The organism is Arthrobacter rhombi (assembly GCF_900163545.1).
Taxonomy (GTDB): Bacteria; Actinomycetota; Actinomycetes; order Actinomycetales; family Micrococcaceae; genus Arthrobacter_H; species Arthrobacter_H rhombi_A.
The window spans coordinates 1-55,269 of the sequence record NZ_FUHW01000020.1 but is presented as its reverse complement, the minus strand read 5'-3'; the positions used below and the strand labels follow the sequence as shown (position 1 = coordinate 55,269).

General features: G+C 65.9%; 57 protein-coding genes and 1 pseudogene (1 of these 58 only partly in view). 31 read left to right on the top strand and 27 right to left on the bottom strand.

The features are described from left to right. From FM101_RS04445 to FM101_RS04420, 5 genes are all read left to right on the top strand, one after another. Window positions 1-1,009, top strand: partial view of a glycerol-3-phosphate dehydrogenase/oxidase gene (locus tag FM101_RS04445; protein ID WP_086996050.1) — the 3' portion only. 809 nt of this gene lie to the left of the window's left edge; 1,009 of the gene's 1,818 nt are visible here — the last part of the coding sequence; its start codon lies off the left edge, out of view; the stop codon is at window positions 1,007-1,009. Window positions 1,010-1,221: 212 nt separating this feature from the next. Next, window positions 1,222-2,739: a glycerol kinase GlpK gene (gene glpK, locus FM101_RS04435; protein WP_086996044.1), complete on the top strand. Its 1,518-nt coding sequence runs from the start codon at window positions 1,222-1,224 to the stop codon at window positions 2,737-2,739. Window positions 2,740-2,857: 118 nt separating this feature from the next. Beyond that, window positions 2,858-4,078, top strand: coding sequence for a formaldehyde dehydrogenase, glutathione-independent (gene fdhA, locus FM101_RS04430; protein WP_086996041.1), 1,221 nt, complete (start codon window positions 2,858-2,860; stop codon window positions 4,076-4,078). 187 nt (window positions 4,079-4,265) lie between these two features. After that, window positions 4,266-4,820: a type 1 glutamine amidotransferase domain-containing protein gene (locus FM101_RS04425; RefSeq protein WP_086996038.1), complete on the top strand. Its 555-nt coding sequence runs from the start codon at window positions 4,266-4,268 to the stop codon at window positions 4,818-4,820. Between the two features lie 49 nt (window positions 4,821-4,869). After that, a complete protein-coding gene (locus FM101_RS04420) occupies window positions 4,870-5,451 on the top strand; it encodes a Dps family protein (RefSeq protein ID WP_086996035.1) in 582 nt (193 codons plus the stop codon). An 85-nt stretch (window positions 5,452-5,536) separates the two neighbouring features. Here FM101_RS04420 and FM101_RS04415 read toward each other — a convergent pair whose 3' ends face one another. Then, window positions 5,537-5,866 (bottom strand): DUF1905 domain-containing protein, encoded by a 330-nt coding sequence (locus FM101_RS04415; RefSeq protein WP_342744359.1) that lies wholly within the window; start codon window positions 5,864-5,866, stop codon window positions 5,537-5,539. 172 nt (window positions 5,867-6,038) lie between these two features. On the opposite strand from FM101_RS04415, the gene FM101_RS04410 reads away from it, so the two are divergent. Next, complete coding sequence (locus tag FM101_RS04410) at window positions 6,039-7,634, top strand: amidohydrolase (RefSeq protein WP_086996031.1); 1,596 nt, start codon at window positions 6,039-6,041, stop codon at window positions 7,632-7,634. 33 nt (window positions 7,635-7,667) lie between these two features. Beyond that, complete coding sequence (locus FM101_RS04405; RefSeq protein WP_086996028.1) at window positions 7,668-8,438, top strand: YggS family pyridoxal phosphate-dependent enzyme; 771 nt, start codon at window positions 7,668-7,670, stop codon at window positions 8,436-8,438. 149 nt (window positions 8,439-8,587) lie between these two features. Here the strand turns inward: FM101_RS04405 and FM101_RS04400 are convergent, their stop codons facing one another. Beyond that, a complete protein-coding gene (locus FM101_RS04400; RefSeq protein WP_086996025.1) occupies window positions 8,588-9,541 on the bottom strand; it encodes an acyl-CoA thioesterase in 954 nt (317 codons plus the stop codon). 92 nt (window positions 9,542-9,633) lie between these two features. Here FM101_RS04400 and FM101_RS04395 point away from each other — a divergent pair, with 92 nt between their 5' ends. Both FM101_RS04395 and FM101_RS04390 read left to right on the top strand, forming a co-directional pair. Further along, window positions 9,634-10,068 carry a DoxX family protein gene (locus tag FM101_RS04395; protein WP_086996266.1) on the top strand — a complete coding sequence of 145 codons (435 nt, stop codon included), beginning with the start codon at window positions 9,634-9,636 and terminating at the stop codon, window positions 10,066-10,068. A 57-nt stretch (window positions 10,069-10,125) separates the two neighbouring features. Further along, complete coding sequence (locus tag FM101_RS04390; RefSeq protein WP_179204228.1) at window positions 10,126-10,593, top strand: pyridoxamine 5'-phosphate oxidase family protein; 468 nt, start codon at window positions 10,126-10,128, stop codon at window positions 10,591-10,593. Window positions 10,594-10,624: 31 nt separating this feature from the next. Here FM101_RS04390 and FM101_RS04385 read toward each other — a convergent pair whose 3' ends face one another. Beyond that, a complete protein-coding gene (locus tag FM101_RS04385; RefSeq protein ID WP_086996021.1) occupies window positions 10,625-11,383 on the bottom strand; it encodes an ArsR/SmtB family transcription factor in 759 nt (252 codons plus the stop codon). 33 nt (window positions 11,384-11,416) lie between these two features. Then, a complete protein-coding gene (locus FM101_RS04380) occupies window positions 11,417-12,223 on the bottom strand; it encodes an SDR family oxidoreductase (protein ID WP_342744358.1) in 807 nt (268 codons plus the stop codon). Between the two features lie 95 nt (window positions 12,224-12,318). Between FM101_RS04380 and FM101_RS04375 the strand changes: the two genes are divergently transcribed. Then, window positions 12,319-12,903: a TetR/AcrR family transcriptional regulator gene (locus FM101_RS04375; protein WP_086996016.1), complete on the top strand. Its 585-nt coding sequence runs from the start codon at window positions 12,319-12,321 to the stop codon at window positions 12,901-12,903. 14 nt (window positions 12,904-12,917) lie between these two features. Here FM101_RS04375 and lhgO read toward each other — a convergent pair whose 3' ends face one another. The 6 genes from lhgO to FM101_RS04345 all read right to left on the bottom strand — a co-directional run bounded on the left by lhgO (window position 12,918) and on the right by FM101_RS04345 (window position 20,141). Continuing rightward, complete coding sequence (gene lhgO / locus FM101_RS04370; RefSeq protein WP_086996013.1) at window positions 12,918-14,123, bottom strand: L-2-hydroxyglutarate oxidase; 1,206 nt, start codon at window positions 14,121-14,123, stop codon at window positions 12,918-12,920. Between the two features lie 19 nt (window positions 14,124-14,142). After that, window positions 14,143-14,655: a DinB family protein gene (locus FM101_RS04365; protein ID WP_086996012.1), complete on the bottom strand. Its 513-nt coding sequence runs from the start codon at window positions 14,653-14,655 to the stop codon at window positions 14,143-14,145. An 86-nt stretch (window positions 14,656-14,741) separates the two neighbouring features. Next, window positions 14,742-16,433 carry a dipeptide ABC transporter ATP-binding protein gene (locus tag FM101_RS04360; RefSeq protein WP_245806617.1) on the bottom strand — a complete coding sequence of 564 codons (1,692 nt, stop codon included), beginning with the start codon at window positions 16,431-16,433 and terminating at the stop codon, window positions 14,742-14,744. An 11-nt stretch (window positions 16,434-16,444) separates the two neighbouring features. Further along, the gene (locus FM101_RS04355; protein ID WP_086996006.1) at window positions 16,445-17,437 is read right to left on the bottom strand and encodes an ABC transporter permease; all 993 of its coding nucleotides are present in this window, start codon (window positions 17,435-17,437) and stop codon (window positions 16,445-16,447) included. Continuing rightward, window positions 17,430-18,356: an ABC transporter permease gene (locus FM101_RS04350; protein ID WP_086996003.1), complete on the bottom strand. Its 927-nt coding sequence runs from the start codon at window positions 18,354-18,356 to the stop codon at window positions 17,430-17,432. Before FM101_RS04350 ends, FM101_RS04355 begins: the two co-directional genes overlap by 8 nt. Before the next feature lie 147 nt (window positions 18,357-18,503). After that, complete coding sequence (locus FM101_RS04345; RefSeq protein ID WP_086996000.1) at window positions 18,504-20,141, bottom strand: peptide ABC transporter substrate-binding protein; 1,638 nt, start codon at window positions 20,139-20,141, stop codon at window positions 18,504-18,506. Window positions 20,142-20,526: 385 nt separating this feature from the next. Here FM101_RS04345 and FM101_RS04340 point away from each other — a divergent pair, with 385 nt between their 5' ends. Further along, window positions 20,527-20,979 (top strand): hypothetical protein, encoded by a 453-nt coding sequence (locus tag FM101_RS04340; protein ID WP_086995997.1) that lies wholly within the window; start codon window positions 20,527-20,529, stop codon window positions 20,977-20,979. On the opposite strand, the gene FM101_RS04335 is transcribed toward FM101_RS04340, so the two are convergent. Then, the gene (locus FM101_RS04335) at window positions 20,980-22,242 is read right to left on the bottom strand and encodes a M20 metallopeptidase family protein (protein WP_086995995.1); all 1,263 of its coding nucleotides are present in this window, start codon (window positions 22,240-22,242) and stop codon (window positions 20,980-20,982) included. It lies immediately after the preceding gene. Window positions 22,243-22,361: 119 nt separating this feature from the next. Next, window positions 22,362-22,835, bottom strand: coding sequence for a DUF6326 family protein (locus tag FM101_RS04330; protein ID WP_086995992.1), 474 nt, complete (start codon window positions 22,833-22,835; stop codon window positions 22,362-22,364). A gap of 164 nt (window positions 22,836-22,999) precedes the next feature. Here FM101_RS04330 and FM101_RS04325 point away from each other — a divergent pair, with 164 nt between their 5' ends. After that, entirely contained in the window at window positions 23,000-24,148 is a 1,149-nt protein-coding gene (locus FM101_RS04325) for a sensor histidine kinase (protein ID WP_179204227.1), read from the top strand. Then, complete coding sequence (locus FM101_RS04320) at window positions 24,145-24,795, top strand: response regulator (protein ID WP_086995986.1); 651 nt, start codon at window positions 24,145-24,147, stop codon at window positions 24,793-24,795. Before FM101_RS04325 ends, FM101_RS04320 begins: the two co-directional genes overlap by 4 nt. 40 nt (window positions 24,796-24,835) lie before the next feature. On the opposite strand, the gene FM101_RS04315 is transcribed toward FM101_RS04320, so the two are convergent. Next, window positions 24,836-25,579: a FadR/GntR family transcriptional regulator gene (locus FM101_RS04315; protein WP_245806616.1), complete on the bottom strand. Its 744-nt coding sequence runs from the start codon at window positions 25,577-25,579 to the stop codon at window positions 24,836-24,838. Between the two features lie 125 nt (window positions 25,580-25,704). On the opposite strand from FM101_RS04315, the gene FM101_RS04310 reads away from it, so the two are divergent. The 4 genes from FM101_RS04310 to FM101_RS04295 are packed head-to-tail and all read left to right on the top strand — an operon-like array spanning window position 25,705 to window position 29,585. Continuing rightward, window positions 25,705-26,505, top strand: a complete 801-nt coding sequence (locus tag FM101_RS04310; protein WP_086995983.1) for a (Fe-S)-binding protein — start codon at window positions 25,705-25,707, stop codon at window positions 26,503-26,505. Further along, the gene (locus tag FM101_RS04305; RefSeq protein WP_086995980.1) at window positions 26,502-28,013 is read left to right on the top strand and encodes a LutB/LldF family L-lactate oxidation iron-sulfur protein; all 1,512 of its coding nucleotides are present in this window, start codon (window positions 26,502-26,504) and stop codon (window positions 28,011-28,013) included. The genes FM101_RS04310 and FM101_RS04305 overlap by 4 nt, the downstream gene beginning before the upstream one ends. Further along, window positions 28,013-28,651 carry a LutC/YkgG family protein gene (locus tag FM101_RS04300; RefSeq protein ID WP_179204226.1) on the top strand — a complete coding sequence of 213 codons (639 nt, stop codon included), beginning with the start codon at window positions 28,013-28,015 and terminating at the stop codon, window positions 28,649-28,651. Before FM101_RS04305 ends, FM101_RS04300 begins: the two co-directional genes overlap by 1 nt. A gap of 13 nt (window positions 28,652-28,664) precedes the next feature. After that, window positions 28,665-29,585: a macrolide 2'-phosphotransferase gene (locus FM101_RS04295; protein ID WP_086995976.1), complete on the top strand. Its 921-nt coding sequence runs from the start codon at window positions 28,665-28,667 to the stop codon at window positions 29,583-29,585. 22 nt (window positions 29,586-29,607) lie between these two features. Here the strand turns inward: FM101_RS04295 and FM101_RS04290 are convergent, their stop codons facing one another. Both FM101_RS04290 and FM101_RS04285 read right to left on the bottom strand, forming a co-directional pair. Continuing rightward, window positions 29,608-30,504, bottom strand: coding sequence for a hypothetical protein (locus tag FM101_RS04290; protein ID WP_086995973.1), 897 nt, complete (start codon window positions 30,502-30,504; stop codon window positions 29,608-29,610). Between the two features lie 120 nt (window positions 30,505-30,624). Beyond that, complete coding sequence (locus tag FM101_RS04285) at window positions 30,625-32,250, bottom strand: sialidase family protein (protein WP_086995972.1); 1,626 nt, start codon at window positions 32,248-32,250, stop codon at window positions 30,625-30,627. Between the two features lie 122 nt (window positions 32,251-32,372). Here FM101_RS04285 and FM101_RS04280 point away from each other — a divergent pair, with 122 nt between their 5' ends. Continuing rightward, the gene (locus tag FM101_RS04280) at window positions 32,373-32,810 is read left to right on the top strand and encodes a hypothetical protein (RefSeq protein WP_143269206.1); all 438 of its coding nucleotides are present in this window, start codon (window positions 32,373-32,375) and stop codon (window positions 32,808-32,810) included. Further along, window positions 32,807-33,253: a hypothetical protein gene (locus FM101_RS04275; protein ID WP_086995967.1), complete on the top strand. Its 447-nt coding sequence runs from the start codon at window positions 32,807-32,809 to the stop codon at window positions 33,251-33,253. The genes FM101_RS04280 and FM101_RS04275 overlap by 4 nt, the downstream gene beginning before the upstream one ends. Window positions 33,254-33,265: 12 nt before the next feature. Here the strand turns inward: FM101_RS04275 and FM101_RS04270 are convergent, their stop codons facing one another. Then, window positions 33,266-33,931, bottom strand: coding sequence for a helix-turn-helix transcriptional regulator (locus FM101_RS04270; RefSeq protein ID WP_086995964.1), 666 nt, complete (start codon window positions 33,929-33,931; stop codon window positions 33,266-33,268). A gap of 91 nt (window positions 33,932-34,022) precedes the next feature. On the opposite strand from FM101_RS04270, the gene FM101_RS04265 reads away from it, so the two are divergent. Next, complete coding sequence (locus tag FM101_RS04265; RefSeq protein WP_086995961.1) at window positions 34,023-34,448, top strand: hypothetical protein; 426 nt, start codon at window positions 34,023-34,025, stop codon at window positions 34,446-34,448. Between the two features lie 84 nt (window positions 34,449-34,532). Here the strand turns inward: FM101_RS04265 and FM101_RS04260 are convergent, their stop codons facing one another. Further along, window positions 34,533-36,344, bottom strand: a complete 1,812-nt coding sequence (locus FM101_RS04260; protein ID WP_086995958.1) for a gamma-glutamyltransferase family protein — start codon at window positions 36,342-36,344, stop codon at window positions 34,533-34,535. Between the two features lie 63 nt (window positions 36,345-36,407). Here FM101_RS04260 and FM101_RS04255 point away from each other — a divergent pair, with 63 nt between their 5' ends. Next, window positions 36,408-37,499 carry an alpha/beta hydrolase gene (locus FM101_RS04255; protein WP_086995955.1) on the top strand — a complete coding sequence of 364 codons (1,092 nt, stop codon included), beginning with the start codon at window positions 36,408-36,410 and terminating at the stop codon, window positions 37,497-37,499. A 6-nt stretch (window positions 37,500-37,505) separates the two neighbouring features. Here the strand turns inward: FM101_RS04255 and FM101_RS04250 are convergent, their stop codons facing one another. The 3 genes from FM101_RS04250 to FM101_RS04240 all read right to left on the bottom strand — a co-directional run bounded on the left by FM101_RS04250 (window position 37,506) and on the right by FM101_RS04240 (window position 39,862). Further along, window positions 37,506-37,706, bottom strand: a complete 201-nt coding sequence (locus FM101_RS04250; RefSeq protein ID WP_143269204.1) for a hypothetical protein — start codon at window positions 37,704-37,706, stop codon at window positions 37,506-37,508. Window positions 37,707-37,995: 289 nt separating this feature from the next. After that, window positions 37,996-39,078, bottom strand: a complete 1,083-nt coding sequence (locus tag FM101_RS04245; protein WP_086995949.1) for an NYN domain-containing protein — start codon at window positions 39,076-39,078, stop codon at window positions 37,996-37,998. 46 nt (window positions 39,079-39,124) lie between these two features. Continuing rightward, on the bottom strand, window positions 39,125-39,862 hold the full coding sequence (locus FM101_RS04240) for a CG0192-related protein (RefSeq protein WP_143269202.1): 738 nt from the start codon (window positions 39,860-39,862) through the stop codon (window positions 39,125-39,127). Window positions 39,863-39,930: 68 nt separating this feature from the next. Here FM101_RS04240 and FM101_RS04235 point away from each other — a divergent pair, with 68 nt between their 5' ends. Further along, the gene (locus FM101_RS04235; RefSeq protein ID WP_086995943.1) at window positions 39,931-40,704 is read left to right on the top strand and encodes a VOC family protein; all 774 of its coding nucleotides are present in this window, start codon (window positions 39,931-39,933) and stop codon (window positions 40,702-40,704) included. Between the two features lie 19 nt (window positions 40,705-40,723). Here the strand turns inward: FM101_RS04235 and FM101_RS04230 are convergent, their stop codons facing one another. Then, window positions 40,724-41,275: a dihydrofolate reductase family protein gene (locus tag FM101_RS04230; RefSeq protein WP_086995941.1), complete on the bottom strand. Its 552-nt coding sequence runs from the start codon at window positions 41,273-41,275 to the stop codon at window positions 40,724-40,726. 109 nt (window positions 41,276-41,384) lie between these two features. Next, window positions 41,385-42,653 (bottom strand): glycerophosphodiester phosphodiesterase family protein, encoded by a 1,269-nt coding sequence (locus FM101_RS04225; protein WP_086996257.1) that lies wholly within the window; start codon window positions 42,651-42,653, stop codon window positions 41,385-41,387. Window positions 42,654-42,861: 208 nt separating this feature from the next. On the opposite strand from FM101_RS04225, the gene FM101_RS04220 reads away from it, so the two are divergent. The 3 genes from FM101_RS04220 to FM101_RS04210 are packed head-to-tail and all read left to right on the top strand — an operon-like array spanning window position 42,862 to window position 45,445. Continuing rightward, the gene (locus FM101_RS04220) at window positions 42,862-43,068 is read left to right on the top strand and encodes a hypothetical protein (protein WP_086995938.1); all 207 of its coding nucleotides are present in this window, start codon (window positions 42,862-42,864) and stop codon (window positions 43,066-43,068) included. A 46-nt stretch (window positions 43,069-43,114) separates the two neighbouring features. Then, window positions 43,115-44,164 carry a glucose 1-dehydrogenase gene (locus FM101_RS04215; protein ID WP_086995935.1) on the top strand — a complete coding sequence of 350 codons (1,050 nt, stop codon included), beginning with the start codon at window positions 43,115-43,117 and terminating at the stop codon, window positions 44,162-44,164. A 36-nt stretch (window positions 44,165-44,200) separates the two neighbouring features. After that, the gene (locus tag FM101_RS04210) at window positions 44,201-45,445 is read left to right on the top strand and encodes an alpha-hydroxy acid oxidase (protein WP_086995932.1); all 1,245 of its coding nucleotides are present in this window, start codon (window positions 44,201-44,203) and stop codon (window positions 45,443-45,445) included. Here FM101_RS04210 and FM101_RS04205 read toward each other — a convergent pair. Together FM101_RS04205 and FM101_RS04200 are read right to left on the bottom strand one after the other, a co-directional pair. Continuing rightward, window positions 45,429-46,694: a glycoside hydrolase family 3 N-terminal domain-containing protein gene (locus FM101_RS04205; protein ID WP_245806615.1), complete on the bottom strand. Its 1,266-nt coding sequence runs from the start codon at window positions 46,692-46,694 to the stop codon at window positions 45,429-45,431. The genes FM101_RS04210 and FM101_RS04205 overlap by 17 nt on opposite strands. A gap of 55 nt (window positions 46,695-46,749) precedes the next feature. Next, window positions 46,750-47,715, bottom strand: coding sequence for a helix-turn-helix transcriptional regulator (locus FM101_RS04200; protein ID WP_086995929.1), 966 nt, complete (start codon window positions 47,713-47,715; stop codon window positions 46,750-46,752). Between the two features lie 61 nt (window positions 47,716-47,776). Between FM101_RS04200 and FM101_RS04195 the strand changes: the two genes are divergently transcribed. Beyond that, the gene (locus FM101_RS04195; protein ID WP_086995926.1) at window positions 47,777-48,376 is read left to right on the top strand and encodes a DinB family protein; all 600 of its coding nucleotides are present in this window, start codon (window positions 47,777-47,779) and stop codon (window positions 48,374-48,376) included. An 11-nt stretch (window positions 48,377-48,387) separates the two neighbouring features. After that, window positions 48,388-49,063 (top strand): annotated as a pseudogene (locus FM101_RS16175) (DinB family protein). Window positions 49,064-49,070: 7 nt separating this feature from the next. Here FM101_RS16175 and FM101_RS04185 read toward each other — a convergent pair. Then, a complete protein-coding gene (locus FM101_RS04185; RefSeq protein WP_086995923.1) occupies window positions 49,071-49,319 on the bottom strand; it encodes a hypothetical protein in 249 nt (82 codons plus the stop codon). Window positions 49,320-49,358: 39 nt separating this feature from the next. Here FM101_RS04185 and FM101_RS04180 point away from each other — a divergent pair, with 39 nt between their 5' ends. The 3 genes from FM101_RS04180 to FM101_RS16045 all read left to right on the top strand — a co-directional run bounded on the left by FM101_RS04180 (window position 49,359) and on the right by FM101_RS16045 (window position 51,735). Beyond that, window positions 49,359-50,177, top strand: coding sequence for an MOSC domain-containing protein (locus FM101_RS04180; RefSeq protein WP_086995920.1), 819 nt, complete (start codon window positions 49,359-49,361; stop codon window positions 50,175-50,177). A gap of 66 nt (window positions 50,178-50,243) precedes the next feature. Beyond that, window positions 50,244-51,164: an aldehyde dehydrogenase family protein gene (locus FM101_RS16050; RefSeq protein ID WP_281255506.1), complete on the top strand. Its 921-nt coding sequence runs from the start codon at window positions 50,244-50,246 to the stop codon at window positions 51,162-51,164. Beyond that, window positions 51,085-51,735, top strand: a complete 651-nt coding sequence (locus FM101_RS16045) for an aldehyde dehydrogenase family protein (protein ID WP_281255505.1) — start codon at window positions 51,085-51,087, stop codon at window positions 51,733-51,735. Before FM101_RS16050 ends, FM101_RS16045 begins: the two co-directional genes overlap by 80 nt. Here the strand turns inward: FM101_RS16045 and FM101_RS04170 are convergent. Next, window positions 51,722-52,054 carry a DUF202 domain-containing protein gene (locus FM101_RS04170; protein WP_086995917.1) on the bottom strand — a complete coding sequence of 111 codons (333 nt, stop codon included), beginning with the start codon at window positions 52,052-52,054 and terminating at the stop codon, window positions 51,722-51,724. The genes FM101_RS16045 and FM101_RS04170 overlap by 14 nt on opposite strands. A gap of 8 nt (window positions 52,055-52,062) precedes the next feature. Beyond that, entirely contained in the window at window positions 52,063-52,443 is a 381-nt protein-coding gene (locus tag FM101_RS04165) for a YidH family protein (protein WP_086995914.1), read from the bottom strand. Between the two features lie 184 nt (window positions 52,444-52,627). On the opposite strand from FM101_RS04165, the gene FM101_RS04160 reads away from it, so the two are divergent. Further along, window positions 52,628-55,213, top strand: coding sequence for an ATP-dependent Clp protease ATP-binding subunit (locus tag FM101_RS04160; protein WP_086995911.1), 2,586 nt, complete (start codon window positions 52,628-52,630; stop codon window positions 55,211-55,213). Window positions 55,214-55,269: the final 56 nt, after the last annotated feature.

Here is a 55,269-nt window from a genome sequence, read left to right as displayed (position 1 = left end):
CGTCGTGCCCCGCGAACGCATCAAGGGTGAAGTCGGGCTGATCCTGCAGACCGAAACGAGCGTGCTGTTTGTTATCCCCTGGTCCCGCTACTGGGTCATCGGCACCACGGACACCCCGTGGCATCAGGAACTCCAGCACCCGGTCGCCACCTCTGCCGATATCGACTACATCCTGGAACACGCCAACGAGGTTCTTGCCCGGCCCCTCACCCGCGAGGACATCATTGGAACCTGGGCTGGCCTGCGTCCCCTGCTGCAACCGGGCACCAAGGAAGGAACCGGTTCTGCCAAGGTCTCGCGTGAACACACCACCGCCTCCCCGGTTCCCGGTCTGACCGTCATCGCCGGGGGAAAGCTGACGACCTACCGCATCATGGCCGAGGATGCCGTGGACTTCGCGCTCGGTTCCCGGGCGGAGAGCAACCCCTCGGTCACCAGCAACGTCCCCTTGCTTGGTGCGGTCAACCTTGACGTCCAGAGAAACTGGAGTCGGAGCTACGCCAAGACCTTCAGCTGGTCCGAGTCCATCGTGGACCACCTGCTGCACCGGTATGGTTCGCTCATTTCCGACATCGTCGAGCTCTGCTCGGAAGACGGGACCCTGGCGCAAGCGCTGGAATACGCCCCCGCCTATCTGCGAGCCGAAATCGTCTATGCCGCCAGCCATGAGGGCGCACTGCATCTGGAGGATGTCCTGCTCCATCGCACCCGGTTGAACTATGAGATCGCCGACCGAGGCCTGGCGGCCTTGGACGAGATCTCGACGTTGATGGCTGGCGTGCTGGGCTGGGACGAGGACACTCGCGAGCAGGAGATGGACTCGTACAGGTCCCGTGCCCGGGCAGAGGAAGCAGCCGAGAAGGAGCCTGACGACGAAGGCGCCGAGACGACGCGGTTGGGCGCCGACGACGTCGCCCCCCTGGCCAAGCTGGGGCAGCGGCCCGACGCCGGACTCAAACCGGGTTCCCCGGCGGATTCGGCAGGCAGTGCGGGCCCCGCCGGCACCTAGTCATTGAACGGCGGCCCGTTCCGTCAGGGATGCAGGAAACGAAACCAACGAAACGCCGGGGTCTTGGCCACCGGACAAAACGGACCAACGGATCCGGTACTGAAAGGAAATCATGGACGACACCCCCGGGTGGGCTTTCCCTTCGGAGGTTCTTGGCACGGCGATCCTGATCCAGCCCACAACTTCCACTTCCACCAAGACAAGGAACAGCTATGAGCACCCAGTACGTTCTCGCGATCGATCAAGGCACCACCAGCTCGCGGGCCATCGTCTTCACACATGAGGGGACCATCCATTCCGTCGGCCAGCTTGAGCACGACCAGATCTTCCCGCGTGCCGGCTGGGTTGAACACAACCCGGAGCAAATTTGGGACAACGTCCGCGAAGCAGTCGGTCAGGCCCTGACCCGCGGCAACATCTCCCACCAGGACCTCGCCGCCGTCGGCATCACCAACCAGCGCGAAACCACTGTGGTCTGGGACAAGAACACCGGAAAGCCCGTCTATAACGCGATCGTCTGGCAGGACACCCGCACCCAAAAGATCGCTGAGGAACTCGGCGGCAGCGAAGGCGCGGAGAAGTACAAGTCACGCGTGGGGCTGCCGCTGGCCACCTATTTCTCCGGCCCGAAGATCAAATGGATCCTCGACAACGTCGACGGCGCCCGGGAGGCTGCCGACCGCGGGGACCTGCTGTTCGGCAACACCGACACCTGGGTGCTGTGGAACATGACCGGCGGAACCGATGGCGGCGTCCACGTCACCGACGTCACCAACGCCTCGCGCACCATGCTCATGAACATCGATTCGCTGACGTGGAACGAGGACATCGCCGCCGACATGGGCGTGCCCCTCTCCATGCTGCCCGACATCCGGTCCTCCTCCGAGGTCTACGGGCACGGCCGCAAACGCGGCATGGTCCCCGACGTGCCGATCGCCGGAATCCTCGGCGACCAGCAGGCGGCCACCTTCGGCCAGGCCTGCTTCCAAAAAGGCTCCGCGAAGAACACCTACGGCACCGGCAACTTCATGCTGCTGAACACCGGCACCGAACCGGTGGCCAGCAAGAACGGACTGCTGACCACCGTCTGCTACAAGATCGGCGACGCCCCACAGGTCTATGCCCTCGAGGGCTCTATCGCCGTCACGGGCTCGCTGGTGCAGTGGCTGCGCGACAATCTGGGCCTGTTCGAAGATGCCGCGGACATCGAGTACTACGCCAATAAGGTCGACAACAACGGAGGCGCCTACTTCGTCCCGGCTTTTTCGGGCCTGTTCGCCCCGCACTGGCGCGCTGACGCCCGTGGCGCGTTGGTGGGCCTGACGCGCTTCGTGAATAAAAACCACATCGCGCGCGCCGCCCTGGAGGCGACGGCGTTCCAGACCCTCGAGGTGCTTGATGCGATGAACGCCGATTCCGGCGTCGACCTGACCGAACTTCGGGTTGACGGCGGCATGGTCGCCAACGAACTGCTCATGCAGTTCCAGGCCGACATCCTGAACGTCGACGTCGTGCGTCCCGAGGTCGCCGAAACCACTGCGCTGGGCGCTGCCTACGCTGCCGGCATCGCCGTCGGCTTCTGGAACGGCGAGGAGGACGTCACAGCGAACTGGCGCGAAGGCAAGCGCTGGAGCCCCGCCATGGACTCCAAGGAACGAGACCGGCAGTACCGGCTATGGAAGAAGGCCGTGACCAAGACGCTGGACTGGGTCGACGACGACGTCGTCTAAAGCACTGTCGGCCAGAGCTTCAAAGGCCACCCCCACCGGAAGGAAGTGATCGTTCGCTTGCACGGGCCAAACCACGCTGGGAACCACTTGAAAACCCTTCCGGAAGGATCGAAAACACATGTCTGAAAATAGAGCCGTCGCCTATAAGGGAACCGGCAAGGTCGAGGTCATCGACACCGCCTACCCCACCTTCGAACTCCAGGACGGTCCGGGGGTCCACCCGGACAACGTCGGGCGGAAGGTCCCGCACGGAGTCATCCTGCGCACCGTCGCCACCAACATCTGCGGCTCGGACCAGCACATGGTCCGCGGCAGGACGACAGCACCGATCAATTTGGTCCTCGGTCACGAAATCACCGGGGAGGTCGTCGAGGTCGGCCCGGATGTGGAGTTCATCAACGTCGGGGACATCTGCTCGGTCCCGTTCAACATCTCCTGCGGCCGCTGCCGCAACTGCAAGGAACGCAAGACCGGGATCTGCCTGAACGTGAACCCCGATCGCCCTGGCAGCGCCTACGGCTATGTGGACATGGGTGGCTGGGTCGGCGGTCAGGCCGAGTTCGTCCTGGTCCCCTACGCCGATTGGAATCTGCTGAAGTTCCCGGATCGGGAGCAGGCGCTGGAGAAGATGATGGACCTGACCATGCTCTCCGACATCCTGCCCACCGGCTACCACGGCGCCGTCACCGCGGGGGTAGGCGTCGGCTCCAGTGTCTACGTCGCCGGGGCGGGTCCTGTGGGTCTGGCAGCTGCCGCCAGTGCGCGTTTGCTCGGCGCCGCCGTGGTCATCGTCGCGGATATGAACGACGAGCGGCTGGCTCAGGCGCGGTCCTTCGGCTGCGAAACCATCAACGTCGGGGATGGCGATCCGGGCGATCAAATCGAGCAGCTGCTGGGCGTCCCCGAAGTCGACTGTGCCATCGACGCCGTCGGTTTTGAGGCCCGCGGGCACGGCGGCGGCAAGGAGGCCGCGGAAGCTCCCGCCACCGTGCTGAACTCACTGATGGACGTCACGGCGGCCGGCGGTTCGCTCGGCATTCCCGGACTGTACGTCACCGGTGACCCGGGCGCCGCCGACGAGGCGTCGCAGAAGGGTTCGCTGTCCCTCTCCCTGGGCACGGGGTGGGCCAAGTCGCTGTCCTTCACCACGGGACAGTGTCCCGTCATGAAATACAACCGGGGACTGATGATGGCGATCCTGCACGACCGCATCCATATCGCCGACGCCGTGAACGCACAGCCCATCGGACTCGAGGATGCCCCGCGTGGCTACGCGGAGTTTGATGCCGGGGCAGCGACGAAGTACGTGCTGAACCCCAACGGTTATCTGAAGGACTAGCCGGGCAGCCGTTGAAGCGGGGATGGCGGATAGCCGCCATCCCCGCTTCCTGCGCCCCCGCGCGACGCATCACGACAGCTTGCTCGCGGACTACGCAGGCAGCGAAAAGCGCTATATCTGCTTGCCAGCGGACCATCGCAGTGAAAGGGTTGAAATTATTGACTCCCCCTCGAAAGGAGCATCAATCATGAACGATCTGAACGGCAAGAAGATCCTCGTCGCCGTATCGAATCGCGGCGTCGAACAGGACGAGCTCACGGTCCCGCTGGAGCGGCTGCGCGCCGCAGGAGCAAAGGTCACCGTCGCCGCCCCGAAACCCGGCGAGATCGAAACCCTCGTTGGTGATTGGGAACCCGGAGACCGGGTTCCGGTGGATACCACCCTCGCCGACGTCGACGACACGGGCTTCGACCTGCTGTTGTTGCCCGGTGGCACGCTCAACGCCGACGCACTGCGTCTGGATGAAGATGCGCAACGCCTTGCGAAGGCCTTCACTGCCTCGTCCCGCCCCGTCGCCTCGATCTGCCACGGCCCCTGGCTGCTGGTCGAGACTGGTTTGACCCGCGGCAAGACGCTCACCTCATATCTCTCGATCAAAACGGACGTCGAAAACTCCGGTGGCGCGTGGAAGGACGAGGAGGTGTTCCGCTGTGACGCAGCTGGTTGGATCCTGATCACCTCCCGGAACCCCGGGGATCTGGATGCCTTCACCGCAGCGATCGAGGCCGAGCTGGCGGCCTGAGCCCGCCGAGGAGCCCCCGCAGTACCCGTCAATGGAAGGAAGTAAAACCATGGCAACGAAGAACAAGAAGAACGCCGCCTACACCGTCCCGGGCCTGACCCTCAAGGATGGCCACCAGGTGGGCGAAACCCTACAGATGCGTTTGCACGCGCTGAACGATCTGCAGCTGACCCTCAAGCATGCCCACTGGAACGTCGTCGGCCGTGATTTCATCGGCGTCCACGAGATGCTCGACCCGCAGATCGACACCGTCCGCGGCATGATCGACGCCTTGGCCGAGCGCATGGCCACCCTCGGGGTCTCCCCCAATGGCCTCCCCGGCGCTCTCGTCGCGGCCCGCCCGTGGGATGACTACGAGATCGGCCGTGCAGGAACCACGGCACATCTGGCCGCGCTGGACGTGGTCTATACCGGGATCATCGAGAGCCACCGCAAGGCCATCACGATCGTCGGCGAGCTGGACCCGGTCACTGAGGACATGCTCATTGGCCAGGTCGGTGAGCTGGAACTCTTCCAGTGGTTCCTGCGCTCCCACGTCGAGAACAGCGACGGCGATCTGGCCGACGCCGGCGCCCGCACCGAGAAGGGTGCCGCAGCCAAGGCCAAGTCGAAGGGCTCCACCAAGAAATAGCCTCGGGGCGGCTCTTTGCCGACTCCACGAAGACGACGACGGGTCGTGGCTTCATCGCCCACGGCCCGTTTTCGTGCCCGGAGTTTCAGCTTCCGCCGAGCTCGAGTTCCACGGTGACCTCCTCGTCCAGGTCGATCCCCTCCGCCTGCCGGACCGCCGTCTTCAACGGCACCAGGTAGCCGCCGTCCTTCGGAAAAAGTGCCGTGGTGAAGCGGGTGGAACCGATTTTCGCGGCCACCGGGATCATCCCCCAGCCGTAGGTGACCTGGGAGGCGACGTCATGGATATAGGCGGCCGCCGCTTCGGGAACGCGCAGATAGTAGAAGGGGGCCGGCCCGCGCCAATAAAAGACCACCCCGCCCACCTCCAGCAGGCCGTCGTCGTTCACTGGTGCTTCCCTGGGCCTCGCCATCATGCCCCTTCCTTCAGGGGGAGTCTACGACCGTCGGCGAGCGCGGAACAGGGCTGACCGTCATCCCGTGGTGCCCGGCATTGCCCTAGAGTGGCGGCAAGACGCAGGGGGCACTTCGGCGTATGCCGACGTGATCGCCTGCGTTGACTTGCGATCTTCTGCAAAGGACCCGTGAATGCTTGAGCAACGCCTGTACGTGAACGCCACCTTCCACACGCAGTGGGATGGGTGTCCCCGAGCGACGGGGTTGCTGGCTCGCGGGGAACACATCGTTGCCCTGGGCACACCACAAGAGCTGCGGGCACAAGCCACCGGGCCCGTAGGGACCATCGACCTGGGTGGCGCGACCGTGATTCCCGGGCTCACCGACGCCCATATCCACACCGCTAACTATGCCCGCGAGCTCGGCGCAGTCGACTTGCGGGGTGCCGGTTCCCTGGCGGGGGCCCTGGAACGTATCTGCGCCCATGCGAGAGCTCTGCCGGACGGGGCCTGGATCTTCGGGGGGCGCTGGGACTTCAATACCTGGGAGGTGCCCGTCCCACCCGATCAGGCGGCACTGGACTCGGTCACCGGCTCACATCCGGCAGCCCTGCCGAGCATCGACGGACATACGGTCTGGGCGAACTCGGCAGCCCTGGCCATTGCCGGCATCGACGCCACCACCCCCGATCCGATCGGCGGGGAGATTGTCCGCACCGCTGACGGTGAACCCACCGGAATCCTCCGTGAGGCGGCGCATGCGCAGCTGAGTGGCATCATGCACGGTGACGCCGCCGGGGATCTGGAATCCCAGCTCGCCTCGGCCCAGGAGCGGTTGTTGGCGGCCGGGTTGACCGGCGTCCACGACTTCGATGGCGATGAATGCCGCACCGCCTATGAGGCCCTGCGAGCCCGCGGCGATTTGCGCCTGCGCGTGCATCAGTCCATTCCGGCAACCTCACTACAGCGGGCCATCGATACGGGCATGGCGTCCGGCGACGGCGATGCCTGGTTACGCACCGGTCCGGTCAAGCTCTTTTCCGACGGGGCCCTGGGATCACACTCCAGCCACATGGGCTCCCCCTTCCCCGGCGATGAGGCGAACACCGGCGTCGAGGTCACCCCGTACCGTGACCTGCTCGCCCTGGTCCGGCGGGCGGCCGGTGCCGGCATCGCGGTAGCGACCCACGCCATCGGGGACCGTGCCAACCAGCTGGTGCTGGACGCCTACGAGGAGTTGGCCCACGGTCCGCTAGCCTCCCCGGGCCTACGCCACCGCATCGAGCACACCCAGCATCTGCGCCCGCAAGATGTCGCACGAGTGGCCCGCCTCGGCGTCGTACCGTCCATGCAGCCCACGCATTGCACCACCGACATCACCCTGGCCTCCACCCTGCTGGCCGGACGCGATCTGGCCTCCTACGCCTGGCGCTCGCTCCTGGACGCCGGCGCGGCCCCTGCCTTCGGCTCCGATGCCCCGGTCGAACTCCCCGACCCGCTGCACGGCATACACGCGGCCGTCACCCGCCAGCGCCCCGACGGCGAACCCGCCGGCGGATGGCAGCCCGGCCAGCGGATCACCGTCGCCGAGGCGATCGCCGGTTTCACCACCGGTGCCGCCTACGCCTCCGGCGAGGAGGCCCTCAAAGGGAGGTTGCGTCCGGGCATGCTGGCCGACTTCACAGCCCTCGGAGCCGACCCCTACGTCATCGATCCCGGCGACCTGCGCGATGTGCCGGTTCGGGCGACCGCCGTCGGCGGGGTACTGCGCTACCGCGACGATGCCTGAGGAGGACCCTGTGCCAAAGCGTATGGTTCAACCATGAGCACCCCGAACTACCCGCCCGCCGAAACACGGGAGGACCTTGCCAAGAATCTCCAGGCCGTTCAGGATCGGATTTCCTCCGCCGCGCAACGGGCCGGTCGCTCCCCCGACGAAGTCCGTCTCCTACCGGTCAGCAAGACCATCGACGAAGCCCACATCCGGCTCGCTGTTGATGCCGGCTGCCGTTGGTTGGGCGAAAACAAGGTGCAGGAGGCCCACCGCAAATGGGAGGCGATGACAGATCTTGACGAGGTCAAATGGTCGGTGATCGGGCATCTGCAAACCAATAAGGCCAAGTTCGTCGCCCGGTTCGCCAGCGAGTTCCAGGCCTTGGACAGTTTGCGTCTGGCAGAGGCGTTGGATCGCCGGCTTCAGGCTGAGGGGTGTGGCCTGGATGTCTTCGTGCAGGTGAACACCTCAGGTGAAGCCAGCAAATACGGCCTGGAGCCCCAGGAGGCCGGCCGCTTCATCGCCGAACTGCCGGCCTTCAGTAGTTTGCGGGTCCGCGGGCTGATGACGCTCGCGGCCTTCAGCACCGACGAGGCCAGGGTCCGGCGTTGTTTCTCCACCTTGCGTACCCTGCGCGACCAGATCCGCCAGGATGCCCCCGACCCCGCGGTCCTGGAGGAACTATCCATGGGGATGTCAGGTGACTTCGAATGGGCCATCGACGAAGGAGCGACCGTCGTCCGGGTGGGTCAGGCGATCTTCGGGCCGCGTCTGCTTCCCGACAGCTACTACTGGCCGGCGGCCGGCACCGACTCCTGACCCGTGCGGAACCCGTCCTTCCCGGACCATGTCCCGGCGATGTGGCTGGCCGGTATTTCGCCGCCGGCCAGGCCGCCCGGGACGCTGCAGACGATGAAACGGTGCTGGCGGCATGGTCCGGCACCTGCAGCTTGGTTCTCCGGTGAGGCCTAGTATTTTCTTTCGGTGGCGAACTGTAGCGGTGGAACCTCGGCACGCCGGAGGATCAGTTCCAGGGCATGGTCGTCCAGCCGCCGGTCCTCGTCGTTGACCGGAACCCACTGCGGGACCGGTGAGGCATGGCCGTCCTCATCGCGTGTGACGAAGATGCTCATGCAGCGGGTGGTTTCCCGCCAGGAATCAGAGCGCGGGTCCCGGGCCCTGACGTGTACGGCGATGTGCATGCTGTGCGGACCCGTATGGATCAGCCGGGCCTCGAGTTCGACGACGTCGCCGATGTGGATGGGGTTCAGGAAATGGATGCCGCCCGAGTAGACGGCCACCGAATCCCTTCCGCTCCAGCGCGTGGCACAGGCCCGGGCTACCTCGTCGATCCACCGCATCACGATCCCGCCGTGGGCGTTGCCACCCCAGTTCACGTCGGTGGGTGAGGCGAGGAACCTGAACATTTCCTGCGGGGCAGTTCCGGCGTCGGTGTACTTCTGGGCGCGCATGAGGTCGCGGATCGCCGCGCGGGCCTCGACCCGGTCCTCGACCCAGCGGGCCAGCTGCGCCGTCTCTGCGTCGGAGGCCTCCCACGGTTTCACCGGTTTCGGCCGTTTCTCTTCATCCATGGCGACGAAGGCCAGAATGCAGTCCATCGCGGGCCTGAATTCCCTCTTGCTCACGTCCGCTGCATCGACGGTGACGACCACCTGCATACTGGTGCGCCCGGTGTGCACGATGCGGGCGGTGACCTCGATCAGATCGCCATTGCGGATGGGTCGGGTGAAGTGCACGTTCCCGACATAGGCGGTGACGCAGTAGCCACCGGCGTATCCGACCGCGCAGGCGTAGGCTGCCTGGTCGATCCATTCCAGGATCCTTCCGGCCTGGACCGTCACCCCGTCCTCGGACACATCGGTGGGGGCCGCCAGGAAACGCAGCTTCATCACGTCGTTCATCCGTTGATCGTATCCATGACAGGCGCCGCTACGGGCATCTGCCCTGCTAGCCTTTCGTCATGAAGCGCCCGTTCGTCCAAACGGCCCAGAGCATGCTGGCCCCCGCCACGGAAAAGGTCTCCCGGGGCCGGTTCGTCGGCGCTGTCCTCCTCGGCGCGTTCCTGGTATTCGCCGGAACGAGTCATCTGAGCTTTGCCCGCACGGAATTCACGGCGCAGGTGCCGCAGTGGGTCCCCCTTGACGCCGATGTCGTGGTCCTGGTCTCCGGAGTCGTGGAGATCGGCCTGGGTGCGGCCTTGGTGCTGTGGCGTCGACGCCGCGTTCTCGTGGGTTGGGCCGTCGCGGCCTTCTTCCTGGCTGTGTTCCCCGGCAACATCTCGCAGTACGTCACTGGTACGTCTGCGTTCGGGCTCGATAGTGATGGCTCACGGCTGGTCCGTCTGTTCTTCCAGCCCGTCCTGATGCTCTGGGCCCTGTGGTCCACGGGGGCTTGGAGGGCACTGCGCAGGGCGGTCCGCGAACGCTGATTCCTGCGTCATCTCCCGACCTACCAATAACGAGCTACCGAGCCTATGCTCGGGAACATGACGAAGGATCAGGGTTCCTCCACACAACGTCTGGAGGTCAACGAGTGCTGGACGTTGCTTCGGAGTGTCTCGGTGGGACGTTTGGCTGTCTGGGTCGAAGACCACCCGGACATCTTCCCGGTCAACTACGCCGTCGACCACGGAACCGTCGTCTTTCGCACTGGTGCGGGGACGAAGCTTTCCGCGGCGCTGGCGGATCATCCGGTGGCTTTCGAGGTGGACGGCGTCGACCAGTCCACGGGTGTCGCCTGGAGTGTCAACCTCAAGGGTGCGGCCGAACTCCTGACCTCCACGGAGGAGCTCGTGGAGAGTTTCTCGCTGATGCTCTTCCCGTGGGAATCGGGCCATAAGGACGCCTTCGTTCGCATTACCCCCGCCTCGACCACGGGGCGCAGGTTCACCATTTCCGAACCCACCGAGTGGTGGACCGTCAATTCCCGCGCTCCCCACGCCTCCGACGAATAGTCGATCATCCCGGTCTCTTGGGGTGCTGCCCCTAAAGTGCCTGCCCGGTTTCCAGCCAGGATTTCAGTGAACTGTAGATCTCGGGCGTATCGCGTTGCGCTGCGGCGGCACTGCTTCCCACCAGATCGAACAGGGTCACTGTGAGCAGGGTGACGGCTCCGGCGTCGTCCACTGGTTCGAGGAGATAGTCGATGATGCCGGCGGGTTCGACGGTCGTGGCTTCGTCCCATCGCGCGTCGAACGTCATCCGCAGGTGCCCGGGTGGATCGATCTCCAGGATCTCGCCGCCGATCAGGGTGTAGCCGTCGGCGGCCTGGGTGTAGGGGGTTCCGGGGAGCCAGCTGGATTCGGTGGTGCTGCCATAGAGCCAGGGACGGGGTTCACCGGAGGCCGTCAGGGCTTCGAAGACCCGCTCGGCGGCGGCGCGGATATGGATCGCATAGACGGTGGTGGGGCGGTTGTCGTGAATGGCGGTCATGGGGGCATCCTCCAGATGGCGTCCGAAAGCGAGGAGGCCGGCGGCCGCATCGCGGGTGTAGTTCGAGAGCCAGCGTTGCTGGAGCTCGAGAAGCGGGACGGCATTGAGGTAGTGCAGTTTGCGGCGGCCGGACTTCACCGTGGTGAGGAGTCCGGCCGCCTCGAGGATGCCCAGGTGTGAACTCACACCGAACCGGGTCATCTGCGGCAACCGTTCCGCGAGGTGTCCGAGCGTTTGCCCGTCCTCCTCCTTGAGGGCATCCAGCAGGGCCCGGCGGCTCGCGTCGCCCAGTGCCTTGAAGATGTCGTCCATGGAACCATTAATAGGTGACTATTTACTCACATGTCAAGAAGTAGGGGCCTTTTGCCGCCGCCCGACAAAGTCATCCATCGTGTTGTTCACGCCCAAAAGGTTGGCCACCTTGTCGAAGAGCGGTACGGGCAGCAGGCGCAGCGGTGGGAGGGACAGGACGGCGCGAGGCATGACGAGCCGCTGCTTCCCGGCCTCGATCGAGTCCAGCATCCGGGCCACGACGTATTCGGGCTTGAGGATCGGCAGGATCAAGGGGTATTTGGTTTTCACGCCCTCGAACATGCCGGTGGAGATGTAGTAGGGGCACACCACCATGGAGTTGACCCCTGTACCATCCTTGGCCAGTTCCACCCTCAAGGATTCGGCGAATCCGAAGGCGGCGAACTTGCTGGCCGAGTAGTCGGTCTGCTTGGCCACCCCGACCATCCCCGCGGCACTGGATACGGTGACCACGGTGCCCTTGCGACGCTCGATCATCCCGCCCAGGAACGCGCGGGTGACCCAGTACAGGGCCATCACGTTGACCTGGATGGTGCGCTCGAGTGCGTCTTCGGAGGCGTTGAGCAGCCGTTTGCCGCTGACGACCCCGGCATTATTGACCACGACGTCGACGGCTCCGGTCTGCTCGGCGGTGTCACGGACGGCGGCCCGGTCGGTCACGTCCACCGCAAAGGACTCGGAGTCGGCGCCCAGGGCCCGCACTTCGTCACGGACCGCCCGCCCGGAGGCTTCTGATAGATCCCAGATGATGATGCGTGCTCCGCGGCGCGCGGCGCCCAGTGCGAGCAGTCGGCCGATGCCGCTGCCTCCACCGGTGATCAGGACTGTCTCGTTCTTCAAGGGGTGGCGCATAGTGCTCCCGTTCCGGTGGGGTTTAACGATCATCACCCCACATTGAACCAGTGTTCGATGGATTGCAACGCTAGGCTTGGCCCATGGGGGGAATCAAAAAGCCCGAGGGCGAAAGACGAAACGACATCATGAACGCCGCCACATCGGTGGCTTTGGGCGGCGGAATCGAGGCGGTGACCTCCAGAAGCGTCGCCGCCGAGGCAGGTCTATCGATCGGCCTGATCTACTTTTATTACGACTCCAAGGAAGGCCTCCTGCACGGACTGCTGGATCATCTGCTGGACAGTATTCTCGGTGGCCCACCTCCCGGGTTCGGCGATGACCTCCCTCCCCGTGCCGCCTTGATTGCCATGGTGGCCAAGCAACTCAGGGGACTACCGTCACGGCGTGGCGAGGTGGATCTCATCTTCCAGTTCTACTTCCTGCGTCACCATGATGAGTACCGTGCCCCCATCAACGCGGCACTGGACCACTACGGAGCCAGCCTGGAACCGGTGACCGAACGCATCGTGGAAGGCACCGGAATGTCGGCCCAGGCACTGCGTTCGACCCTGGCTTCGCTGATCTACGGCGCTGCCATGAACGTGGCGCGCCAGCCGGAGGAGTTCAGCCCCGAGCTGCTCCTGCAGGTCGTGTCCACCTTGGTCCCCGAGCATCAGGGACACTAGCTGACCGGCGCTGTTCAGCGTCCGGGGGTGAAGCCCAGATACTCCTGCAGCACATGCTCCGCGATCGCCATCGCCGAGGTGGCCGCCGGGGAGGGGGCATTGCGTAGCAGCGTGACGGCTCCGACCTGGTCGACGGCGAAGTCATCAACCAACGACCCGTCCTTATCCCAGGCCTGGGCCCGCACCCCGGCCGCCGATTTCGAGGCCAGATCGGAGGACTGCAAGGCGGGGACGAACCTGCGGGCCTGCTGGAAGTAGAGGGGCTTGAGCAGTGAGGCGGAGATTTCTCGGGCCCCCATCAGCCAGTGTTGCTTGGCCAAGGCCGGCGCCCCGGGCCAGCGGAGGGATTCGAGGGTGTCCCGCACCGACACCTGCCGCCACCGGTAGCCTTCCCGGGCCAAGGCGGGCACGGCATTCGGGCCGACCTGGACGTCGTCGTACACCCCGCGGGTGAAGTGAACGCCCAGGAAGGGGAAACGCGGGTCAGGGACCGGATAGATCATGCCCTTCACCAGGTCTTGACGGCCCGGGGCCATGGCCCAGTATTCTCCGCGGAAGGGCAGGATCTTCGGCGACGGGGAAGCTCCGACCATCCGGGCAATCACGTCTGACTGTAGGCCGGCGCAGACGATGAGCCGGTCGAAGACGTGGGTTCCTGCCGTGGTTGAAACGGTCACCGAGCCGGCGGCGGTGGAGACCGCGGTGACTTCCTGGCCCAGCAGAATGGCCCCTCCGGCACGACGGAGGTCATCGGCCAGGGCCTCGGTGATGGCCGAATAGTCCACGACGGCGGTATGGGGTGAATGCACTGCCGCGACACCGGCGACCTCGGGTTCGATCTCGCGCATCGCCCCGGCATCGAGCCGACGCACGCCGGGAACCCGGTTTTCGCGGGACCGCCGTTCAATATCGTCCAGTCGGGGCAGCTCATCCCGGGTGAGGGCGACGACGAGCTTGCCGAGCTCACGGTAGGGCAGGGAGCGCTCGTGGCAGAAGTCGCGGGTCATCTCCCGGCCGCGGGCACAGAGGGTGGCCTTCAGCGAACCGGGTGGGTAGTAGAGCCCCGCATGGACGACGCCGGAATTATGGCCCGTCTGGTGTGCTGCCAGACGAGCCTCCTTCTCGATGACTGTCGCCGCAACGTCTGCGGTACTGGCCAGGGCGCGAGCGATGGCGATGCCCACGATGCCTCCGCCGATGATCCCGACCCGTTCAGCCATGCTCTTGCCTTTCGTCGTTTCAGACCCCCGTGGCCCCGTCAATTCTCTCGCGCAGAATATCCGCATGCCCACAATGCCGAGCGTACTCACCGATCATATGGCTGTAGATCCATCGCAGGCTCACCTCGGCGCCCAGGAAGGCTGCGGTGTCATCTAGGGAACGCGCCGCACACGTGGCCCGGGCGGCGGCGACCTCGGCCTGCCACAGTCCAACGACCGTGCCGAACGGGACGTGCGGATCAACCTCGAAGCCGCCGTCGTGCCCTTCAGGAGTCCTTCCACCGGGGTGGATGGCCGGTAGCTCCTCTGCGGCCAATACCCGACGGAACCATTGGCGTTCCACCTCACTGAGGTGCTGGAGCAGCCCCTGCAGGCTCAGCGTCGAAGGTGCTGCAGATGCTTCTCGCAGGGCCTCGGCATCGACACCCTCGCAGATGAGCAGCAGGGTCGCCCGGTAGTAGTCGAGCCAGGCGTCGAGGGTTTCTCGTTCGGCGGCGTTCAGGGGCGGCATGCTGCGCTCGGTGGTGGTCATGGGGCCATCCTGCCATCCGCCACCGACAGCTCGGCCCGCCATCCCGTGCAGGGATGACGGGCCGGGCCATGCCGTCCTGGCGAGGGTCAGGCCACCTCGGGAGGCAACATCAGACCGGCGCCGGGGATGGCGTCGAGCAACGACCGCGTGTACTGCGTCTGCGGATTTTCGAAGACGTCGTCGGTACTGCCGGTCTCCACCAGCTTCCCCTTCTCCATCACGCACACATGATCAGCGATCTGACGGACGACGGCCAGGTCGTGGGTGATGAACAGGTAGCTCAGCCCCAGTTCTGACTGCAGGTCAGCCAAGAGGTTGAGCACCTGGGCCTGCACGAGCACGTCCAATGCCGACACTGCCTCGTCACAGATCACCACTTCCGGATCCAGTGCGAGCGCCCGGGCGATGGCCACACGCTGGCGCTGGCCGCCGGAGAGCTCATTCGGGAACCGCTGCATCATCGATGCCGGCAGGGCCACCTGTTCCAGTAGAGCCCTGACCTTCTGCTCGCGCACCTTACGGTCGCCGATCTTATGCACCCGAAGGGGTTCCTCGATGGTGCGGAAGATGTTGTACATCGGGTCCAACGAACCGAACGGGTCCTGGAAGATCGGTTGAACCCGACGCCGGAATTTGAACATCTCCTTGCGCGAGAGCGTGGTGATGTCCACGCCGTCGAACAGGATGCTGCCCTCCGAGGCGTCTTCCAGCCCCAGCACCAGCCGGGCCACCGTCGACTTGCCCGAGCCGGATTCGCCGACGACCGCCGTCGTGGTGCCCCGCTTGATGCTCAGGGACACTTCGTCCACGGCACGGAATTCGGTGGTCTTGCCGACGCCGCCGCGGATCTTGTAGTTCTTGACCAGATCCTTGACCTCGATGACATTGTCCGCAGCCAGCGGCCGGTCAACCGTCAGTTCCTCCTCCTTTTCCTGCCCGCGTTCCTTGGCCGATTCGATCCGGCGTGAGGCCAGCGAGGGTGCCGAGGCCACCAGACGCTGCGTATACGGGTGGCGCGGGTTGGTCATCAGTTCCACGGCGGGCCCTGCCTCGACGACCTGGCCCTTGTACATCACCACGACCTTATGGGCGCGTTCTGCCGCGAGCCCGAGGTCGTGGGTGATCAGCAGGACCGCGGTGCCCAGGTCATCGGTCATGGTGTCCAGATGGTCCAGGATCTGGCGTTGCACCGTGACATCGAGGGCCGAGGTGGGTTCGTCGGCGATGAGCAGCCGCGGCCGGCAGGACAGCCCGATGGCGATCAGCGCCCGCTGGCGCATGCCCCCGGAGAACTCGTGCGGGTACTGGTTGGCCCGCTCCTCGGCCCGCGGCAGGCCGGCCTCGGAGAGGACCTTGGCCACATCCTTCTTCTGGTGCGGAAGGCCATTGGCGCGCAGCGTCTCCTTGACCTGGAAACCGATCTGCCAGACCGGGTTCAGGTTCGACATCGGGTCCTGGGGGACCATGCCGATGGAGGATCCACGCAGCTCGACCCGGCGCTTCTCCGAGGCGTTGGTGATGTCCTCGCCGTCGAAGAGCAGGGTCCCGCCGGCGATGCGGCCGTTGGTCGGCAGCAGGCCGATCGCCGCCAGGGCGGTGGTCGATTTACCGGAACCGGATTCGCCGACGATCGCCACGGTTTCCCCGGGAAGGATGGTCAGGTTGGCTTGGCGGACCGCCTCGACCTCACCGTTTCCGGTCTTGAAGCTGATGGCCAGATCACGCAGTTCCAGCAGCGGACGCGGCATCGAGGCTTCGTCGATGGTTTCGTTGTTCATGGTTTCACCGTTCATCGTTTGCGCGCCTTCGGATCCAGGGCGTCCTGCAGCGCGTCACCGAGCATGATGAAGCTCAGCACCGTCAGCGACAACGCCAGGGCCGGCCAGAACAAGGCCATCGGGTTGGAGCGCAGCGAGCTCTTGGCCGAGAAGATGTCATTGCCCCAGGACATCACGTCAGGGGGCAGTCCGATACCCAGATACGACAGCGTGGACTCGGCCACGATGAAGATGCCCAGGGTGATCGTCGCGATCACGATGACCGGTGCCAGCGAGTTCGGGATGACGTGGCGGATCAGTGCACCGGTTCGGCTCACACCCAGCGATCGGGCGGCGATGACGAAGTCCGCTTCGCGCACCTCGATCACCGCTGCCCGGGTGATGCGGGCGATCTGCGGCCAGCCGAAGGCCGAGAGGATCAGCACGATGGTCCAGACGTTGCGGTTCTCCTGGAAGAACGGGATCTGCACCACGACGATGGCGCCCAGGATCAGCGGCAGTGCGAAGAAGATATCGCCCAACCGTGCCAGCACGGCATCGACCCAGCCGCCAAAGAAACCGGAGATGGCTCCGACGGTCCCGCCGAAGATCACGATGGCGATCGTGGCGAACAGGCCGATGGTCAGCGAGGACTGCGTCCCATACATCACGCGGGCGAGAATATCGCAGCCCTGCTGGGTGAAGCCCAGCGGATGCCCGGGAACCGCGCCGCCGTCGGAGTTGGCCAGTTGGCAGTTCGCGTTGGGTTGTTCGTTGGTGAACAGCCCCGGGAACAGCGCCACGAAGACCACCGAGATGATCAGGATCGCGCTGATGATGAACAGTGGCTGGGTGCGCAGGTTCCGCCACGCTTCGAGCCAGAGGGAGACCGGTGCTGCGTCGGAGACGGAACTGTCGGTGGCCTGCAACGGGGTTTCGTCCGGGTCGGCCACATAGTGTTCGATCGGGTATTTGGAAATCTTGGCACCGCGGACGGTGGGACGGTTTTCGGTGTTCTCAGGCATATCGGATCCTCGGGTCCAGCCACGCGTACAGCAGGTCTACCAGCAGGTTGGCCAGGACGAAGACCACAATCAGTACGGTGACGATCGAAACGACAACGGGGGCCTCCCCGTTCAGCACGGCGCGGTACAAGGTATTGCCCACGCCGTTGACGTTGAAGATTCCCTCGGTGACGATGGCTCCACCCATCAGGGCGCCCAGGTCGGCACCCAGGAACGTCACCACCGGAATCATGGAGTTGCGCAGCACGTGCACCGTCACCACGCGGCGGCGGCTCAGCCCCTTGGCGGTAGCCGTGCGCACATAGTCGGCGCTGGAGTTCTCGATGACCGCGGTGCGGGTCAGCCGCAACACGTAGGCGAAGGACACCAACCCCAAAACGAGAGCGGGCAGGATCAATTCGGTGAACCCTGCGTCACCGCTGACCGTCGGATTGGCCCATTCAAGTTTGACACCCACCACGAACTGCATCAGGAAGCCCAGGACGAAGATCGGCACGGCGATGACGAGCAGCGAGAAGACCAACACGGTCGAGTCGAAGAACTTGCCCTTTTTCAGGCCGGCGAACAGCCCGATGGTGATGCCAAAGACGGCTTCGAACGCCAAAGCCATGAGGGCCAGGCGCGCCGTGGTGGGGAAAACACGGGCCAGGATGTCAGCGATCGGCTGGCCGGCGAAGTTGGTGCCCAGGTCAAAGGTGAAGATGCCCTTGAGGTAGAGGAGGTACTGGATCCAGAAGGGCTGGTCCAGGTTGTACTGCTCACGCAGTGAAGCTTCGACCGCGGGGGTACAGCCCTTTTCGCCGCAGATGGCGGCGGTGGCGTCCCCTGGGAGGCTGAAGACGAGGAAGTAGATCAGCAGCGTCGCGCCCAGGAAGACCGGGATCAGCTGCAACAGTCGGCGGAGGAGGAATCTGCCCATCAGCGGTGGGCCTTTCGTGCTGAAGACGCCCGATCGGGGCGTAGGGAGTTTGACATGCTTTTTACCTTTTGGGTGAGGCAGGAATGCGGGGCCCGCCCCCGTGATACGAAAGCGGGCCCCGCGTGTGACTGAGGGGTGTTCTGTCCCCTACTTGCCGGTGATGGCGTAGTACAGCGGCACGCCGTTCCAGCCGAACTCGACGTTGTCCACGTTGTCGCTCCAGCCGCCCTGGGCCACCTGGTACCACAGCGGGATGGCCGGGAGGTCCTCCAGGAGCATCTCCTGGGCCTCGTTCATCGCCTTGGAGCCGTCCTCGACGTTATCGGCGGACAGGCCCTTGCTGATGGCGTCGTCGAACTTCTTATTCTCGTAGACGGCGTCATTGGAACCGGCACCCGTGGTGTAGATCGGGCCCAGGAAGTTGGCCAGCGACGGGTAGTCTGCCTGCCAGCCGGAGCGGATGGCACCGGTCAGCTTCTGCGCGGTCGCATCCGTGCGGACCTCCTTGAAGGTGGCGTACGGCTTGCCGGCGACCTTGATGTCGAGGTTGTTCTTGATGTTGTTCACCACGGCCTCGACCCAGGTCTTGTGGTCGCCCTTATCGGCGTTGTACGCGATCGTCAGCTTCTCCGACGTGTCGTACGGCTCGATCTTCTCGGCCTTCTTCCACAGTTCCTTGGCCTTCTCGGGATCGTAGTCAAGGTTCTCGCTGCCCGGGATCGAATCCGAGTAGCCATCGAGCACCGGTGCGGTGAATTCCTTCGCCGGGGTGCGGCCGCCGTTGAAGATCACGTCGGTGATTTCTTCACGGTTGATGGCCATGGAGATGGCCTGACGGCGCAGCTTGCCTGCCTCGCCCTTCCAGTTGTCCAAGTAGTACGGGATGGCAATCGTCTGGTTACCGGCGTACGGCGACTCGATGGAGCGGTCACCCAAGTCGTTCTTGAAGTTCTTGATATCCGAGGTCGGGATGGTCTTGAGGACATCCAGGTTGTCGGAGATCAGGTCCTGGTAGGCGGTGGTGTCGTTCTGGTAGATCTTGAACGTCACGCCACCGTTCTTGGGCTTCTGCGGGCCATCGTAGTCCTCGTTGGGGACCAGCTTGATCTGGGTTTCGTGCTCCCAGGCGCCCTCGCCGTCGAACTTATACGGGCCGTTGCCGACCGGGTTCTCGCCGTACTTCTTCGGGTCCTTCAGCGCCTCTTCCGGCATCGGATAGAACGCGCTGTAGCCCAGACGCAGCGGGAAGTCGGATTCGGGCTGCTTGAGCTTCACGGTGAACGTGGTGTCGTCGACGACCTTCAGGCCGGACATCTCATCGATCTTCGAGCCTTCGGCGCTGGCCTTGTCGTAGCCCTCGATGCTTTCGAAGAAGTATCCGCTGAGCTGGGCGTTCTTCGCTGCGGCACCGTAGTTCCAGGCGTCGACGAAGGAGCTGGCGGTGACCGGATCACCGTTGGTGAACTTCTGGTCGGCCTTGAGCTTGATGGTGTAGTTCTGCGAGTCGTCGGTATCGATCGACTCGGCCATCTCGTTCTGCGGCTTGCCATCAGCGTCGTAGCTGATCAGGCCGGCGAAGATGAGGTCCAGGACGGCTCCGCCGCCGACCTCATTGGTGTTCGTGGGAATCAACGGGTTCTGTGGCTCTGCGCCATCAACGACGATGACCCGGCTGGTGTCCCCTCCACCATCGGCGGCGTTGTCGCCTCCGCCGCCGCAGGCGCTCAGGCTCAACGCAACTGCTGCTGCGACGCCGAGGATTTTTGAAGTGCGCGAATAACGCATTCTTGCTCCTTGTGATGCCGGACGGCGGGGTGGATTACCCATGACGCCGCTTCGGCTACTTGTCGGTATTTTCAAGCCCTCATCGTGTTGTGAAGCACTTGTTAACAAGTAGCCTAAAGCATTCAGCCCACTGAATGTGACCCCAATCATCGGCCGGGGTGTCACAGCACACCCTGCCACCCCGGGCGATATCGCCCACGGAAGCCCCCAGAGGCAGCTCCCGGTCGCTGTGCAGGGTGCCCTCTTCGATGGGCGGGATGACAGGCCGGAACCAGCCATCTGAGCTTCGCCCGCCACTCCTCCTGACATCTACCGCTGACAGAGCCGTCGGTGACCCGTAGGCTCGAACCCACCGACGATCCACCCGCCGGAGAAGGGAGCCCTCATGGACGAGGACCACAGGACCGAGGACCACGACCGCCCCGCACCGGAACACCGGATCCCCGATGGAGTCGATGCCGCGACCGTGGAGGCGCTGGGCAAGCTCTCCGAGGCGTTGGAGCTGGTCGAGGACGCGCGCGGAAGCCTCTATAACTTCCACCGCAAGACCGGTGGCGCCGATCTTGCCCTCGGCGAGGCCGTGGAGATGCTCCGCTCCGCCGGTCATGAGGACGTGGCCACGCGCCTGGAGGAGGAACTGGTGGGCCGCAACGTAATCGAGGGACGCTGGACGTTCCAGATCATCGAGGACTACGACGACGGCTATTACACGGAATTTCGCCGGCAGGAAGCCGCGGCCCGCAACGAACTCGCCAGCGGCAAAAGGCATCTGCACGAGGCCCGGATGAAGGAGGAACGCCGGACCCACGGCAAACGCCATCACGAGGCCCGGCCCTGATCAGCCCTTGCCGCGGGCCAGCCGTCTGATCGCCAGGGCCGCATACAGCGCCGCTCCATCGGGGAGCACGTCGTCGGCAAAAACGGCCTGCGCGGAGTGGTTATAGGGGGCAGTGGCCGGGTCGACGCCCTCGGGCACGGCGGACAGGAACGCGAAGGAACCGGGCACCAGATCCAGGACCCGGGAGAAATCCTCCGAACCACCCAACGGGTGGGGCATCTCCACATGGCGTTCCGGCCCGAAAAGCTCCCGGATGACCTGCGTCGCGGCAGCAGTCTCGGCGGGGTCGTTCACGGTGACCGGGTATTCCGGGAGGTAATCCACCTCCACTGCCACACCATGGGCCTCGGCGATCCCCTGCAGCAACCGCGGAATCGCGGTCCGCAGGCGATCATTGGCCTCCGCCGAATACGATCGGATGGTGGCCTCGAAAAAGGCCTGATCGGGGATGACATTGCGGGCCGTGCCGGCACGAACCACGCCGACGGTGAGAACCACCGGATCGAAAATATCGAATTGGCGGGTGACCATGGCCTGTAGCGCGGTGATCATTTCTGCCGCAGCGGTGATCGGGTCCCGGGCCAGATGCGGGGCCGATCCGTGCCCTCCGGCACCGCGTACCGACACGACGAGGCCGTCTGCGGCGCTCATGATCGGCCCTTCACGGGTCAGCAGCACTCCGCCCGGCGCCAACGCGCTGGTCACATGGAGTCCGTAGGCGGCGTCGACTCGGCGACCAGCAGCCTCCAGAACCCCCTCCTCGATCATGACCGATGCGCCGTCGCACCCCTCCTCCCCCGGTTGGAACATCAGCACCACGTCCCCGGGAAGCTCATCGCGGCGGGCCGCCAGCAAGGAAGCGGCCCCGGCGAGCATGGAGGTATGCAGGTCATGACCGCAGGCGTGCATGGCCCCGTCGATCTGCGAAGCGTAGTCCAGCCCGGTCTCCTCGTGGATGGGCAGGGCGTCCATATCCCCGCGCAAGAGTACGGCGGGCCTCTGCCCGGCGCCTTCGGTGTCGTTGGTCGGTTGCTGCCCGCCGCCCCGGAGCACAGCGGTCACCGAGGTGGTGCGGGTCCCCGTCAAGACCTCGAAGCCCAGCCCGTCGAGCCAGTCCAGGACCTTCTGTTGGGTACGTGGAAGATCGAGCCCGACTTCGGGCTCGCGGTGCAGCCGGTGCCGCAGGTCGGTGATCTCGGGGTGAAGTGCGCGGGCGTCGGCCAACAGGCCGGCCGTGAGATCCGCTGAGGATGCGGGTGCCATGGGGTCCTCTCGAGATGTGGTGCCGGAGCTGTAAAGCGCCCCGGCACACCCCAGCGTAGACCCGGCCCGGATTCATTGACGGCGCACCCAGGCCACGGCCGGGGCAGCTCCTCGATGCCTCAGGTCGCTGGGGTTTCACTGGAACTGGCCAGCGGAAGCGCCGGGTGGGAACGTTGCCGCCAGATCCACGCGGTACGCCCGATCATCAGCAGAAGAAGCAGCTCGACGGCGCTGCCCACCAGGTAGTACGTCCATCTCTCGCCCAGGGCCGTCACCACGATGGAGACGATATAGAGCAAACTGATGACGATGTTGGCGGCCCGGTTCACCCTGGCCCGAGCCAGGAGCGAGACGACAATCATGAGGCTGGGGACCAGGATGTAGACAGTCGTCAACGCCAGGAAGGTCTGATTGATGGCCACCGCGGTACCGGAGACCCGTCCGTCGAGCGCGCCCCGGAGGATATCGGCCCGCCAGAATCCGAAGATGTCGACATAGGCGAAGATGAAGAGCACGCTGGTCCACAGTCCGCTGAGCACGATCCTGTCGTCGATCCGGGAGTCCTGCCGACCTGTCGTTTGGTTCCTACGCATCACGGTTTCACTTTCATCGAGGGTGGGGAGTGGTTCTTGGCTCCAGTGTGGGCCGGGCATCCCCGGCAGCACACCGGCCCGCAGGCCTGAATCGACCTGGCCCTTCGGCCGGGTACCGGCTGGTCTTTCGGCCGTTCCGTTGCCGGCACCGCTCTTCTATGCTGATGAACATGTGGAGTGTCGCCAGGTCGCTGTGGGTCGAGCCGCCCGCTCGGGGTGCGTCGGCTGGTATCCGCTGGTATGACGGCGTCCTCGCCGCGGCCGTGGCCGTTGCGGCGGGCCTCGAGGCGATCGTTGGGCCCGGTCCCGTGTGGCTCATCATGCTGATGGGGCTGGCCGTGACCGTGGCGGTGCTGATCCGGCGAGCGCACTGCCTGGCCGCCGTCGTTCTGGCATTCGGGATGTTCGTTCTCGTGGATCTGGGCACCGTCGTTTCCGGTGCGGACCCGGTGGCTCTCTCGAGCGGGGTCGCCGTGCTCGTTGTGGTCTATGCGCTCTTCCGGTGGGCCGCCGGACGGGAGGTCCTCCTCGGCGCCGGGGTGATCATGATCGAACTTCTGCTCAGCATCCTGACGGACTTCAGTGGGCCGGCGGACGCGATCGGTGGGGCAGCAGTCCTGGTGTCGGCGGCCGCCGTGGGGGCTGCCAGACGCTATCGGGTCCTGGTGCGGGGTCAACTGATCGAACAAACCAGGCTCCAGGAGCGGGAGCAACTGGCCAGGGATCTCCACGACACGGTCGCCCATCACGTCTCCGCGATGGCCATCCAAGCCCAAGCGGGTCTGGTCCTGGCTCGTTCGGCATCGGCGAGCGGCGCCCTTGAGGCCCTGGAGATCATCGAGCGCGAAGCCGCCACCACCTTGCAGGAAATGCGGGCCATGGTCGGCAGCCTGCGCGGTACCGGCGACCGGTCACCGGCTGCCTCGGGGGGCCAGCTGGCCGATCTGCAGAACCTGGCCTGCCGTGGACCCGGGCTTCCCCGGGTCGAGGTTCAATTGCGGGGCGATCTGACGGACCTGCCTGCGGGGGTGCAGGCTGGCCTCTATCGCGTGGCCCAGGAAGCGGTCACGAATGCGAAAAGGCATGCACGACGAGCCACCCTGATCGACGTCACCGTCGTGGCCTGTAGCGCCGAGGTGAGGCTCGGGGTCGTGGACGACGGAGCAGCCACCACCGGTGGTGTCCCCGGCTATGGGGTGATCGGCATGGCCGAGAGGGTCCAGCTGCTCGGGGGGACCTTCCATGCCGGGCCCGGGGCCGAACACGGCTGGCTGGTCACGGCAGTTCTCCCCCGCCCGGGAGCCGCATCATGACACTGCGGGTGCTCATTGCCGATGATCAAAGCATCATCCGGGCCGGGCTGAGCACGATTCTGGACAACCAGCCCGGCCTGAACGTCATCGGCCAGGCTGCCGATGGGCGGGAGGCCGTGGATATGGCTCTGCGGTTACGCCCCGACGTCTGTCTGCTGGATATCCGGATGCCGAACCTTGATGGCATCGAGGCAACCCGCCTGTTGGCCGGGCCCGGCGTGAAGAGGCCGCTCGCCGTCGTCGTGATCACCACCTTCGACACCGATGAACATGTCTACGGGGCGCTGAAGGCTGGCGCGCGGGGGTTCCTCCTCAAGGGCGCCTCACCCGAACAGCTCGTCCAAGCGGTCCGCGCCGCCGTCCGGGGCGAGGCACTCATCGATCCCGGGGTGACGGCCCGGCTCCTGGCCCACTTCACCCGTCGCGTCCCGGCCCGCCCTCCCGAGCCCCTCGATCCCCTCACCACCCGTGAGGAAGCAGTGCTCCTGGGTGTCGCGGGCGGACGGACCAACGCGGAAATCGGTCAGGACCTGCATATCAGCCTGAGCACCGTGAAATTCCATCTCGGCGGCCTCATGGCCAAACTTCAGGCCCGGAATCGAGTCGAATTGGCCATCTGGGCCTACGAGACCGGGCGCAGGGAGTGAACCGCCACCAACCGTCCAGGAGGCTTCCCACGCGGCACGCTCACGCCCCGCGCAGGTCGGTTGATTCCTGGTGGAACCATTCGATATGTTCGCGCAGCAAACGGGCCGCTTCGGCCCCTTGTCCGGTGGATACCGCCGCCATGATCGCATGGTGCTGGGCCCGCAGGACCTCGGCGATGGGTTCCCAGGCGGCGTCGCTACGCACCGATTCGCGCACATAATCCCCAATGGACAGCCGCAAGGACTCCATCATGGCTTCGATCACCGCATTACCGGCCAGCCCGGAGAGCAGCACGTGGAAGCGGGCGTCCATCGCATGGAACCCGGCACGGTCCAGCTGCGGATCGTCCATGGCCTCCAGCAGGCCCCGGGCCGCACCCAGCAGGCGCTCGGAGCGTTCGGGGTCGGAATCCAGGTTCGCCGTGTTCGCGGCCCAGGTTTCCAACAGGATGCGGGTTTGGACGATCTCCTCGACACTGAGCCGGGCCGATGCGACGTGCATGCGCAAGGCGGTGGCGATCCCGGTGGCCGGTTCGGAGATCACCACGGCCCCGGCCCCTGGACCGGAGCCGGTCGAGGTGCGCACCACGCCCATGACGTCGAGGATCCGGATGGCGTCGCGGACCGAGGCGCGGGAGATACCGTGTGTTTCGGCCAGCAACCGTTCGCCGGGCAGCTGGTCCCCCACCTTCAGCTGCCCATGGCGCAGTTGGTCCTCGATGGCGTCCAGGACTGTCTGGTAGGCCTTCGGCGTCGGCACCCCGGCAGGGTTTTCGGTGGTCACCCGGTCATTCTTCCATGGTCTGACCACCGACGGTGTGGGACGCTGGACGATGGGCCGCCACACCCCTATAGTGGTCTGACCACATAGCCCATGGCTCGCCCGACGACGCCACCGGAAGGCCCTGAATGAAAATCGCCCTCTTTGCCACCTGCATCGTCGATGGCATGTACCCGAGCACCGCACGGGCCACCGTCTCGATCCTGGAACGCCTCGGGCACGAGGTCGTGTTCCCGAAAGGCCAGGCCTGCTGCGGCCAAATGCATATCAACTCCGGCTACTTCGCCGAAGCGGTGCCGGTGATCGCCAACCACGTCGAGGCCTTCGACAGAGCCGACTACGACGTTGCCGTGGCCCCTTCGGCCTCCTGCGTCGCCTCGGTGAAGCACCAGCACCCGATGATCGCCGAGCGTGCCGGCGATGCCGGGCTCAAGAGCCGGGCCGAGTCGGTGGGGGCGCGCACCTATGAGCTCTCCCAGCTGCTCACCGACGTCCTGGGCATCACCGATGCCGCGGCAGAACTCGGCAGCTGGTTTCCCACCTCGGTGACCTACCACCCCTCCTGCCACGGGATGCGGCTGCTGCGTCTTGAGGACCGCCAGCTGTCCCTCCTGCGCACCGTCGAGGGCATCACGGTGGCCGATCTGCCCGAGGCCGACCAGTGCTGCGGTTTCGGCGGGACCTTCTCGATGAAGAACGCCGAGGTCTCCTCGGCCATGCTCGACGACAAGGCGGGCAACATCATGTCCACCGGCGCCTCGCTCTGTACCGGGGGCGACGCCTCCTGCCTGCTGCATATCGGTGGCGGGCTCTCCCGCTCCGGCGCCGCCGCCGGCACCCTGCACTTCGCCGAAATCCTCGCCAGTACCCGGGAGCACCCCTACGACGCCGGAACCGGGCACCACACGAAGGCGCAGGTGGCCCGATGAGCGCCGTCTTCGTCGGCATGCCGTCGCTGCCCGCCTACGGGATCGGGAACCTGCATGCCACCGAGTCCTTCCCCGATGCGGCCGAGCACGAGCTGGCCAACGGGCAAATGCGCACCAACCTGCGCCATGCCACCCACTCCATCCGCGATAAACGGCTGAAGGTCGTCGGGGAACTACCCGACTGGGAGGATCTTCGTTCTGCCGGGTCGGCGGCCAAGGAAGCGGCCATGGCCGATCTGCCGGCCCTGCTGGCCCAGTTCGAGGAGAACTTCACGGCCCGCGGTGGGATCATCCACTGGGCCCGTGACGCCGACGAGGCCAACCGGATCGTCGCCTCCCTGGTCAGCGAGCAGGACACCCGGGAAGTCGTGAAGGTCAAGTCGATGGCCACCGAGGAGATCGGGCTCAACGACCACCTCGCGGCCGAGGGAATCGAGGCCTTCGAAACCGATCTGGCCGAACTGATCGTCCAGCTCGGCCACGATAAGCCCAGCCATATCCTGGTCCCGGCCATCCATAAGAACCGCTCGGAGGTCCGTGAGATCTTCCTGCGCGAAATGCCCGACGTCGACCCGGACCTCACCGATGATCCGCGCCAGCTGGCGATGGCCGCCCGGGCCCATCTGCGGCGCAAGTTCCTCTCGGCCAAGGTCGCCATCTCCGGCGCCAACTTCGCCGTGGCCGATACCGGAACGCTCGGCGTCGTCGAATCCGAAGGCAATGGGCGGATGTGCCTGACGCTGCCACACACACTGATCACCGTGATGGGCATCGAGAAGTTGCTCCCCCGCGCCGAGGACCTCGAAGTCTTCATGCAGCTGCTCCCCCGCTCCTCCACCGGGGAACGGATGAATCCGTACACCTCCTTCTGGACCGGCGTCCACGCAGACGACGGGCCGCAAAACGTGCATCTGGTCATGCTCGACAACGGGCGCACCGCAGCCCTATCGGACCGGTACGGACGCTCGGCGCTGCACTGCATCCGTTGTTCGGCCTGCATGAACGTCTGCCCGGTCTACGAGCGCACCGGCGGCCACGCCTACGGTTCAACCTACCCGGGGCCGATCGGGGCGATCCTCTCCCCGCTGATGACCGGCATCAAGGCGGAGGAAAATAATTCGCTGCCCTACGCTTCCAGCCTGTGCGGGGCCTGCTTCGACGCCTGCCCGGTGAAGATCAACATCCCCGAAATCCTGGTGCACCTGCGCGGCGAGGACGTCGATTCCCGGCGTGGAAAGCCCCGGCTGCCCTCGGAAATGGACCTGATGATGAAGGGTGCCCAGTGGGCGTTCTCCTCCGGTCGGCACCTGAACCTGGTGGAAAAGGCCCTGCCCTTGGGCCGGTTGGCTGCCGGACGGGATCACAAGATCAAACGCCTTCCCGGACGTCTGGCCGGCGGGTGGACCGCCTCCCGTGATATCCCGGCACCGCCGAAGAAGTCCTTCCGGGACTGGTGGGCCTCCGAACACGACGCCGGGGACACCGGCACCGGCAAGGACGGCAAATAATGGGCGCCCGCGAAGAAATCCTGGAACGCATCATCTCGGCCCTGGCCGATGAGCCCGCCATCCCCGAGGTCCCGCGTACCTACCGCCGGTCCGCCGATCTGTCGGGGCAGGCCATCGAGGCGATGCTGGTCGAACGACTCGAGGACTATCAAGCCCACGTCGACGTCGTGTCCTCCGCCGGGCTCCCGGGGACCCTCGAGACACTCCTGGAGGAGGCCACCGGCTACGTGGTCCCCCCGGGGTTGCCCGAGTCCTGGTTCGACGTCGATGGGTTGCGGGCCGACGACCGGCGGGTCACCGACGCCCCCGGCCACCGGTTGTCCGTGCCCGAACTCGATGCGCTCTCCTCCGTGGTCACCTCCTCGACGGTGTCCGTCGCCGAATCGGCCACGATCGTCCTGGACGGCTCCGGCGACCAGGGCCGGCGGGCCATCAGCCTGGTGCCCGATCAGCATGTGTGCATCGTCCCGGCGTCGTCCATCGTCCAGATCCTGCCCGAGGCCATGTCACGGATCGAGATCACCCGGCCGCTGACCTGGATCTCCGGCCCCAGCGCCACCAGCGATATCGAGCTCGAACGGGTGGAAGGGGTCCACGGGCCGCGGCGTCTGGACGTCGTCATCGTCACCGACCTCTGAGACAATACCGTCCATGAGCACCGACCTGCCGGAAACCCTCGAAGATGTCCGCGCCCTGGCCTCCCGCCACGATCTGGCCCTGGCCGAAGAGGGCATCACGTTCAACGAATCGGGGCTCGACTACCGGGTCGCGTTCGGCCACGAGGACTCCGAAGCATCCCAACAGTGGGTGCTGCGGATCCCGCGCCGCGAGGACGTCTCCGCCAACCTCGGCGAGGAACGGGCGATCCTGGAGTTCGTGCGACCCCGGCTGTCGGTCGCCGTCCCCGACTGGCGGATCAGCACCGAGGAGCTCATCGCCTATCCGTTATTGCCCGGTTTCCCTGGCCTGACCCTGGACGACGCCGGTGAGCCGCTGTGGAACGTCGACACCGAATCGGAGGCCTATGCCGATTCGCTGGCCCGGCTGCTCGCCGAACTACACACCCTGGATACGGATCAGGCCCACGCTGCGGGCGTTCCGCATGAGGACCCCGAGCAGGTCAGGGCCCGGTGGCGCGCCGATCTGGAACGGGTACGTGCCGAGTTCGTGGTCTCCGACGACCTGATCGGCGGATGGGAGGCCTGGTTGGCCGATGACGGTTTATGGCCGCAGTCCACCGTGTTCACCCATGGGGAGCTCTACCCGGCGCATCTGCTGCTCGATGAGCATGAAGACATCGTTTCGGTGCTGGATTGGACCACGGCGCGGGTCAGCGATCCGGTGGTCGATTTCGCGTTTCATTGCATGATCTCCAGCGCCGAGATCTTCGAACGGACCGTGGCCCGCTATACCGAGCTCACCGGGCGGGAGGAGCCCCGGCTGGCCGAACGCTGCGCCTCGTTGTTGGCGGCCAGCCCGCTGAGTCATGCGCTCTACGCACTGGCCACCGGACTGGAGGAACACCGGGCCGCCGCCGCGAGCATGCTCAACCCGGAGACCTCTGACCACTAACCGCCGGGGAGGGTGTCGGCGCCTAGTGACCCGTGGTGTGGGGCAGCGAATCCACAACGTCTGCGTAGGGGAACGACAGGACGGCTCCGGCGGGCAGGGAGTAGGTCACCCCGCCGGCGGTATCGTCGATGAGGACCGCCAGAACGCCCCGTTCGCCGGAGAGCTGCGGTTTCTTCTGGTCGACGACATGGCTGAAGATCTCATCGGCCGTGAAGTCGCCGGCGTGGGTGCTGTCCAGGACGCCATCGGGGGGAACGGCCATCGCCGGGAACTCGGCCTGGTAGGTGCCGGTGACGTAGCTTTTGCCTCCCGCATGGTTGACCATCATCGCCTCGGAGAAGTCGATGGTCAGCTTGCTGTCCCCCGATTCCGCGGTGATGCTATTGACCCCGGGTAACGCCGTAGACCCTGGCGCTTTTTCGACGGATGCGGGCGTGATGACCATGCTGACGTCGGAAGTGTGGCCATCGGCGTCGATCGCCTGCCCGGTGAGCGTGAAGGGCGCCCCGTCATACCCTTCGGAGGCCATGGCCACGACCGCCTCCTCCGGGGCGAACTTCGGTGCTTCGCCGTCCCGGCAAGGCTCTGCTCCCTCGCAGAGCCGCGGCAGCTCGGCCACGCCGGGGGTGGCGATCTCCAGTCCCTTCGGCATCTCCTGCCCGGCGTCGAACTCCAGTCGTTCATGATCGTCCACTGCCGCCCCGCCGCTGAGTTCCGCCGGGTTGAACAGGACCGGGACGCCGGCATACATGGTTCCGAGGTCGGCTTCGTATTCCAGCCCCTGCTGGTTCGACGCTGCCGTGGAGGTGGCAGCCGACGATTCGGCCGATGAGGTGCAGCCGCTCAGCCCGACACCCACGAAGAGCGTCGCCGCGGCGCAGACCGCGATCCCTGGCCTCACTGCGTGTCGACCGATCATGAGATGCCTCCCCCCACGGTGCCAGTGGTCCGGCTCGGCGCCTGCGCGACGGGCATTTCCGGCCACGCTACAGCACTCGAAGAGACTTCCACTCGGCTTGTCTATATTGTCGTCCGACCGTTACTGCCCACCGGTTCCCCCGATTCCGGTCTTCGTGTCCAGGGTGAAGGTCTGCTCGAAGTACTTCCCTCCGGCGGTGACCGCACAGTGCACGACGACGGCTCCGGCTGCCAGATCTGCTGCGCTCACCGTCTGGGTCGGGGTGAAGTACAGCGTCTCGGCGCCCGGCTCCAGTTCAACCGGGGGGAAGGCAGCGGCCACCTCCCCATCGAAGGTCCCGGAGAGTTCGGCGGTCACCGTTTCGTCCCAGGTGTTCCTGAACCGCCCGGTGAAGGCCAGGATGTCCCCTGCTTTGACCCCGGGAGCCGGCGGCCCGTAGTTGGCGACCTGGGCCTCGCGGGTCCCCAGGATCTGCCCCTCCTCCGCATAGCCGTGCCCGATTTCCTTCCAGGTGTGCACACCCCACGGCCCCGCCACGGCAGGGATCGAATGCGAGTCCCCGACCGTGACCCATTCGGTGGGCCGCCCGGGGGTGAGGGAACGCAGCACCAGGGTCAGCGCTCCGCCGTCGTCCTCGGCGAAGCTGGCTGCGGCGGCGGCGAGCGCCTCATCACTCAACTGGTCGGCGTCGATGCGGGTGAACACCAGTTCGGTGTAGCCGGAGCGTTCGTAGAAGACCCCCACTGAGCCGTCGCCCAGCACGGCGGCCGTGGAATAGGCCGAACTTCCGGCGCAGAGGGTGCGCACCGGCGACCAGCTGGACCCGGCGTCGTAGGAGACACTCAGCACGGTCTGCCGGCGCAGTGAGCTGTCCCGATTATTGGTCACCAGCAGGACGGCTTCGCCCTCATCGGTGGTGCGTAGGCGCAGGATGGATCCGTTGTCCCCGGGATCGGGGAGTGTGGGGATCGTTTCCAGCGGCGTGTAGCTGTGGCCGCCGTCGTATGAGATGGCTCCCCTGCGGGCCCCCGGCGCCCTCGAGTTCAGCAGCACGGTGCCGTCGGGCAGGCAGACTGTCTTGTTTTCGTTCGCTTCCCCCGGGGCGGGTTCGCCGAGGGTCCACGTGTCTCCGTGGTCGTCGGAGTAGGCGCTGGCCGCACGGATTGCCCCCTGGAACAGCAAGACCATCTGCTGGACGAGTCGGCCGGCATACGGGCCGGCGTCGAGCTGGATCCCGTTCCCGGCGGCGGCGAAGATCCCGGTGATCCCCTCGCGTTTGAGCTCGCCGGTCAGTCGCCGGTGGGACCAGGTGGCACCGTCATCATCCGAGGTGGACAGATCCACCTGCTGGACCTGGTCAACGGGTTCGAGCCCTTCGACGGCTTCGAAGAACCCGGCATGGGTTCCTGCCGCATGGAAGCAGAAGATGCGTCCCGTCTGCCGGTCCACGAGCAAGCTGGGGTCCCCGTACCCTGCCAGGCCTTCCCCGGTACGGATCAGCTGTTGTGGACCCCACGTCTTGCCGTGGTCAAAGCTACGGCGCAGGAGCAGGTCGATGGTGTTGGGCAGGTCGTCGAGATTGGGTCGCCCGTCATAGGCGGCCAGCACCGTTCCCCTGGTGCTCACGGCGAGCGCGGGGATCCGGTACTGCCGGTAGCCGCCGTGACCTCGGGTCGCCAGGACCTGTTCGGTGGATTCGGTGGTGGATGTGGCGGACGGGTCGGCGCCGGGATTCGGTGGAAGCACACCCCAGAACTACACGGTGTGAGGCACAACGGCCAATGATGACCTGCCCCCGGAACAGCTGAGGGTTTTTGCTGGCTTCCCCCCTGCGATACGGTGGGCAAAACCACAACATCGGGGGACGCATGTCACTGAAGACCGGAACGATCTTGCCGCTGATCGCGGTCGGCGCCTTGCTGACCGGCTGCGGCGCGGGGGCAACGGCGCCTGATGACTCAGCGCCGCCGGAGTCCGCCGCCGCATCCTCTTCGGCCGTGGCTTCGGACGACTGTTCCGCGTTGCAGGAGAGATTTATTGCCGGGGATCTCCCGCAGGAATTCTACGACGGGGTGGACCAGGGCGTGCGGGTCGTTGAGACCACCAGCGGGACCATCCTTCAAAACAGCATGCTCGCTTCGGACGCCGCCGACGATCCCGACGCTTCTTCCCCCGCAGCCGAGTACCCCGACCGGGTGGAGCCGAACCCCGAATGGCCGAAGGATTCCGTGGTCTTCGTCGATCCCGCCAGCGGTGACGTCGTGAAGGCCATCGATGTTCCCGATGAGCTGAAGTGCGCCCCGTGACGAGAAGGGGCTTCCCTCTCACCACCATCATTCCGCTTTTTGCTGTCGGCGCTCTCCTGGCCGGCTGCAGTGCGGGGCAAGCCCCGTCGAGCGAGCAGAGCTCGGCAGCAGAGGAAACCCTGTTTCCCATTCCTTCTCTCGTCGGGACGACCTCGGCCGATTGCCCCGAGGCCGCCGCCCGATGGGCCGAGGCGGAGCGCGGGCCCGATTTCTACGACGGACTGCCCGACGATGTCAGGATCATCGAGACCAATAGTGGGACGGTCCTTCACACAGGGCACGCCAGCAACGCACCCCGGGCTTCGGCACCTGCCTCCGCGGCCCCGGACCGGGTGGAACAGGATCCAGCATGGCCACAGGATTCCGTGGTCTTCGTCGACCCCGAAAGTGGTGACGTCCTGCGGACCATCCTCGCCCCGGAGAATATGTTCTGCGAGCCGTAGGCTTGCTGGCAGCTACTCCGCGGCCAACCTGACGCAGCATCCGCAGGGCGCGCTGGGTTCGACCCGCTCGGTGTGCCGCTCCGAGCCCAGCGTCTCCAATGCCCCGCAGATCAGCTCCTGGTTGATCCCGCACACCGTGTCGGTATGACGGTTGGCCAGGGAATGAAACGGGCAGTTGGTCAGATCCGTGGTGCCGTCCTGGCGATCTTCGGGCCGGTAGCCGTTCGTGGCAAGGAAAGCCTGGACATCCGCTTGGCCGGCCGCCAGCCGGCGCCCCGCCTCGCGGGCAGCTTCGGGTAGATGCTCGTCCATCGACCTACCGTCGAGACGGGAGGCGTCGATGGCTTCGGCCATGATGTCCGCGGCGACGGTGTATTCGCGCTGCGGGACGCTGGCGGAGACCTCGGTCCGGGTCGCGCGGTAGACCTTGGAGGGTCTGCCGGAACCGGGGCCCGTGGCCCCATTCAACCGACGAAACTCCACCGTGAGCAGCCCTTGTTCGGCGAGGCGATCCAGCTGGAAGGCCGCAGCATGGCGGGCCAGGCCCAGTTCCCGGGCGACCTCGTCGCGCCCCACGGATTCCCGGCTGCGGGACACCAACTCGTAAATCGAAGCCCTTAAGGGGTCCGCGACGGTGGCGATGTCCTGCAGGGAACGATGGCGCGATACGGGTCTCATGACATCAGTCTACTTCTAAAACGAATAAGTATTGATTTAGAGTACCTACGGCTCTAATGTGAGTTATCTCTACTTTAGAAAGGTTCCCGTCATGACCACCCATCTCGCTCCGGAGGGCACCCGGCAACAAAGCCGTGCCACGCATCAGGCCTTCCTCCTGCTGCGGACCATCTTCACCATCGCGCCGATCATCTTCGGTATCGACAAGTTCACCAACGTGCTCACCGATTGGACGCATTACCTGGCCCCGATCGCCACCGACATCGTCCCGGTCAGCCCGGAGGTCTTCATGTACGGGGTCGGCATCGTGGAGATCGCCGCAGGCATTCTGGACGCGCTGCGGCCACGCATCGGTTCGCTGGTCATCGTCGCCTGGCTCGCCGGCATCATCGTGAACCTCCTCCTGCTCCCCGAGTTCTTCGATGTGGGGCTGCGGGACTTCGGCCTTCTGGTGGCAGCCTTGGCACTGAACCGGCTGGCCAGCAGCGAGGCCGTGACACCTCCGCAGAAGGCGTAGCGTCCACACCGGCGCGGGACCCGGCTCCACGGCGGGAACCGCGCTGATCGCCGTCCGGGAAAGGGAGCGACCTGAACGGGAAGGTCAGCGTCCCGCGGCGTAGCCCTGCGCCCCGCGGGGATTCGCCGCCGCCGAAAGTTGACCGGTCGCCGGATCCCGGACGACGGCGGACAGCCGCCCCAGCGCCCAGTCGCCGGCCCGGGTCACCCGATGGCCACGGGCTTCAAGCCCGGCGATGACCGCCTCGCCCAGACGATCCTCCACCACGGCCCCACCAGGAGCCCAGGTCCGCGGCCAGAAGGAGCCGGGGATCGAGGTGGTGTGCAGTGCCGGGGCGTCGATGGCCTGCTGCGGGGTATACCCGCCGACGATGGTGCGCAGCAGGTAGAGCAGCTGCCATTGGTCCTGCTGATCCCCTCCCGGCGAGCCCACTGCCGCCACGGGCTGGCCGCCCTTCAGCACCAGCGTGGGGGTCAACGTGGTGCGCGGTCGCTTCCCCGGGGTGAGCGTGGAGGGGGACCCCTGCTGGAGCCACGTCATCTGTAACCGGGTGCCCAGGCAGAACCCCAGCGCCGGGATGGTCGGCGAGGATTGCAGCCACCCACCCGAGGGCGTGGCCGAGACCATGTTCCCCCACCGGTCCACCACATCCAGATGACAGGTGTCCCCGCGGGTTTCCCCGCTGGGACGGACCGTCGGTTCCCCGACCCCGGCGAAACCGGTCTTGGCGCCGTCGGCCCGGGCCGGGGACGGCTCCTCGGTGCGCAGTTCGGGGACGAATGGCTGGCGGCCCGGGACGGCCCCGGGCCGGAAATCATGGCTCGCCCGTTCGGTGATCAAATTGCGCCGCTCGGCTGCATATCCGGCACCCAGCAGGTACTCCAGCGGGACATCGGCGTCCCCGAAATAGGCTTCCCGGTCCGCCATCGCCAGCTTCAGGGCCTCCAGGATGGTGTGCGCGCCGAGTTCGGTGGACGGGTCCAGGTATTCGTCGTCGTACCCCTCGAGGATGGCCAGGGCCAGCAGCAGTGCCGGCCCTTGGCCCCAGGGGCCGGTCTTGGCGATGGTGTGCCCGCGGAAGATGACGGTGGCCGCCGGTTCGAAGCTGGCCCTGAAGCCGGTGACGTCGGCGGCCGTCATCACCGCTGCATGGTCGGTTCCCGAGGAATGCCGGTGTGGGGTCGAGAGGAAGGCCTCGGCCTCCGCCCCGACGGTGCGCGCCCATAACTCGCGGGCCGCATCGATGCCCGCGGCCCGGTCCGCCCCGGCCGCCGCTTCCCGCCCCAGACCTTCGAGCAGCGACGCGTAGGTCGGGTTATACAGCAGCGACCCTTCGGCGAGCAGTTTTCCGTTAGGTAGCCAGCGCTCGGCCGAACTGGGCCACTGCTGGGAGAACAGATCGGCGACCGTGGCGATGGTGTCGCGGACCCGCGGCAGGATCCGGTGCCCGCCCCGGGCATAGTCGATGGCATAGGCCAGCACGTCGGCCAGGTTCCAGCTCCCGTGGTCGCGCAGCAGCAACAGCCAGGCATCCACCGCACCGGGAACCGCTGCCGCCAAGGCCCCGGCCCCGGGCACCATGTCCAGGCCCTGTCCCCGATAGCGTTCCACGGTGGCCGCCGCCGGCGCCGGCCCCTGGCCCATCAGGACCACTGGCTCATCCGGCCGTTCGGCGGTGGCGAAGACGGCGGTCATATCGCCGCCGGGGCCGTTCAAATGCGGTTCAACGACGTGGAGCACGAAGCCGGCGGCCACCGCGGCGTCGAAGGCATTGCCGCCGCGTTCGAGGACCGATTGGGCGCAGGCCGCCGCCAGCCAGTGCGTCGCGGCGCTCATGCCGAAGCTGCCGTGGAGGGTCGGGCGGGTGGTGAAGGATTCCGGTGCGGTGTAGGTCACACCCCTACTCTAGGTTCCCTGCCGCGGCAGGAGGGCGGCATCGAAGCGTTGTAGGCTGCGAACATGACGACGTGGGTTCCCGATGTGTTGGGCACGGGGTTTGAGCAGCTCACCCTGGACCTGCCATCGGGCGAGGTGGCCACCCTGGTCAGGTACGACGGCGGCATCCAGGATTGGAATGTCCCGGAACTGGCGGGGGTCGACGTTTTATATCTCCACGGCTGGTCCGACTATTTCTTCCAACGTGAGCTCGCGGAGTTCTGGCATCGTGCCGGGGCACGCTTCTTCGCCGTCGACCTGCGCCACTACGGGCGCAGCCTCCGCCCGGGATCGACTCCGGGATTCATCACCAGACTCGACGAGTACGACGAGGAGATCACCGCGGCACTGGCCGCCATGGGCCGCGATTCGGCGTCCACGACCCCCTTGTTGTTGATGGGGCATTCCACCGGTGGTCTGACGGCCACACTGTGGGCCGCCCGCCATCCGCAGCAGGTCGACGCCCTGGTCCTGAACTCCCCGTGGCTGGAGTTCCAGGGGCGGGATATCGGCCGGGCGATGATGGCCCCGCTGATGCATGCCGGGTCCTGGCTACGCCCGGCGGCCTCGCTGCCGACCATCGACCCGGGCATCTACACCCGGGCCGTCTCGAGCCGGTTCGACGGCGAATGGGACTACGACCTGGCCTGGCGACCCGAACGCGGATTCCGGCTGACCCGCTCCTTCCTCAACGCCGTCTTTGAAGGACAGGCCACCGTCGCCCGCGGGCTGGACCTGGAGATTCCGGTCCTGGTGATGCTCTCCTCCCGAAGCTATCTGCAGCCACGCTGGTCCGTCGAGGCCACCACCGCCGATGTCGCCCTGAATGTCGACGTCGTGGCCGAACGGGCTTCCTCGCTGGGAAGCGATGTCACCATCCGGCGGATCCAGGACGGGTTCCACGACATCTTCCTGTCCCCCGCTCCGGTCCGCGCCCCGGCGTATGGGCTCATGGGTGGTTGGGCGCAGGACGCGCTGGACAGCACGACCAATGAGTTGTGGGCAGCCCGTATCCGCGGGGTCGAGGAACCGCCCGCCCTGCAACGTTCGGCGTGGAAGAACTTCGTCGCAGGTATCCGCGAACTCGTGCACGATGCCGGCAACGGGCGGCGCTGAGACGCCTCAACCGTGCTGCTGTGAGATCCCTTCGGGATCCGCTGCTTCGGGCCAGAAGCGGCCCCCGGAAAAAGCCATTGACACGGCCCCGATCGCCAGGGGAATGAAGGGCGTGGCCAGGCTACTCTCCTGCACGCCGGGCGACCACACCCACACGACGACGGCCACTACGGCGCCGGCCAGCGCGAAGTTCACGAGACGGGGCACCGGCCTCGGGGCGAGTGCGAACGCCGTGAAGGTGGAGGTCAGCAGGATCCACGCCAGAATCAGCCAATTTTTGGCCGCCTCCTCGGGGGGCTCCGGCCATGGACCAGACGACTCCGCCGGAGATGAGCATCATCACCGCCGCATACATGCTTGCTGGCCGGTTGCTACTGATCCACGAGGCCCCGGTCTGCTGTCGGGGCTCCGTTGTGTCAGCCGTCGGAGCGCCATCATCTTCACTCATACTGTCGACCCTACTAGTGGGCCAGTAGAAGGTTAACCGTCGGGCGGGTCAGGTCAGTTCGTCGAGCCGGTCCCAGAAAGAGGCGCGCAAGGCCCGACGCACCACCTGGATATCGGTTTTCCATTCACCGATCTGCTGGGCACAATCCTTGAGCAGCACCCGGTCGATCTCGGGCGGCAGTAACGGTCGGTCAGCTTGCAGTTCGGTGAGTTCGCGCTGGGTGGTATTCACAAACCAGTTGTCCGCCACGCTCGCTCCAACCTCGCCGACGGCCCGCAATAACGCGCTATCGCTGGCTTCGGAGGCTCCACCAGTGGCGAGGGCTGCGTTTTCCTTGCTTGAGGAGTGGACCAGCTGTGGTCCGGCCGATGGCACGTACGGAAGCTGCCCGGTGTTCGTGGGGATGCGCACCGGGGATGGGCCGGGCACCGGTCGTTGCGGACGCGCCGGGGTCTCTTCGGGCCTGGCCGTCGTCACCGGCAGGGTTTCCTCCGGGCCCGGAATCGTGGCACCCGCCGCACCTTCCGGCGTCGTCCCGGAGGTGGCATGGACTCCCGGGCCGGGCATCGACCCCTGAGTGACCGTCCGGGTGAACGTCTGGTGGAGCAGCTCGGCGGGAAGCTCGGTGATGCCGTCCACGCACAGGGCCAAATGTTCGGCCACCGAGGCCAGACCGATGCGGGTCTCTGGTTGGCGCAAACCGATGAGTTTGACCTGCACCCCCAGGTCCTGGGCTTCCTCGACGGCCTCGGCCAGGTCGTCGTCCCCGGAGACGAGGTAGACCACCGAGACGGCTCCGCTGCGGGCCAGCCCCACGAGGTCCAGCGCCAGACGCAGATCCACGCCCTTCTGCTCGCCGCTATAGGAGATGCGGCCCAACCGTACTTTGACGCCGTCGACCATGCCGATGCGTTTATGGTGGTCGGTGAAGAGCCCATCGCGGGAGGCGTCATACCAATAGGTGCGCAGCACCGGCAGGGAGCTGTCTTCCCGCGCAATGGCGGCAATGCCTTCGACGAGCCGTTCGTAATCCACTCGGAAGGCCGAACGGAGCGACGTACCCACCGTATGCTGCCCGCCGATGGCCAAGAGGAACCCGGCATCCACGAAGATTGCGCTCTGAGTCGTCATGGACCACATCCTACGGGCAGCGGCTGGGGCTCCTCGGCCGGGCAGCTCAGGCGAGGGCTGCCAAGAGCAATGCGTTCCCGAGCCCATCCCAGCGGCCGGTGAGCTGACCTTCGTGCCCGTCATCGTCTGAAGCGACCTGAGGTGTGCGGTAGACGGCCAGCGCAGGACCATCGGTGGTGATCGTGGTGACGGGTCCCATCCCTGGTTCTTCCGCGATGGAAGGAGCAGCCGTCGTGATGGCCGGGGCGGTTGCCGAGTGATCCCCAAACCCGTGGACGACGACGGTGTTGGGCTGGAGCACCAAGGTTCCGTCGATATCGCGGAACTGGTCAGCGCCGGCCTGCCCGCGCACGATGGTCCAAGCCAGCGCCGCAGCATAGACCGGGTCTCCGGTGGCGTCATAGATCCAGCGATGCCCGAGCACCGAATGCTCCATTTCCCCGGCCAGATGCTCCTCGGCCCCAGCCACGGCGGCATCACGGTAGGTCAACGGGACGTGCAGGACCGTGCCGTCGGAGCGTCGGACCAGATGGGTTTCGATGCCGATTTTTTCGTCGGGGTCATCGAACCGGTAGGCGCCGATCATCTCGATGGAATCGCCTGCTGCAACTCCCGACCACGATTGGCGGGCAAGCCAGGCGGTGACGATTTCTTGTTTTCCGGGGGTGAGCTCAGCACGGTAGAGGATGGCCATGGCTTCACCGTAGGCCAGAACCCTGCCCGTGGCGAACAGTCTGCCACCCCCGCCGGGGATGACGCGGAGGACGGGAACCCCCGGACCCATGGGCGCGACCGGCCTCCCGAGCATAGACTCACCGCACGGTTCCATCCGCGCCATCCTAGGAGGTCGTCATGCCCATGCCCGTCCCCAGCCCCGGTGCCCCCTGCTGGATCGATCTGATGTCTTCACAACCCGAGCGCGCCCGCAGGTTCTATGCGGCAATTTTCGGATGGACCTACGACACCGCCGACCCGGCACAGGCCGGCCACTACTTCACCGCCTTCAAGGACGGGCTACCGGTCGCCGGGACCGTCGGCAACGACGGCGAGGCGGGTTTACCCGATACGTGGAGCACCTACCTGCGCGTGGAAGACATCGAGGCCACGCTCGCCGTCGCCGTCAGCCTGGGCGGTCGGGTCCTTGCTCCAACCACGGAGATCATTCCGCGGGGCCGGGTGGCCCTCGTCAAGGATCCCGCGGGGGCTTCGGTGGGCCTCTGGGAGATCGACGAGCACCGGGGATTTCGTCTGCACGGGGCACCGGGCGCCCCCTACTGGCATGAACTTCATGCCCGCAATTATGCGCAGGCCGTGGAATTTTACCGCCAGGTTTTCGGCTGGGAGACCACCGTCGTTTCCGCAACCGATGACTTCCACTACACGACCCTGGGTCAGGGACCGCAGGCCACCGCGGGGATCCTCGATGCGACCGCCCACCTACCCACGGGCCACCCTGCAGCATGGCGGGTCTACTTTCAGGTCGTGGACGCCGAGGCGACGATCGCCGAAGCGCTGGGCCTGGGGGCCAGTGTGATTGACTCGCCCTCGGACACCCCTTTCGGCAGGGTTGCCGCCCTATCGGATCCAACAGGTGCCCTTTTCGAGATCGCACAACCGTTACCGTGAAGCCGGCAGCCCCGGCCCCTCAGTCACTATGCCGGCCATAGCTGAGCAACATGTTGCCCTTGCTGGTTTGCTGGGAATCTTGCAGCACCAACCGGGTCACCGGGTCGCTGGGTTCGAACAGGTGCTTCCCGGCTCCGGCGATCACCGGGTGGACCATCAACAGCAGGGAGTCCAACAGGCCGGCGAACAAGAGTTGGCGTACCACCGAAATGCTGCCGCAGACCGAAACGTCCCCGCCGTCGGATTGGCGTAGTTCGCGGACGAAGTCCTCCAAGGGGCGCTGGATCAACGTCGAGTTCTGCCAGGCGAGCTCCCCGGTGAGCGTGCGGGAGGCCACGAACTTCTCGACGGGATTGATGAAGGCGGCGAATGGGTCGTCCTTCCCCGCATTCGGCCAGTACCCGGCCCACTCCTGGTAGCTGCGCCGCCCCAGCAGAACGGTGTCCGACTGTTCCATCATGGAGGTCATCCCGGCACCAAGCTCCTCGTCGAAGCTGTCGAACTGCCAGAGGTTGGGCGCTTCGACCACCCCGTCGACCGATTGGAACAGTCCCACCTTGACCTCGCGCATGCTGCCTCCGTCATCAGATCCTGCTGTCCGACGTACCTGCTCGATCATCTGCCGCCCACCGGCGGTCGTCAAGAGGTCATGTACGGGCGGTCGCCCGCCCTCATGGTGTTCAGTTGGCAAAAACGTCGTGCAGTCGTCCCCGCTGATCCCAGAGGGCCACCGAGTCGCCGTCGTTATTCAGGATCGCTGACGTGCCGCCGTTGAAGTAGGCGGTGGCGGTATTGTTCCCGGGGCCCGTATGGACGCGCAGCTCTCCGCCGGGAGGGATCCGGTAGCCGGCACCGACCGTCAGGGTGTTGTTCGCCGCGTCACGCAGCACCAGCCCGGTGGCGTCGATCGTGTGGTCAGCGACGTTGCGGACCACCACATGTTCTCCGGCACCGAATTCGATGTCGTTGCCGGGCGGGTTATTGACCATCTCGGCGATCTCCAGGCCACGAGCCCGGGGGAATGGATTCCTGCCGGCCTGTAATCGCACGCTTTGCTGGGGGAAGTCCCCGGTGACCATATCCACTCCCAGATCGACGGCGGCATCGATGGCCTCAGGTGAGTTCGCCGTGTAGACCCCGAGGCCGAGTCCCGCTGCGTGGACTTTGCCGACCCCTTCGGAGGTCAGCGTGCGGTAGTTGGTGCCCACCGAATCGGCGAAGGTCGACCAATCGGCCAGGGTCCGTTCCGTTGGCACGGAGCCGACCAGCTGCTGCAGCGGAATACGTGGTGCCAGGGCAGCGAACCGGCGATTGGAGGAAGCATCGAATCCCAGCACGTTCACCTTCCCGGCGTTCACCAGCCGCCTCCAGGCGGGGTCCTCGGCCAGCTTCGTGGCCACGACGTTCTCGATTCCGGGGGAGTTCTGCGGGGACTTGATCTCCAGGTACACCCCCGTTCTGCGGTTCGCGGTGCGGGCAATGTCATCCAGATGGGGGATCCGTGCCCCGGCGAACCGGCGATCGAAGGAGGAACCGGCGTCCAGACGTTGCAGCTCTGCCCAGCTGAAGGAAGTAATCGGGTCCTTCTCCCGGCCGGGAAAAACCTCCTCGACGTTGGTCGTCCGTGCCGGGGTGTTGTCATGGAAGAGGAACGGCACCCCATCGGCACTGAGCTGGACATCCGTTTCGATGAAATCGACGCCGGCTGCCCTTCCTGCCCTGAACGCGGCCACCGTGTTTTCCGGTGCCACCCCGGCAGCTCCACGGTGTCCGATCAGCAGCGGGTCAGCGGACGGCGGCTTTGCTTTCATGGCCTCCGGTGCCACGGCAGGTGCCGGGGCGGCGGCGGCAGGGACTACTGCGGTGGGGATCACCAGAACGGCGACGAGGAGGATAAGAACTGTCAGCGGTCGGCAGGGTTTCGGAGTGGACGTGCGGCGAAATGCCATGCGATTCGGTTCCTTCGGCGCTCGGGGTGCGGGTGCTCCACGTCCATGCTGCCCACCCCGGACGACGGCTGAATCAACGGGTGGTGAACCGGGTATGAAGGTCCCGGCAATCGCGGCGAAGGGGATCCGTCGATCCTCTGGTTTCCGGGGATATTCGGCGTATCCTGAAAGAACCAGCAGCATCTGCCGGGTTGACGAGGAGGTCATCATGAGCCTGTTCAGAAGGCATCGGATCCACGAGAAGATCGTTGCGCCCGCAGCACATGCAGCCCTGGCCGCAGCGGATCAGGTACCGGTTCCACCGATCTATAAATATCGGATCAACGAGGAGCTGGCCACCAAGATCGCCCTGAAGGCGTATGGGGCCGGAAGCGACGGCAAACCAAATATCCCGCGGATGCCCCTCAGCGGCTAACCAGCCCCGCCACCACCGCCCCGCGCCACCCACCCAAGGAGTGTTCATGAAGGCCCTCACCGTCACGCCGGGAAGCAAGGATTCGCTGACCCTGCAGGAGGTGGGGCCCCCCGAACCATCTGAAGGCAGCGTCCTGGTCGATGCCCTGGCCATCGGGCTGTGCGGAACGGACCGGGAGATCATCAACGCCGAGTACGGCACCGCCCCGGAGGGCCGGGACGTGCTGGTGATCGGGCATGAGAATCTTGGGCGAGTCAGCCAGGCACCCCAGGAGTCGGGATTCTCCGCTGGAGATCTGGTGGTCGGCATTGTCCGCCGGCCCGACCCGGTCCCCTGCGGTGCGTGTGCCGCCGGTGAATGGGATATGTGCCTGAATGGGAAGTACACCGAGCATGGCATCGCTTCCCTGGATGGTTTCGGCCGCGAACAGTGGCGTGAGGATCCGGGCCATCTGGTTAAACTCGATACCTCCCTGGCCGACGTCGGTGTCCTGCTGGAACCGACGACCATCGTGGCCAAGGCCTGGGAACAGATCGAACGGATCGGGACCCGCGCGTTCTTCGACCCGCGGGTCGTGGCGATCACCGGTGCCGGACCGGTCGGTTTGCTCGCCGCACTCTTGGGGGTGCAACGCGGCTACGAGGTCCACGTTTACGATGTCGTCACCGACGGGCCGAAACCGCAACTGGTGGCCGATCTAGGGGCCCATTTCCACACCGACTCCTTGCCGGATTCCGGCCTCGAACCGGACATCATCATCGAATGCACCGGGGTGGCGCCGGTGATCGTGGACGCGATCGCCAATAACGGCAAGAACGCCATCGTCTGCCTGACGGGGGTTTCGAGCCCGGGAGGCAAGACGACGCTGGACGTCGGGACGATGAACCGCACTGCGGTGTTGGAAAACGACGTCGTCTTCGGTTCCGTCAACGCCAACCGTCGACACTACGAGCAAGGTGCCGAAGCCCTGGCGAAGGCAGACCCCTCATGGTTGGGGCGGCTCATCAGCCGACGCCACCCCATGGAAGACTATGCCGAGGCCTTCACACACCGCGACGGCGACGTGAAGGTCGTCATCGACATCGCCACATCTTGACCGTAGAGAACATTCGGCCCGGCCCCGAAGGGACCCATGCAACGCAATTTCCCTCAGCTCTCCGAGCTGCGCCCGCTCCTGCAGTTCGAACGCCCGAGCCTGGACTTCCGGGCCAACCGACTGGCCAAGGCGGCCGACCTGTGGGACCTGCGCCGGATTGCCCGGCGGCGGACCCCCAAACCCGCTTTTGACTACGTGGACGGCGGTGCCGGAAACGAGGAGACGCTCCGCCGCAACCGGCAGGCCTTCTCCGAGGTGGAGTTCCTCCCGGGCATCCTCGGCGGACACCCCACAGTCGATCTGTCCACGACGATTGCCGGGGCCCGGTCCGCGCTGCCGGTGGGGATCGCCCCGACGGGCTTCACCCGTTTCATGAACTCCGAAGGCGAGGAAGCAGGGGTCGGCGCCGCCGTCGACACCGGCATCCCCTACACCCTCTCGACGATGGGCACGCGGTCCATCGAGGAGGTCGCCGCCTTCCAACCGGCAGCCCGGCGCTGGTTCCAGCTCTACCTCTGGAACGACCACGAGGCATCGCTCGATCTGGTCAATCGGGCAGCAGCCGCCGGCTATGACACCCTGATGGTCACCGTGGACACCGCCATTGCCGGTCAACGCCTGCGCGATGTCCGCAACGGCATGACCATCCCTCCGAAGTTGAACCTCAAGACGGTCCTCGACGCCTCCTACCGTCCCGAGTGGTGGTTCAACTTCCTGACCACCGACTCGTTGAAGTTCGCCTCGCTCAGCGGCACCTCGCATTCACTGCCCGAGCTGATCAACTCGATGTTCGACCCGACCCTGTCGCTGCAGGACCTCAGGTGGTTGCGTTCGGTGTGGCCGGGCCAACTCTTCGTCAAGGGGGTGCTCACCGCCGAAGATGCCCGCAAGGCGTTGGAATCCGGCGCCGACGGCCTGGTGGTCTCCAACCATGGTGGTCGTCAGCTTGACCGCGCCCCGGCGAGCCTGCAGGCGCTGCGCGAGGTCCGCGACGCCGTGGGCCCCGATATCGAACTCATCCTCGATTCGGGCATCATGTCCGGCGGGGATATCGCCGCCGCACTCTGCGCCGGTGCCGACTTCACCCTGATCGGTCGTGCCTATATGTATGGGCTGATGGCCGGTGGCCGGGCCGGGGTGCAACGGGCGCTGGATATCCTGGCCGAGGAGCTGCGGGTGGTCACCACGTTGCTGGGTGTTTCCTCGGTGGCCGAACTGGGCCCGCAGCATGCACGGATGCACTGGCGTGGCCCGCAGGCCAGGCCTATAGCCCGTCCTTGACCTTCAGGACGAGTAAGGCTGCCGCGTCGATTTTGGCCTTGAACCCCGGGTCCGCCTTCGCCTCGGCGACGAGCCCAGCGGTGATGGGTCCGATGGCGTCCTGGTTCACGCAGAGCATCATGGTGCCTCCTGCGTCGAAGAACTTCTTGGCCCGGGTGGCATATTTCCAGTCACGGAACTGAGTGGCATCGCACATATCGTCGGAAATGACGATCCCGTCGAATCCCTGGTCCTCGCGCAGCATCCCGTTGATGACGGTATCGGAGAAGGCTGCCGGGTTCTTCGCATCGATCCGGGAGTAGTAGGCGCTGGAGAGCATGATGAAGTCCGCCCCGTCGTCGATCCCTGCTTGGAAGGGTTCAAGGGTTTCGTCGTCGCGGGTCGTCACCGTGTCGGTGACCCCATGGGACACGTCGGTGTTCTGGCTGACCCGCCCCAACCCGGGGTAATGCTTCATCACCGGGCTGACCCCTGCAGAGACCATGCCCGCAGCAAAGGCCGAGGATCCGGCCTGCGCACTGCCCGGGGTCTTCCCGTATTCCCTGCCGAACGCACCGATCGGTGCGTTGGCCGCACCGATGGAGGCCGGCACGGTATCGGCGACCGGCGCGAGGTTGACGTTGATACCTGATTCCGCCAGTTCCTTGCCCCAGCCGGTGGCCCGGCGTTCCAGGGTCTTCGGATCCCAGGAGCCTTGGGTGAGACCGGCGGGGATGCTGGAATAGCCGGGACCCTTCAGGACCTGGACCTTGCCGCCTTCCTGGTCGGTGGAGATGAACTGTCCCACACCGCCGGTGGTCTTCTGCGTGACGGTGGCCTCGATCTTCTGCACTGCGGCGGCGGTTCCCTGCAGTCCGACGGCGCTGCGGCCCTTGAGGAAGACGTTGCCCACATGGTTCTTCTGCACGATGCCCAGGTCCGTGGCGGTGGCCCCCGCGGCGGGGACCCCCATCATGAGGACCTGTCCCACGCGTTGTTCCAGGCTCAGGGTGTCGAGGCGTTTCTGCGCCGCGGTTTCTGCCGCGGGCGTTGGGGCAGCGGACGACGGCGATGCCGAACCCGCTGAGGACTGCGCGGATCCCTCCGAGCCCGGGGCCTGCGTCGATTCCGGAGAACCGGTTCCTTTCGAGCTGGCACCAGCGGACCCGCTGGAGGCGGGCCCTGGTTCCGGCGTCGTGCAGGCGGCCAGCGGAAGGGCGGCGCAGATCAACGCGGCGGTGGCCACGTTCCTCAAATGTTTTTTCATCATGCCCTTTCGGCGGGTTCGCAGGCAGACCTGACGCTCCAGTGTAGTGGGGGGCCCATCAGCCACCAGCCAGGCGATTCAGCCGGTCCCCGAGTTCCCCCAGCGCAGCTTTAAGTCCTGTCGGTTCCAGCACCGTGGCCTCGAAGCCAAGCAGGGCGACGTGGACGGCGATCAGTTCCAACGAGTTGCCACCCGCGGTCAGGAGGCAGGCGTCTTCGCCATCGGGTTCCACGCCGGCCACATTCGGCGGGATCGAGGCGCGCACGGCTGCCGCGGGGGCGGCGATTCTGAAGCGGACGATATGGGCGTAGGGGTTCTGTGAGATCGCCCGCTGGACGAACTGGGCGGCGTCCGGGGCACTGCGGCGAATGAACCGCCAGCCCGTGCGGTGCACCGCAGCGATGCGGTCCAATCTGAAGGTCCGCCAATCATCACGGTCCAGGTCGAAGGCCATGAGATACCAACGTCGGCCGGCGGACACCAGACGGTAGGGTTCCACGCGTCGCTGAACCCCGGGCCCTTCGACGCCCGCTTTCCGGTAGCTGAAGCTGGCCTGCTCGGGGGTGCGGATCGCATGGGCCAACTCCAGCAGCAAAGCGATGGGCACCGGCCCCTCGCCTCCACGGGTGCCATCGAGGGATACCGTGGCCCCCGCCACCGCTTCGACCGAACCACGCAACCGGGAGGGAAGCATCTGGTCCAGCTTCGAGAGGGCCCGCAACGCCGGCTCCCCCACCCCGGCGATCGATCCCCCGGCAGCCACCCGCAGACTCACAGCGACGGCCACAGCCTCCCCATCGTCGAGCAATAGCGGTGGCAGGTCTCTCCCGGCACCGAGCTGGTAGCCGCCGCCGACTCCCTGGGTGGCCCGTACCGGGTAGCCGAGGCCACGTAGGCGTTCGACGTCACGCCGCACCGACCGCGTGGTCACCGCCAGTTCAGCGGCCAGCTCGGTACCGGTCCAGACCGGGCGCGACTGCAGCAGACCGAGCAGGCGCAGCACGCGTTCGAGGGTTTCGCTCATGACCCCAGCCTCCCACCTATAGCGGACAGAAACAGTCCTATAGCTGCAGCACACTGATGAGATGACCACGCAAACGGAAGACAGAACAGCACCAACAGAGTGGAACCGGCGCCTCAGGGAACAACTGAGATGGCATTGGGAGAACCAGCTCCGTCCACGTTTGGAGGGGCTCACCGATCAGGAGTATCTCAGCGAACCCGTGGCCGATTGCTGGACCGTCAGGCCCCGCGGCGAAGCTGGCCCCGCCTACGCAGGCGCCGTCACCGCCGGTTCGGGGGACTTCGCCATCGACTTCGCCTTCCCGATGCCCGAACCGGCACCCTTCACCTCCATCGCCTGGCGGCTGTCCCATGTGATCGTGGGGGTTCTGGGACAACGCAATGCCGATCACTTCGCCGGCCCCGCATGCAGCTATCAAACACACGCCTATGCCGGTACCGCCGCCGAAGCCCTGGAACAGCTCGACGCCGCCTACTCTCGCTGGATGGCCGGCGTCGCCTCACTGGACGAGAGCGGGCTCGAAGGCCCCTGCGGGGAGTCCGAGGGCCCCTTCGCGCAGGCGCCGATGGCCGATCTGGTCCTACACATCCACCGCGAAATCATTCACCACGGTGCCGAGATCGCCCTACTGCGCGACCTCTATCTGCCGCGTCACCACTAAAAGGAGAGACCATGCCCGCCATGCCCGGCCCCGTCGCCGACGAAAAGTCCCTGCTGCTCGCCTTCTTGGACCAGCAGCGCACGAACCTGCGCACCATCACCCACGGGCTGACCGAGGCCCAGTCCCGTTCCACACCGAGCGCCTCGGCCTTATCCATCGGGGCGCTGATCAAACACGTGAACACCTGCGAGGCCAGCTGGATGAGCAGGGTCGCCGCTGCGCCCCACCCGCCGGCCGGGGACGCCGTCCCCTTCGGCGAGGCCGTCGCGCGCTACGCGGACCAGTACACGGTGACCGACGCCGAAACCCTGCACGCACTGCTCGCGGAACTGGAGGCCCAGGAGCACGAAACGACGCGGATCGTGCAGGCCGTCGACCTTGACGCAGCGGTCCCTGTGCCCCGCAACGCCCCGTGGTTCCCCCCGCGATATCGATGCCTGGTCCATCCGCTGGGTCCTGGGGCACCTGATCGAGGAGATCGCCCGGCACTGCGGGCATGCGGACATCATCCGCGAAACCATCGATGGGGCCACCTGGTTCGAGTTGATGGCCGCCGCGGACGGCTGGAAGGAAACGGAATGGCTGAAGCCCTGGACTCCGCCGGCCGGCCGGGCCCCCGGGGAAACGACCACCTGGGCATCGACGTCGTCTTTGCGGGCCAACAGGGCTGCCCGCAGCACATGGTAGTTATTGGTCACCACCAGCAACGGTCCGGGGCGCCCTGCCGCATTCTGGACCTCGCGGGAGAAGCGCAGATTCTCCCTGGCCGCCGGAGGGGATCAGCAATGGTTTCGGGGTGGATATCGTGTTCCATACGGCCGGAGGCCACGGCGTAGGCGAGGAAGATGACGAAGACGACGCCGTTGCGCAGCATGCGCCGGTCCTTATGGCGCAGCCAGAAGTAGAGCAGGCCCAACAGTGCGGCAATGATCAGGAAACCCACCCGGCCAGATTAGCCAGGCACCCCCTCTAGACTGGAGCCGTGCAGCAGAGTCCGAAATCCCCGCCGGGCGGTACCGGCGCCTCCATCGCCGCCCTCTACCACTATCCGGTCAAAGGCCTGTCCCCGCAGCCGCTCACCGAGGTCGGGCTCCGTCCCGGGCAGGGTTTCCCCGACGACCGGATCTACGCGCTCGCCCGGGCCCGTGGAAAGTATGCCCAGGGCACGGCGCAGAATCTGGGCAAGCGCAATTTCCATGTCTTGGCCCGCGACTTCGCCCTGGCCGGATTGCGCAGCGACTATTCGCCCTCCACACAGACGATCACCCTCACCCGTTCCGGGACCGATGACGGGAAGGTGGTGGACGCCGACCTGTCCACCCCTGCCGGCCGCGACCGGCTGGCGTCGACGGTGGCCGAATTGCTGGGTCTGGCCTCGGACGATGTGCCGGTTGTCGCCCACGAACCCGGGCGGCGTTTCCCCGATCTGTTGTCCAAGGGCGATGAGGAAGCCCAAGCCGTGTCGATCATCAATCTGGCCTCCGTCCGGGAACTGTCCCGGATCGCCGGCACCGAGGTGAATCCCCTGCGGTTCCGCGCCAATATCTACCTCGATGGTCTGCCTCCCTGGGCCGAACGGCAGCTGCCGGGCGGTTTCCTGCGGGCCGGGGGTGCCCGGCTCGAGGTCTTTCAGGAGATCGGCAGATGCCCGGCCACCGAAGTGGACCCCGTGAGCTCGCGGCGCGATCTGCCGGTCCTGCAATTACTCCACGATGCCTTCGGGCACACGAATATGGGCGTCTACGCCCAAGTGCGGACCGCGGGAACCCTCACGGAAGGCACCGCCGTCGTTTCGGAATAACCATGGCCGGGGCTGGGGTGACGGGGCTACGATCAAGGCACGTCGACCATCCGGATGGAGGCAGAAATGACCGACCCCTCCACCGGACCCCTGCGCACGGGGGCCTATATCGATGGCAGGTTCCGCCCTGCCGCCGACGGGGCCACGTTCACGTCCCGCTCCCCCGCCACCGGCCGCCCGATTGCCGAGGTGACGGCGTGCGGCCCCGTGGATGTCGATGCCGCCGTGTCCAGCGCCCGCACCGCCTTCGATTCGGGGGTCTGGTCCGAGGCCGAGCCCGCCGAACGTCAACAGGTGCTGCTGCGTCTGGCCGATCTCATCGAGGCAGCCACCACCGAATTGGCGGGGCTGGAATCCTTGGATGCTGGCCGGCCGCTGGCCGATTGCCATGAATTCGACCTTCCGGACACCATTGGCACCATCCGCTGGTATGCCGAAGCCATCGACAAGGTCTTCGGCAAGATCGCACCCACCGGTCCCGGTGCGCTCGGGCTCATCGTCCGCGAACCCATCGGCGTCGTCGGGGCGGTCCTGCCCTGGAATTTTCCGGCAGCCATGCTCGCCTGGAAAATGGCCCCGGCCTTGGCTGCAGGGAACTCGCTGGTGGTCAAACCCCCTGAACTGGCGTCCTTATCCACCTTGCGGATTGCCGAACTGGCCACCGAGGCGGGCATCCCCGACGGGGTGTTCAACGTGGCCCCGGGCCTCGGGCACATTGCCGGGAAGGCCCTGGGTCTGCACCCGGACGTCGATATGATCACGTTCACCGGTTCCACCGAGGTGGGCCGGCAGTTCCTGCGGTATGCCGCCGATAGCAACCTGAAGAACATCACCCTGGAATGTGGGGGAAAGTCACCGCAGATCGTGCTGGCAGATAATGCTGACAGGTTGCCGCAGGTTGCCGCAGGTGGCCGCCGATCTGGCGGAGGCGGCGTTCTGGGCTTCGGGGCAGAACTGTTCGGCGGGCTCACGCATCCTGGTGCATGAATCGCTGCGGGCTGACTTAGTGGCGGAACTGGCCCGGCAAGCCGAGCAGCGGATCGTCGGGGATCCCGCAGAGCCCGAAACGATCCTCGGCCCGCTGATCGAGGCCGAGGCGTTGGCCCGGGTCCTGCGGTTCATCGATGAAGCCCAAGCGGCCGGGGCACGGATCGTCACCGGAGGACGAGCCCTCTTCGAAGACAGCGGCGGCTGGTTTATCGCCCCGACCGTCATCGACCAGGTCACCGCCGCGATGCCGATCGCCCGCCAGGAGGTCTTCGGTCCCGTCGTCGCCGTGATCGGGTTTCACGACGAGGACGAAGCGTTGGCCCTGGCCAACGACACGACCTACGGTTTGTCCGCGACCATCTGGTCCCACGATATCGATCGGGTGATCCGGCTGGCCCGCGGGGTACGGGCAGGAACCGTGGCCATTAACGGCTACAGCGAAGGCAATATCACCACCCCGTTCGGCGGCTACCGGAGCTCGGGTTTCGGGGGGCGTGACAACGGTTTGGAAGCGCTGGAACAGTACACCCAGCTCAAGACGATCTGGTTGACCGTCAGGTCGCCGTAACCACGATCAAGGCCAGGACCCCCAGAACCATCACCGCACCGGCGGTCCAGAAGATGGCGGCCACATCGGCCTCCAGACGGCCTTCGGCGATCCCGCGGGTGCGGGTGGAGTAGCGGCGGCGCTGCGTCGCATAGATGGATAGGGCCCCGAGGCCCCCCACGGCCACCAGGATCAGAATCGACGGCCCGTAGTGGTGCATCCAGCGCAGGAACACGGCGCTGACCACGAACAGCGACAGGGTGGTCCTGCCCCAGGACATGACGGTGCGTTCGGGCTGCAGCCCCGGGTCCTGGTGTCCGCGCGTGATGGGGATGGTCATCGACTGGCCTATCCCGAGACCGCGAGGACGACGACGATGACCGCAGCGGCCAGCGCCCCGCCGATCCCCAGCAGCGGCACGATCGCCGGGAACGGCAGCGGACGGTGGTTGCGCATGCTCGACTCGATCCGCAGCCAGCGGAACACCGCACCGGCGCTGATCAGCAGGCCCAGGCAGATGACGAGGATCGAGATGGCCTTGCGCAGGTCGGTGGGGAAAGCGTCGAAGGCGAAGGCCTCCAGGGCGATGCCGCCGGCCAGGAAGGCCAGCGAGGTGCGGATCCAGGCCAGGAACGTGCGCTCATTGGCCAGCGTGAAGCGCGGATCCGGTTCGTTGCCGCTGGGTAGCGCCTTGCGTGCCAGCCATCCTCGTTCGTCTGGTTCGGCCACCGTTCTCCTCCCGCTGTTAGCCCAGCCGGAACCGGCTGCTCTCGCTGGAAATCCTACCGGTCTCTGCACAACCGGCCGTGCGGAAACCGCTGCGGGAATAACCACGAAGGCAAGACGTTAACTTGAGTGACATACACTCAGGTCTATACTTGAGCGTAAGACACTCAAGTTACTTGGAGGGAAAATGCCAGCGTTCTTCGGACCCACAGGATCGGGAAGCGGCTCGTTTGATGACTTTTTGGCCCGCTATCTGCAGGGCCAGCGAGCCGCAGCCGCGGGTCGCCCCATCGACATCACCCGTCTACTCAGCCGGCGCACGCACGAACTCCTCGGGCAGGCAGCCGCCTTCGCGGCCGAGCACGGTCATGCCGAGGTTGACGCCCTGCACCTGTTGCGGGTCCTCGTCTCCCAGGACGGACCAGCCGCCCAGCTACGCGCGGGAGGTATCGACGTGGAGGCTATCGCCCGCAATGCGGAGCAGCGTCTACCCCAGTCCTCCCACCAGATCACCGGTGGTGCCCCGGCATTGACGGCCTCGACCCAGCGAGCCCTCCTTGATGCCCGCCAGGTGGCTCGCGCCTTCGGCTCGACCTACATCGACCCCGAACATCTCTTCGTGGCCTTCGTCCTGAACCAGGACTCCCCCGCCGGGCAGGTCCTCGCCGCTTCCGGGGTGACCCCCGAAGCGCTGCAGAATGTTGGGGCGGCAGCCCAGCAGGCTCCCGCGGAGACGCAAAACGGCACCCCGCAGGCCGGGGCTCCGGGGGATTCGCAGACCCCGATGCTCGATACCTACGGTACGGATCTGACCACCTTGGCCCACGAAGAGAAGCTGGACCCGGTCATCGGACGCCAGCAGGAGATTGAGCAGACCATCGAGATCCTGGCGCGCCGCACCAAGAACAACCCGGTGCTCATCGGTGAGGCCGGCGTGGGGAAGACCGCCGTCGTCGAGGGTCTGGCCCAGGCCATCGTCGCCGATTCCGTCCCCGCCCAGCTGCACGGCAAACACGTGATCTCGCTGGATTTGCCGGGGATGCTCGCCGGCACCCGCTACCGGGGTGACTTCGAGGAACGCCTGACCAATACCATGGACGAAATCGCCGCCGGCGACGGTGAGTACATCGTCTTCATCGACGAGCTGCATAATGTGGTCGGTGCCGGCGGCTCCGGCGAAGGCGGGATGGACGCCGGAAACATCCTCAAGCCGCGCCTGGCTCGTGGGGAATTGCGACTCATCGGCGCCACCACCTTGGCCGAGTACCGGACCGTGGAAAAGGACCCGGCGCTGGAACGTCGTTTCCAGCCCGTCACGGTCGGCGAACCCTCGCCGGAAGATTCCGTCAAAATCCTCGCCGGGCTGGTCGACCGCTACGCCGAACACCACCAGGTGACCTATACCGAAGGTGCCCTGCGGGCCGCCGTCGACCTCTCATCGCGTTACCTTACCGACCGTTTCCTGCCCGATAAGGCGATCGATCTGATCGACCAGGCGGGGGCGCGGCTGAGTCTGCGTCGCGGCCCCGCCGTTGACCTGGAGTCGCTGCGCACCGAGCTGGACACCTTGCGCGAACGCAAGAACGACGCCGTCAGTGCCGAACGCTTCGAGGAGGCCGGGTGGCTGCGCGACGAGATCACCGCACTCAGTGAACACCTCGACGAGCTGACCTCCGGGGCGCCATCCGGCGGACCTTCCGAAGACGCCGCCGCCAACGTGGTGGACGAGGAGCAGATCGCCCAGATCATCTCCCGGGCCACCGGCATCCCCGCGACCCGGCTGACCGAGGGCGATCGGGCCCGGTTGGCGAAGCTCGAGGAGGAACTGCATGACCGTGTCATCGGACAGGACGATGCGGTGAGCGTGATCGCCAAATCCGTACGGCGTAACCGGACGGGCATGGGCGATGCTTCCCGCCCCGTGGGCAGCTTCATGTTCCTGGGGCCCACCGGTGTCGGCAAGACCGAGCTGGCCAAGTCTCTGGCCGAGTCGTTGTTTGGCCGCGAGGACGCCCTCCTACGTTTCGATATGAGCGAATTTGGTGAACGTCATACCGTCTCGCGGCTGGTCGGGGCCCCTCCGGGCTACGTCGGTTACGGTGAGGCCGGCCAGTTGACCGAGCAAGTGCGCCGCAACCCCTACTCGGTGCTGCTGCTCGATGAGATCGAAAAGGCCCACCCCGACGTGTTCAACCTGCTGCTGCAAGTGCTCGACGACGGCCGGCTCACCGATGGTCAGGGCCGTACCGTGGACTTCCGCAACACCGTGGTCATCATGACCTCCAACCTGGGTTCCGAGTTCCTGGCCAGCAAGACCGGCGCCCTGGGCTTCAACGCCTCAGCGGGTGAGGGTGCCAGCGGCTTCGGTTCCGAGAAGGCACTGCGCGATCGGGTCATGGGACGACTGCGCGAGACGATGCGGCCGGAGTTCCTGAACCGTATCGACGAGATCGTGTTGTTCCGCAAACTTGACCAGGAGCAGCTGCGCTCGATTGTGTCCATCCAATTGCGCACGACCGAAGCCCGGCTCCAGGCCCAAGGCATTGGTCTGGACGTCCAGGATGCGGCGGTTGATTGGATCGCCGAGCACGGGTACGAGCCGGAGTATGGTGCCCGCCCGCTCCGTCGGGTGATTCAGCGCGAGGTGGACGACGCGATCGCTGACCTGTTGGTTGTCGAAGCGCTCCAAGAGGGCGGCACGGTCACCCTCTCGGTCGATGATGGCGAACTACGCGTGAGCACTTCTGCCACCCGGGAGGCCCTGGCCGCCTAGGTGTATTGACCACGGACGTTGGTAACGCTCCGGGGTAGTTGAAATAGGGAAGACCT

Bases quoted from the DNA above. Each gene is read 5' to 3' on its own strand.
- FM101_RS04365 (WP_086996012.1), bottom strand. From the start codon at position 14,655: ATGACCACCACCGAGCGCAGCATGCCGCCCCTGAACGCCGCCGAACGA.
- FM101_RS04345 (WP_086996000.1), bottom strand. From the start codon at position 20,141: ATGCGTTATTCGCGCACTTCAAAAATCCTCGGCGTCGCAGCAGCAGTT.
- FM101_RS16050 (WP_281255506.1), top strand. From the start codon at position 50,244: ATGACCGACCCCTCCACCGGACCCCTGCGCACGGGGGCCTATATCGAT.
- FM101_RS04385 (WP_086996021.1), bottom strand. From the start codon at position 11,383: ATGGACGACATCTTCAAGGCACTGGGCGACGCGAGCCGCCGGGCCCTG.
- FM101_RS04405 (WP_086996028.1), top strand. From the start codon at position 7,668: ATGAGCACCCCGAACTACCCGCCCGCCGAAACACGGGAGGACCTTGCC.
- FM101_RS04245 (WP_086995949.1), bottom strand. From the start codon at position 39,078: ATGACGACTCAGAGCGCAATCTTCGTGGATGCCGGGTTCCTCTTGGCC.
- FM101_RS04400 (WP_086996025.1), bottom strand. From the start codon at position 9,541: ATGAACGACGTGATGAAGCTGCGTTTCCTGGCGGCCCCCACCGATGTG.
- FM101_RS04300 (WP_179204226.1), top strand. From the start codon at position 28,013: ATGGGCGCCCGCGAAGAAATCCTGGAACGCATCATCTCGGCCCTGGCC.
- FM101_RS04320 (WP_086995986.1), top strand. From the start codon at position 24,145: ATGACACTGCGGGTGCTCATTGCCGATGATCAAAGCATCATCCGGGCC.
- FM101_RS04280 (WP_143269206.1), top strand. From the start codon at position 32,373: ATGTCACTGAAGACCGGAACGATCTTGCCGCTGATCGCGGTCGGCGCC.
- FM101_RS04225 (WP_086996257.1), bottom strand. From the start codon at position 42,653: ATGGCATTTCGCCGCACGTCCACTCCGAAACCCTGCCGACCGCTGACA.
- FM101_RS04410 (WP_086996031.1), top strand. From the start codon at position 6,039: ATGCTTGAGCAACGCCTGTACGTGAACGCCACCTTCCACACGCAGTGG.
- FM101_RS04195 (WP_086995926.1), top strand. From the start codon at position 47,777: ATGACCACGCAAACGGAAGACAGAACAGCACCAACAGAGTGGAACCGG.
- FM101_RS04355 (WP_086996006.1), bottom strand. From the start codon at position 17,437: ATGCCTGAGAACACCGAAAACCGTCCCACCGTCCGCGGTGCCAAGATT.
- FM101_RS04160 (WP_086995911.1), top strand. From the start codon at position 52,628: ATGCCAGCGTTCTTCGGACCCACAGGATCGGGAAGCGGCTCGTTTGAT.
- FM101_RS04255 (WP_086995955.1), top strand. From the start codon at position 36,408: ATGACGACGTGGGTTCCCGATGTGTTGGGCACGGGGTTTGAGCAGCTC.
- FM101_RS04290 (WP_086995973.1), bottom strand. From the start codon at position 30,504: ATGATCGGTCGACACGCAGTGAGGCCAGGGATCGCGGTCTGCGCCGCG.
- FM101_RS04360 (WP_245806617.1), bottom strand. From the start codon at position 16,433: ATGAACAACGAAACCATCGACGAAGCCTCGATGCCGCGTCCGCTGCTG.
- FM101_RS04340 (WP_086995997.1), top strand. From the start codon at position 20,527: ATGGACGAGGACCACAGGACCGAGGACCACGACCGCCCCGCACCGGAA.
- FM101_RS04310 (WP_086995983.1), top strand. From the start codon at position 25,705: ATGAAAATCGCCCTCTTTGCCACCTGCATCGTCGATGGCATGTACCCG.
- FM101_RS04295 (WP_086995976.1), top strand. From the start codon at position 28,665: ATGAGCACCGACCTGCCGGAAACCCTCGAAGATGTCCGCGCCCTGGCC.
- FM101_RS04170 (WP_086995917.1), bottom strand. From the start codon at position 52,054: ATGACCATCCCCATCACGCGCGGACACCAGGACCCGGGGCTGCAGCCC.
- fdhA (WP_086996041.1), top strand. From the start codon at position 2,858: ATGTCTGAAAATAGAGCCGTCGCCTATAAGGGAACCGGCAAGGTCGAG.
- FM101_RS04215 (WP_086995935.1), top strand. From the start codon at position 43,115: ATGAAGGCCCTCACCGTCACGCCGGGAAGCAAGGATTCGCTGACCCTG.
- FM101_RS04235 (WP_086995943.1), top strand. From the start codon at position 39,931: ATGCCCATGCCCGTCCCCAGCCCCGGTGCCCCCTGCTGGATCGATCTG.
- FM101_RS04415 (WP_342744359.1), bottom strand. From the start codon at position 5,866: ATGATGGCGAGGCCCAGGGAAGCACCAGTGAACGACGACGGCCTGCTG.
- lhgO (WP_086996013.1), bottom strand. From the start codon at position 14,123: ATGGCTGAACGGGTCGGGATCATCGGCGGAGGCATCGTGGGCATCGCC.
- FM101_RS04420 (WP_086996035.1), top strand. From the start codon at position 4,870: ATGGCAACGAAGAACAAGAAGAACGCCGCCTACACCGTCCCGGGCCTG.
- FM101_RS04210 (WP_086995932.1), top strand. From the start codon at position 44,201: ATGCAACGCAATTTCCCTCAGCTCTCCGAGCTGCGCCCGCTCCTGCAG.
- FM101_RS04390 (WP_179204228.1), top strand. From the start codon at position 10,126: ATGACGAAGGATCAGGGTTCCTCCACACAACGTCTGGAGGTCAACGAG.
- FM101_RS04325 (WP_179204227.1), top strand. From the start codon at position 23,000: ATGAACATGTGGAGTGTCGCCAGGTCGCTGTGGGTCGAGCCGCCCGCT.
- FM101_RS04220 (WP_086995938.1), top strand. From the start codon at position 42,862: ATGAGCCTGTTCAGAAGGCATCGGATCCACGAGAAGATCGTTGCGCCC.
- FM101_RS04330 (WP_086995992.1), bottom strand. From the start codon at position 22,835: ATGCGTAGGAACCAAACGACAGGTCGGCAGGACTCCCGGATCGACGAC.
- FM101_RS04265 (WP_086995961.1), top strand. From the start codon at position 34,023: ATGACCACCCATCTCGCTCCGGAGGGCACCCGGCAACAAAGCCGTGCC.
- FM101_RS04375 (WP_086996016.1), top strand. From the start codon at position 12,319: ATGGGGGGAATCAAAAAGCCCGAGGGCGAAAGACGAAACGACATCATG.
- FM101_RS04425 (WP_086996038.1), top strand. From the start codon at position 4,266: ATGAACGATCTGAACGGCAAGAAGATCCTCGTCGCCGTATCGAATCGC.
- FM101_RS04305 (WP_086995980.1), top strand. From the start codon at position 26,502: ATGAGCGCCGTCTTCGTCGGCATGCCGTCGCTGCCCGCCTACGGGATC.
- glpK (WP_086996044.1), top strand. From the start codon at position 1,222: ATGAGCACCCAGTACGTTCTCGCGATCGATCAAGGCACCACCAGCTCG.
- FM101_RS04240 (WP_143269202.1), bottom strand. From the start codon at position 39,862: ATGGGTCCGGGGGTTCCCGTCCTCCGCGTCATCCCCGGCGGGGGTGGC.
- FM101_RS04200 (WP_086995929.1), bottom strand. From the start codon at position 47,715: ATGAGCGAAACCCTCGAACGCGTGCTGCGCCTGCTCGGTCTGCTGCAG.
- FM101_RS04335 (WP_086995995.1), bottom strand. From the start codon at position 22,242: ATGGCACCCGCATCCTCAGCGGATCTCACGGCCGGCCTGTTGGCCGAC.
- FM101_RS04230 (WP_086995941.1), bottom strand. From the start codon at position 41,275: ATGCGCGAGGTCAAGGTGGGACTGTTCCAATCGGTCGACGGGGTGGTC.
- FM101_RS04270 (WP_086995964.1), bottom strand. From the start codon at position 33,931: ATGAGACCCGTATCGCGCCATCGTTCCCTGCAGGACATCGCCACCGTC.
- FM101_RS04350 (WP_086996003.1), bottom strand. From the start codon at position 18,356: ATGGGCAGATTCCTCCTCCGCCGACTGTTGCAGCTGATCCCGGTCTTC.
- FM101_RS04395 (WP_086996266.1), top strand. From the start codon at position 9,634: ATGCTGGCCCCCGCCACGGAAAAGGTCTCCCGGGGCCGGTTCGTCGGC.
- FM101_RS04205 (WP_245806615.1), bottom strand. From the start codon at position 46,694: ATGATGAAAAAACATTTGAGGAACGTGGCCACCGCCGCGTTGATCTGC.